This window comes from Janthinobacterium sp. 64 (assembly GCF_002813325.1).
In the GTDB taxonomy this organism is placed as follows: domain Bacteria; phylum Pseudomonadota; class Gammaproteobacteria; order Burkholderiales; family Burkholderiaceae_D; genus Janthinobacterium.
On the sequence record NZ_PHUG01000001.1, the window covers coordinates 3,078,959 to 3,135,084 of the forward strand.

A 56,126-nucleotide genomic window follows, 5' to 3' on the forward strand; every position below is an offset into this window, starting at 1 on the left:
CGTCGACGCCCTGCCGGCCGGCCCCGTGCTGGCGCGGCAAGACATGCATCTGCGCCGCCGCTACACGGCCGCCGGCGGCGACGATTATGAGCTGTGCTTCACGGCGAGCGCCTCGTCGCGCGACGCCATCGCCGCGCTGGCGGCCAGCTGCGGCACGCCAGTCACCAGGGTCGGACGCATTGAGGCGCACACAGGCTTGCGGCTGGTCGATGCGGCAGGTTTGCCGCTCGATTTGGCGTTGAGTTCTTTCGACCACTTCAGCGATTGAGCTACCGCACCGCCGCCCGCGCCAGCCCCGGCTGGTTCACCATCCAGTAGTGCTGGAAGGCCAGGCGGATGTTGTCGCGCAGCTGGGTGTCGTCCCACGGTTTCGTGTAGAAACGGTAGATGGCGCCGCGGTTGATCGAGTCGAGCACCGCTTCGAGGCCCGTGTAGCCGGACAGGATGATGCGGATGGTTTCCGGGTACAGCTCCTTCACCTTGCTGAGGAACTCCGTGCCGCTCATGCTCGGCATGCGCTGGTCGCAGACGATCACGTGCACCCGGTGCAGGGCCAGCATTTCAAACCCTTCGGCCGGCGTGCTGGCCGTGAGAATCTGGTAGCCCTCGGAGCGGAACAAACGGTGCAGCGACGACAGCACGTTGACGTCGTCGTCGACGATGAGCAGCGTCTGCGCGGGCTGGGCGGCGGGATCGTGGCCGGGCGGCAGGCCGGCGCCGGCGGCGATCATCTGCCCCAGTTCCAGCGCCGGCAGGGCGCGGCTGAAATAAAAGCCCTGGATCTCGTCGCAGCGGTTGCGCCGCAGGTATTCGAGCTGCGGGCGCGACTCCACGCCCTCGGCCACCACGCTCAGTTTCAGGCTGTGCGCCATGCTGACGATGGCCAGCGCGATGGCCGCGTCGTTCGGGTTGCTGGTGATGTTGCGCACGAAGGCGATGTCGATTTTCAGCTTGTCGATGGGGAAACGCTGCAGATACGCGAGGCTCGAATAACCGGTGCCGAAATCGTCGATGGCCACCTTGACGCCGATTTTTTTCAGTTTGCCCAGCACGACGATGGTGCGCTCGGCGTTCGACATCAGCGCCGTTTCCGTCAGTTCCAGCTCCAGTAATTCCGGCGCTACATTGTGCTGCGCCAGCGCGCGCGTCACTTCGCCTTCCAGGTCGCCTTCGGCAAACTGGCGGCTCGACACATTCACAGCCACGTGCACGGGCCCCACTTCGCTGTCGCGCCACTCGGCGATCTGGCGGCAGGCGGCATGGATCACCCAGGCGCCCACGCGCACGATCAGGCCCGTGTCTTCCAGCACCGGCACGAATTCGGCCGGCGCCACCAGGCCGTAGCCGGGACGGCGCCAGCGCAGCAGCGCTTCCACGCCGCTGATGCGGCCCGTGCGCAAGTCCACCTTGGGCTGGTAGTAGAGGATGAACTGATCGTGTTCGAGCGCATGGCGCAGCGCCAGTTCCAGGTCCAGGCGCGCCAGTACCTGCACGTTCATGCCGGCCGTGAAAAAGCGATAGCCATCGCGCCCCGCCTGCTTGGCGCCGCCCATGGCCGTATTCGCGTACTTGATCAGCGTTTCCGGATCGGTGGCGTCGTCCGGATACATGGCGATGCCGATGCTGGCCGTCAGGGTGGCCGCATGGCCGCGCAAGTCGAACGGCGCGCGCAAGGCTTCGCGCACCTGGTTCGCTACCGCCACGGCTTCCTGCTGGTTGCGGCTCATGGTCAGTATCAGCGCAAATTCGTCGTTGCCCAGGCGCCCCACCGTGTCGCGCAGGCGCACGCATTCGACCAGGCGGTTGCTGAACTGGCGCAGCAGCTCGTCGCCCAGCGCCGCGCCCAGGGTGTCGTTGATGCTTTTGAAGCGGTCGAGCGCGATGAACAGCACCACGATGCGCCAGCTCTTTTCCTGCGCCAGTTCGACGGCCTGGGCCAGCGTCTGGTAGAACAGGCTGCGGTTCGGCAGCCCCGTCAAGCCATCGTAATGGGCCAGGTGCTTGAGGCGCTCCTGCGCCTGGCGCCGCTCGCTGATGTCGCGCGCCACGGCGATCAGCAGCAGGCCGCCCGTGGACTGCCCTCCCCCCACGGGCGCTTGCGCATACCAGTGCCAGCCCAGTTCCACGGGCACCGGGCTCAGGTCGCGCCGCAACAGTTCGCATTCCGTCACTTCCGTGGCCAGGTGGGCCGGGCCGCCCGGCAGCGCGGCCAGTGGCGGGGCCGGCGGCGACGGCAGCAAGGTGCCAGGGGCCAGCGCCAGCAGTTCGGCGCGCGCATAGCCGAGCAGGCGGCACGCGCCGTCGTTGACGTCGACCAGGGTCATGCCCAGCACGTCGACGAGGAAGATGGCGTCGGTGGTGGCGTCCATGGCGCCGCGAAAGCGCTGCAGTTCGGCCGTGCGCTGGCCCACCGTGCGTTCGAGCAGGGTGTTGTAGTGACGCGCGGCGCGGTGCAGCAGCCGCACTTCGAGCATGTTGCGGATGCGCGTGAGCACTTCGAGCGCGTCGAAGGGCTTGCTGATGAAGTCGCGCGCGCCCGCTTCCAGCGCGGCCAGCTTGGCGTCCGGGTCGGCGGCGATCACCAGCACGGGCAAATAGCCTTCCAGTTCCAGCGGACGCAAGGCATCCATCACGTCGTAGCCGCTCATGCCGGGCATGACCAGGTCGAGGATGATCAGGTCAAACTGGTGGCGCTGGTGCAATCCGGCCACGGCGCGCGCGTCGAGGGTGCTGCTGATGGCCGAGTAGCCGCCGCTGCCCAGCAAGTGCTCGAGCAGGCGCAGATTGACTTCCTGGTCGTCGACGATGAGAATTTTCGCCGCATAGATATCGGCCTGGCTGATCATGGCGCGCCTGCTCCCTTTTGCCGGCGCTGCTGCGCCAGATAGGCCAGCGTGCTGTTGATCGCCTCGGTAAATTCATCGAGGTTGATCGGCTTGGTCAGATAGCGGTAAAAGCCCAGCGCCATGCTGCGCTCGACGTCGCCCGGCATGGCGTTGGCCGTCAGGGCGATGACGGGGATGTGCGCCGTACGCGGATCGGCGCGCAACAGTTTCAGCGCATCCGTGCCGTTCACATGCGGCAGGTTGATGTCCATCAGGATCAGTTGCGGTAAATGCGTGCGTGCCATCTCCACGCCCAGGCGGCCATCGGTGGCCGTCAGCAGCTGCAATTGCGGGCAGTAGCGCACGATTTCCTCGACCAGGGTCAGGTTGGCGGGATTGTCTTCCACGTACAGCAAGGTCACGGGGGCGCTGTGTTCGAGCAGCGCGCCGGCCAGGTCCGGCCGCGCCAAGGCCGGGGCCACGGGTACGGGCAAGGCGTCGACCACGCGCAGCTCGATCCAGAAGGTGCTGCCCTCGCCGGGCGCGCTGGTCACGCCGATGCTGCCATCCATCAGCTCGACCAGGCGCTTGGTGACCACCAGGCCGATGCCGCTGCCTTCTTCCGTGCCGCCCTCCTGCCCCAGCCGGTTGAAGGGCTGGAACAGCAGCGCCAGCTGTTCGGCATCGAGCCCCACGCCCGTGTCGCGCACGCTGATGCGCACCCGTCCGCACGCGTGCGGCGCGCATTCGATGGCCACCTGCCCCTGCTCGCAGTTGTACTTGAGCGCATTCGACAGCAGGTTCAACAGAATTTGCTTGAGGCGCGTGCGGTCGGCCAGCACGTTGAGGGGACAGGCGTCGGGGAAGGCCATGCCGATGCCGCGCTGGCTGGCCAGCGGCGCGATCATGTCGCGGCATTCCTGCAAGATGGCGTCCAGGCCCACGGGTTCCAGTGACAGGCTGACCGTGCCTGACTCGACCTTGGCCAGGTCGAGAATTTCATTGATCAAGGTGAGCAAATGGCGTCCCGATTTGAGGATATGGCCGGCGAATTCCTTCTTTTGCTCCAGGGTCGACGGCAGGCGGTCGGAACTGAGGATTTGCGCGAAGCCCAGGATGGCGTTCAGCGGCGTGCGCAATTCATGGCTCATCGACGACAGGAAGGCCGACTTGGCATAGTTGGCGCTGCGCGCCTCTTCCATCGCCATGGCCAGTTCGCCATTCGTCATTTCCAGCTGCATCGTGCGCTCGTGCACGCGCACTTCCAGTTCCTGGTTCAGGCGCATGACTTCCTGCTGCGCCTCGGTGCGCTGTTCGCCCTCGCGCGCCAGTTCGCCGTTCGAGCGTTCCAGCGCGTGCGTGCGCAGCTCGATCTCGGCCAGCATCTTGTTGAAGGAATCGACCAGCTGCGCCACTTCGTCGTCGCTGAGCTTGCGCGCGCGGCGCGAGTAGTCGCCCGTCTCGATCACTTCGCGCGCCACGTCGGCGATATCGAGGATGGGCTGCGTGATGACGAAATCGAGGCGGCGCAGCAGCAGCAAGGCCACCAGCAGCGCCAGCACCGTCACGCCCAGCGCGATGGCCAGGTAATCGGCCGTGCGGCCGGACAGCTCATAATCGGCGCGCAGATACACGGTGCCCAGCAGCTCGCCATTGTCGACGATGGGCTTGAACAATTCCACCGAGCTGCCGGCGATGCTTTCGCCTTCCTTGCCCGCCTTTGCCGGCAGCGCGCCCACGCGCTCGTTCGCGCGATAGCTGGCAAACAGGCTGCCGTCGGCCTTGTACAGGGCGCCGGCCGTGACGCGCGGGCGGATGCGCATCAGGTTGAGGTTTTCCAGCGCCAGGCGCTCGTCATCGAAGGCCAGCGCGGCCGAGCTCATGTGCCCCAGCAGCTCGGCCTGGGTACTGATGTCGGCCACCAGGTTGCGGTGATAGGCGCGCAAGTCGTAGACGACGATGGTGCCCAGCGAAATGGCGAGCGCCACCAGGGTGGTCAGCAAGACCACCGACATCAGCTTGTGGCGGATGGAACGCAGTCGTATCATCTAGGCGCCCCCCGTCTGCACGCGGTAGGCGGCCAGCAGCATGCGCGCGCTGATGCGGATATGCGCCTGCGCCACGGGTTTCAAGGCCACGTCGAAGCGCACCTTGTCTTCGGCCATCACAAAATTGATCATGCTGCCCATCGCGTAGACCTCATCCGAATCGGACACCGTCAACAACGCCAGGCCACGGCTGGCGGCCAGCATCTCCTGCAGCGCCGTTTTTTCCAGCGCGCCCAGGTACAGCACGTGCAGCCCGGCCAGCGCTTCGCCGCGGCGCACTTTTTTCACCTGCACGGCGCGGCCATTGACGCTGTGCCCGGCCACGCTCTGTTCGAGCTGCTCGGCCAGCGCATCGGCGCCCGCCACGCCGATCACCAGCGGAGAGTCGGGCCGGGCAAAGCTGCCATCTGGCCACTCGACATAACCGGCAAACTTGTACAGATACGCGGCCTTGACCTGGCGTTCCAGCTCCCCCGGTACCTGCGATCGCGCATCGGCGCACAGCACGCCCAGGAGCAGCAATAGCCAGCCCCAGCGAAGAGGGCGGCGGCCGGCGCCGCGCGCGGAGCGGCGCAGGGGGCCAGGATGACGGCACCAGGTCCAGTTCAGAATTGCCATGACAACCGAGTAAGATAATGCATACGAAGGCGCGGCACCATGCCGCTTGCCGGTTCGGGCGATGCGCACCAGGGTGGCGCAGCGACAGAGCGCCTGCCGGCCCGAAGTGGTAGCAAATGTATAAAAGAGTGTACGCATTTTCGCTGGTACCGGGGAAAGTTTCTTTTACCGTTGGCCATGCTACAGTCTCGCCACCATTTTCACCGCATGCAGGAGTCTTCCATGAGCAACGCACTCGTCCCCCTCTCCACCGCCGTCGGCCTGGCTTTGCAGGCAAAGGGCCTGCTGCTGGCCACGGCCGAATCGTGCACGGGCGGCGGCGTGGCCCAGGCCGTCACGGACGTCTCAGGCTCAAGCGCCTGGTTCGAACGGGGCTTCGTCACCTATTCCAACGGCGCCAAGAGCGGCATGCTGGGCGTGCCTGCCGAACTGATCGCCGCACACGGCGCCGTCAGCGAGGAAGTGGCCGCCGCCATGGCGCTGGGAACGCTGGCGCACAGCGATGCCCAGGTGGCCGTCTCGACCACGGGCATCGCCGGCCCCACGGGCGGCGTGCCGGGCAAGCCCGTCGGCACCGTCTGCTTCGGCTGGGCCATGGACGGTCGCGTGCAGACGCAGCGGCTGGTGTTTACGGGCGACCGCCAGGCCGTGCGCGAGCAGGCCGTGGCGCACGCGCTGCGCGAACTGCTGCGCTTTATCCAGTAGCGTCGGCGATGCAGGCGCGGTCGCGTCCCGCCTGCTTGGCCGCATACAGGGCGCTGTCGGCGCGCAGCAGCAATTCATGGCGGCCGGCGCCATGGCGCGGATACTCGGCGATGCCGGCCGAAAAGGTGCAGCCCGTCAAGCTGTGCGGCGCCTGCCGGATCAGCAACTGGCGGTAGCGCGCGGCGATATCGTCGATCTTGTGCGCCGCGATGAGGCTGTCGGCTTCGCGCAACAACAGGCAGAATTCCTCGCCGCCATAGCGGCACACCATGTCGCTGCCGCGCAACTGGCCTTCCACCAGGCGCGCGAACTGGATCAGCACTTCATCGCCGAAGTTGTGCCCGTAGGTGTCGTTGACGCGCTTGAAGAAATCGAGGTCGATGATGGCGATGGCCACGGGCGCATCCGCATCGGCTTCGTGCAGGATGGCATTGAGGCAGGTTTCAAAATGGCGGCGGTTGTACAAGCCCGTCAGGTGGTCGCGCATGGCCTGCTCCTTCAGGCTGTCCTGCAGCGAATTGACGTGCAGGATCTGGTGCGCCAGTTCGCGGTTCAGGTGCTCGAGCTTGACGTTTTCCGTCTCGCGCGCCGCCTGCAGTTCCAGCGCCTTGTCTCGCTCGGCTTTCAGGCTGTGCATTTCCTTTTCCAGGTTGCGCATCAGGCTGCGCGAGGCACGCGCCGATTTGCTGCTGGCCTCGTAGGCGGCCTGGTATTGCTGCAAATAGCCATACGCGACCTGCCATTCGCCCAGCTGGGCATTGATGTCGGCCAAGCCGCGCAAAATCTGCTGCTGGTGAAACGGATTGCGCGTCCAGCTCAGCAGGCTGTGCGCCTGCGTCAGCGAGGCCAGCGCCTGCGCCGTCTGGCCCGCGTGCAGGTCCAGCTTGCCGCGCACCAGCCACGCATGCATTTGCTCTTCCAGGTCCTGGCCGCGGCGCGCATAGTCCTCTGCCCGCAACAGCAGTTGCAGGGCGCTGTCGGGCCGCTGCAGCAAGATGGCGGCGTGGGCGGCGATGCAAAACAAAAAGGCGCGCACGGCCAGGTCTTCTTCCGGCCACTCGTAAAACGGCTCGACCAGCGCCAGCGCCTCGGCTGGCTTGCCCGTAGCCAATAAACACATGGCCAGGTTGGCTGAGACGATGGTTTGCTGGTATTTCAATTTTTGCGTGCCGATGATCCCGAGTGCCTCGACCAGCAGGGGAATCGCATCTTCATCGTTGCCCAGGTCATGCTGCGACGACGCCAGGTTCGACAGGCTGTTGACCCGGTGCGCGGGGCTGCCGAAGCGTTCGGCAATGTCGAGCGCCAGCAAAAAGTTGCGCGGGCCGTCCTGCGTATCGCCACGGTTCAGGGCGTCGACGCCCAGGCGCGCGTACAGCATGAATTTGTGCAGGGAATCGGGTATCTGCGCGGCCTGGCTGCGCGCTTGCAGGAAATGCTGCTCGGCATCGGCAAAGTCGCCGCGCCGGCTCGCATATGCGCCCTGCAGGGCGGCCACTTCCATGCCCCCATCCAGGTCGCCGCTGTGCTGGAAATACGCGTGCAGGCGCTCGCACGACGGTTCGGCCTCGCCCGCGTAATACGCCAGCCAGCAATGATTCAGTTCCGCATACGCGCCGCCGCGCGCATACTGTTGCCGTTGCGCCGCCGCCAGCGCCATCTGCGCCAGCCGGCGCGCCTGGCGGCGGTTGCCGACCAGGCAAGACAGGGCTTGCTGATTCAAACGGTCAATGTCGGCTTTATCGAGACTGGAGATCGGCACTGCGTCCTCGTTCACACTCTGGGGGTGCATTTTTCACACAAAACTTGCTCTGTATCAATGGTATCCTGATTAACATCATAACCAGATTCGCTGTTCCGCATGGCATATTTGCAACCGATTGTGGTAAAAATGCCAGTCGCCGCTGTCACGGATCTTTGATTGTCACTGACGCAACAACTTGGAGTAGTCGCAATGCAAAACACGGTACATTTCATCCTGCAGGGCAAGGGCGGCATCGGCAAGACCCTGGTATCGACCCTGCTGGCCCAATGGATAGGCGGCAAGGACGACACGCCCTTGCGCTGCTATGACACCGATCAGGAAAACGCCACGTTCTCGCGCTACAAGGCGATGCAGGTCAAGCACGTGCCCGTGATGACGGATGCGCGCAACATCGACCCGAAACGCTTTGACGCGCTGATGATCGACATCCTGGAAACAGACGGCAACTGCGTGATCGACAATGGCGCGAATACCTTTTCGCCGCTGATGGGCTATCTGCTGGAAAACGACTGTTTCTCGCTGCTGGAAGAATCGGGCCGCAAGGTGTACATCCACACCATCGTCGGCGGCGGCGACACCTTGCACGATACGGCCACGGGTTTTGTCGCCACGGCGCAAGCGACGAAAGTGCCGCTGGTGCTGTGGCAAAACGAACACTTCGGCCTGCTGCAATCGGCGTCCGGCAAGCAGTTTATCGAATCGCAGTCGTATGCCGACAACCGCGCGCGCGTCAAAGGCAGCATCACCTTGAGCCAGCGCAATCCCGACACCTTCGGCGCGGACGTCAAGAAAATGAATACGGCACGCCTGACGATGCAGGAAGTGATGCAGAACGACAAGTTCAACATCATGGAAAAACAGCGCATCAAGGTCGTCTACCGCGACATCTTCGAACAGCTCGACAAGGTGCAGTGGTAGATGGACCAGCACAAACTGCGCAGCCATGTGTTCGACAAGACGGGCATCAAGATCGACGTCGATGATCCGATATTCGCCCTCGTGGCGCTGAACGAAGCGGTGCTGGCGGAAACTGTCGAGCGCCAGCTGGCCCTGCTCGATTCTGCCACGCAAGCGCTGGCGGCGCAGGCGCGCGCGGCGGGCGGCTTGCCGGCGGCCGTGCCCCAGCCTGTGCCGGAAGCGCCCGCGCCATCGCCGGCCGGCTTTACGCCGCGCGAATGGCGCCTGTTGGGCGCGGCCGCCATCGTCTCGCTCGCCTGCGCGCTGCTGGTGCTGGGCGGCGCGGCCCTGCTGTATAAACTGTAGCACCGAGCGTAGCACTGTCGCGCTGCGCCAGCCACGAGCCAAGCGCAGCGTCTTCCCCCACCCTAGCCTGGAAGCATGCATGAAACCGATCAAATTGCTGGCCATACCCGCCCTGTTGCTGTCGCTGTACGGCGCCCCCCTGAGCCTCGCCCACGCCGCCGCTGCGGCCGTCGCGACGGCAGCCACGGCCGTGCCAAATGTTGCGTACGAAAAATATACGCTGCCCAATGGCCTCGACGTGATTCTCGTGGAAGACCATAAATTGCCCGTCACGGCCGTCAATGTCTGGTATCACGTGGGTCCGGCCAATGAAGCGCCGGGCCTGACGGGCTTTGCGCACTTGTTCGAGCACATGATGTTTGCCGCCACCAAGCACGTGCCGCGCGGCATGGCCGACCAGTTGCTCGAAGGCGCGGGCGCCACCGATTCGAACGGCAGCACGGATTTCGACCGCACCAATTATTTCGACACGGTGCCGTCGAACCAGCTGGAACTGGCCCTGTGGGCCCATTCCGACCGCATGGGCTATCTGCTCGACGTGCTCGACCAGACGGCACTGACGAACCAGCAGGACGTGGTGCGCAACGAACGCCGCCAGAGCGTGGAAAACGCGCCGTACGGCATCGTGCAGGAAGCGCTGTACCACCAGCTGTTCCCGAAGACCCACCCGTATTACGCCAGCGTCATCGGTTCGCACGCGGACATCCAGAACGCGAAACTGGCCGATATCAAGGAATTCTTTACCAAATACTATGGTCCCAACAACGCCAGCCTGGTGATCGCGGGCGACATCGACAAGGCGAAGACCAAGCAACTGGTCAACAAATATTTTGGCAGCTTCAAGAGCGGCCCCGCCGTGCCGAAACCCGATGTCGTGACGCCGCCCATCACGCAGGAACGCCGCATCGTGGTGCAGGACCGGGTCGAGTTGCCGCGCGTCTTCATGGCCTGGCTGACGCCGTCCGCCTACGCCAAGGATGACGCGGAACTGTCGATGGCCGCGCACATCCTGGCCGGCGGCAAGTCCAGCCGCCTGTACAAGTCGCTGGTGTACGACAAGCAGATCGCACAGGACGTGGGCGCGAACCAGAGCTCGAACGCCCTCACCTCGGTGTTCAGCGTGGACGTGACGGCCCGCCCCGGCCACCAGCCCGAGGAAATCGAGCAAGCGATGCAGGCGGAGCTGGAGCAATTGCGCGCCAACGGCCCTACCGAGAAGGAAATCGAGCGCGCCCGCAACAGCATCGAGACGAGCATGCTGAGCCAGGTGGAAAAAGTGGGCGGCAACGCCAACATGATGAACCAGTACAACCAGTACCTGGGCGACCCCGGCTACCTGGGCAAGGATATCGAACGCTACCGCCAGGTGACGGCGGCCGGCGTGCAGCGCGCCGTCGATCAATACCTGAAAAACCAGGCGCGCGTGGTCGTGTATGGCGTGCCGGGCACGCCGGACCTGGGCGCGGAAGTGGCGACACCGGCGCCGGGCAAGGTCAAGGCGGCGCCGGGCACGGCCATCAATGCGGACGAGCCGTGGCGTAACAAGGTGCCGGCCGCCGGTCCCGCGCCAAAGATCGTGCTGCCGCAAGCGACGTCCTTCACGCTGAGCAATGGCTTGACGGTGATCCACAATTACAACCCGGCCGTGCCGCTGATCTCCAGCCAGATGGTGGTGAAAAGCGGTTCGGGCGCCAATCCGCTGGCGCAGCCGGGCTTGTCTGGCTTTACGGCACAATTGCTGCAGGAAGGAACCAGTACGCGCAGCGCGCCGCAGATCGCCGACGACGTGGCGCAACTCGGCGCCTTCCTGGGCACGGGTTCCGGCGCGGACGCCTCGTTCGCCCAGCTGACCTCGCTGAAAACCACGTTTCCGCAAGCGCTCGACGTGCTGGCCGACGTGGTGCAGCACCCGCAATTCCCCGCGGCCGAGGTGGAACGCCAGCGCGCCAGCCGCATCGGCGAACTGGCGCAGCAGCGCGAAAACGCGGGGGCCGTGGCGGCCCGCGTGGAAGCGGCGGCCCTGTACGGCCCGCAGCATCCATATGGCACCATCCAGCTGGGTACGGAAGCGGCCCTGAAAGCCACCAGCCGCGCCGACCTGCAGGCGTTCTGGCAGCAGCATTATGTGCCCAACAATGCGGCCCTGATCGTCTCGGGCGATATTGGCGAAGCGCAATTGAAGAGCCTGGCCGAAGCGAAGTTCGGCAGCTGGAAGGCGGGTACGGTGGCGCCTTCCGTGACGGCGGCGCCGGCCACGACGAAAGCCAAACTGATCCTCGTCGACAAGCCGGGCGCGCCGCAGACGGCCGTGCGCCTGTCGACCATCGCCGTGGCCCGCACGACGCCCGACTATGCGCCGCTGCAAGTAATGAATGCGGCGCTGGGCGGCTTGTTTACGAGTCGGCTGAGCAATAATCTGCGCGAAGAGAAGGGCTACACGTATGGCGTGCGCTCGCAATTCCAGTACCGCAGCCAGCCAGGCCCGTTCTCGATTGCCGCCGGCGTGCGCACCGATGTGACGGGTCCGGCCGTGTCGGAAACCTTCAAGGAAATCCGCGCCATGATCGCCAAGCCCTTAACGGCGAAGGAATTGTCGAATGCGCGCAATTCGCAGGTGCTGTCGCTGCCGGGCCAGTTCGAGACGAATGCCAGCATCAGCGCCAGCATGGCCAACGTGTATATCTACGGCCTGGGCCTCGACTACTACGCGACCCTGCCGCAGCGCTTTGCGGGCGTGACGGACAAGCAGGTGCAACAGGTGGCAAAAAAATACCTGCAACCGGAAAAACTGATCGTCATCGGCGTGGGCGACCAGGCGAAGATCGCCCCGCAATTGAGCAAGCTGAAGCTGGCGCCCGTGGAATTGCGCGATGCGGAGGGTAACCTCAAGGAGGATAACGCCAAGTAAGACTAGCGGCGCTTGAACAGCGCCGCTTTATCGACCAGCGCCGCGATCGCCACACCGGCCGTGTAGGCGATCAAGTCGGCCCAGCCGAAGGTGGAACCCAGCACCAGGTGCCCCAGCGGATGCGCGCGCAGCGCGACGAGCCAGGGCGCCTGGACCAGCTGGCCACATTCGACGGCAAAGCAGATCAGCAAAGACCACAATGCCAGCTGCCACGTGCGCATGCGCGTGGCGATGATGCCCAGCGCAAAGACGATCATCATGGCCCACAGGGCGTCGCCCGGATATTTGCCAAGCGCGGCGGGAAGGAATTGGGGATAAGCGCGCGAGGCCAGGCCCAGCGCGATGACAGCTACGGTCGCGCCCACCTGCAGCAGGCGGCGGCGTTCAGGTTTTACCAGGAACATATTTCCATTCAAAGACACAATTCGGACCGAACCATTGCGGCCCGTCCGATATTGTACTGCGCCTGCCCTGTCTGCCTGGCGCCTATTTCGCTATGGCAAGTTCAAGCGGGGCCACCTGCGCAGCCCCGCCGGACGGATAGGTTCTCAGTCGCCCAAGCCCGCATACAGCGCCGTGCTCAGGTAGCGCTCGCCAAACGACGGGATGATGGTGACGATGGTCTTGCCCGCGTTTTCCGGGCGGCGCGCCACTTGCAGGGCGGCCCACAGGGCGGCGCCCGACGAAATGCCGACCAATAAACCTTCATCGCTGGCGGCCAGGCGCGCCGTGGCGAACGCGTCGTCGTTCTTGACGCAGATGATTTCGTCGTAGATGGCCGTGTTCAAAATCTGCGGCACGAAACCGGCGCCGATGCCCTGGATCGGGTGCGGCCCTTTCGTGCCTTTCGACAGCATCGGCGACGCTTCCGGTTCCACGGCAATCACTTGCACGCCCGGCTTGCGTTCCTTCAGCACTTCGCCGATGCCGGTAATCGTGCCGCCCGTGCCCACGCCGGCGATGACGATGTCGACTTGCCCATCCGTGTCGCGCCAGATTTCCTCGGCCGTCGTGGCGCGGTGGATGGCGGGATTGGCGGGATTGTTGAATTGCTGCAGCATCAGGTAGCGCGGGTCGGCCGCCACCATTTCCTCGGCCTTGCGGATGGCGCCCAGCATGCCTTCGCTGCCGGGCGTGAGCACCAGCTCGGCGCCATAGGCGCGCAGCAGGATGCGCCGTTCGCGGCTCATGGTGTCGGGCATGACGAGGGTGCAACGGTAGCCGCGCGCGGCGCAGACCATGGCCAGCGCAATGCCCGTGTTGCCGCTCGTGGGCTCGACGATGACGGTATCGGGATGGATCTTGCCTGCCGCTTCGGCGGCGACGATCATGGCCAGGCCGATGCGGTCCTTGACGCTGTGCGCGGGATTGTAGAATTCGAGTTTGGCCAGGATGGTGGCCACACTGCCGGCAGCGATGCGGTTGATGCGCACCAGAGGGGTGTTGCCGATCAGTTCGGTGACGTCGTTGGCGATGTTCATGGGTGTGGTCTCCACAGCAATTACAGAAGAACCCAGTCTACCGCGTTTCAGAGGGTAAATGGCGGCGGCGCGGGCATGCGCCGCCGCCAAACTGAACAATTACTTCACGTCCAGCAATTCCACGTCGAAGATCAGTGCCGAGTTCGGCGGAATGTCGCCATTGCCGGCGCCGCGCGGGCCGTAGGCCAGTTCGCCTGGAATGATCAGGGTGCGCTTGCCGCCCACTTTCATGCCGGCCACGCCCTGGTCCCAGCCCTTGATGACCATGCCCTTGCCGAGCGGGAAGTCAAACGGGCCACGGCCCACGGAGCTGTCGAACTTCTTGCCGCGCGAATCTTTCGCCAGGGGACGGTACAGCCAGCCCGTGTAGTGCACGGTGACGGCATTGCCGGCGGACGCTTCCTTGCCCGTGCCGACCTTGTTGTCGATGATGATCAATTTATCGGCGACAGGGCCGGGGCTCAGCGAGACGGCGGAGGCGGGAACAGGCGCTGGCGCCTGTGCCTGCGCCAGCGACGCGGCGACGGAGCAGATCAGGGCAAACAAAACGGAGCTACGCGTCATGATGTATTCTTTCAGTGAGTTTCGGTGAGATCCCTGCACCCAACATGGCAGGGAACGCCAATGATAGCAAACCGCCGCAACGATAGGAAAAACTTGTCGCCCGATACCCATTGCCCCCGTCTGTTTTATGCCCTGTGGCCCGATGCGACCACGCGCGCGGCCCTGCTCGCCTGGCAGGCGCGCTTGCAAGGCAAGCCCGTGCGCGCCGAGAAACTGCACCTGACCCTGGCCTTCCTCGGCCAGCGCCCGGCCAGCGAGCTGCCGGCCTTGCTCGATATCCTGGAACAATTGCCGGCGCGCGCCATGCCCTTGCTGTTCGATCACGCCAGCCATTTTGCGCAGCTGGCGCTGGCCTGGGCCGCCCTGGCGCAGCCGTCGCCCGCCCTGCTGGACTTGCGCGCGGCCTGCATGCGTAACCTGGCGGAACAGGATCTGGCGCCGCGCTTCGAGCACGACCGCTTTACGCCGCACGTGACCCTGGCGCGCCAGGCGCCGCCGCCCACCGACCAGGACTTCGCGCCCATCGCCTGGCTGGCCGACGAGCTGGTGCTGGTCGAATCGCTGAAAAGCAGCGGCGACTACCGCATCCTGGCCAGCAGGAAATTAAGCTAGGCGACTAAGCTAGGCGGCGTCCGGTATCGACACAGCTACCTCGGCTAATTTGTCCTGGCGCAAGCTTTTCAGCGCATGGGCGGCCGCCACCATGCCGAAGCTGGCCGTCACGACCACGCTGGAACCAAAACCGGCGCAGTTCAGGCCCGTGACGCCGGCGGGCGCGCTGCCGTCGATGGCGCACGCTTCGGCGCTCTCGGGCGTGCTCAGCGGCTCCATGGAAAACACGGCATCGACATTGAATTTGTTTTTCACGCCACGGGGGAAACCATATTCGGTGCGCAACAGTTTGCGTACCCGCTTGAGCAGTGGTTCCTGTTCCGTCTTCGACAGGTCGCGCACGGCGATCAGGGTCGGGTCCGTCTGCCCGCCCGCGCTGCCGATGGTCAGCATGGGAATGTTGCGCGCGCGGCAATACGCGATCACGGCCGCTTTCGCCTTGGCATTGTCGATGGCGTCGACCAGGTAGTCGAAATCGCGCCCGCCCAGCAGCTGCTCCAGGTTATCGGGGGCAATAAAATCCTCGATCTGCGTGACCTGGCACAAGGGGTTGATCAGCTCGATACGTTCGGCCAGGGCCGTGATCTTGGCCTGGCCGATGGTGTCGCTCATGGCCTGGATCTGGCGATTGATGTTCGATTCGGCAACATTGTCGAGGTCGATCAGGGTCAGGCGGCCGATGGCGCTGCGCGCCAGCGCTTCGACGATCCAGGAACCGACGCCGCCCACGCCGATCACACACACATGGGCGGCGCGGAAGCGTTGCAACGCGGGGGCGCCGTACAGGCGGGCAATGCCGCCGAAACGCCGTTCAAAATCGATCTCGGTCAAGTCCATGGAAATTAGTTCATTGGTGGAGGTATGCATGGCGCCATTTTAACGGACACTGCGCTGGCAGATATTCTAAAATAGCCGAATTGACACAGCGACAAGCTGCACTGTCGCCATGCCCCCACACCGCCCACCACGAGAACTCGCCATGACCTCTCCCCTGTTCGACTCCGTTCCCGGCTTTGACCAGCCCATCGCCGTGCTCAAGCATTGCCACGACAAGATCCGCAAGCAGCTGACAACCCTGCAAAACCTGCTGGGCCATCTGGCGCAGCACGGCAACACGGCGGACGCGCAGCAGGCGGCCAAGGCGGTGTTGCAATATTTCAATAAAGCCGCCCATCTGCACCATGACGATGAAGAGCAGGATTTGATGCCCATGCTGCAGACGACCGCCACGGGCGACGATGCCGCCCTGCTGGCGACCCTGGTGCCGGAAATCCTGGCCGACCACCAGCGCATGGACCAGGCCTGGCTGACCCTGCGCCCGGAACTGGACGCCATCGCGGCCGGCACGGGCACGCAGCTGGCCGCCGAGGGTGTCGCCGCCTACATCGCCGCCTACCAAGCCCACATGAGCAAGGAAGAGGGGCATTTGGCGCCGATGGCCAAGCGCCTGTTCAGCGCGCAGCAGATGGAGCGGCTGGGCACGGCCATGCAGCGCCGCCGCGGCATCGCGCCCGATGCGCCGGAAGTGCCCGCAGTGCCGGACGCGGCCGCCGTGCTGGCCGCCATGCGCACCGATTACGTGCAATCGAGCCTGAGCGAGACCGATGTGCTGGCAGATCCCATCGCCCAATTCCAGAAATGGTTTGCCGAAGCCGTCAACGCGCAAGTGATGGAGCCGAACGCGATGGACTTGTCCACCGTCACTCCCGACGGCAAGCCCAGCTCGCGCATCGTGCTGATCAAGCAGTTCGACGAGCGCGGCTTTACCTGGTACACGAATTACCACAGCGACAAGGGCCAGCAGCTGGAGCACAATCCCAACGCCGCTCTGCTGTTCTTCTGGCGCGAGCTGGAGCGGCAAGTGCGCATCGAAGGCACGGTGGTGAAAACCACGGCGGCCGAGAGCGACGAGTATTTCAACGTGCGCCCCCTGCAAAGCCGCTTGTCGGCGATTGCCTCGCAGCAAAGCGCCCCCATCGATAGCCGTGCCACACTGGAAAGCCATTACGAGGCCGTGGCCGCCGCCGTCGGCGACGCCCAGCCGCCGCGCCCGGCCCACTGGGGCGGCTACCGTTTGCAGCCGGAGCGCATCGAATTCTGGCAGGGACGCCGTTCGCGCTTCCACGACCGCATCGTGTTTACGCGCGGTGCTGACGGGCAATGGAGCATGCAACGCTTGCAACCTTGAGCAGGCTAGTCAAGGCGGCGCAAAGCAGGCTGGTCAATATCGGTGTAGGCTATGAGGATAGAAGTTACTAAATGACATTGTTTCTCAATTTGCGGCTGCCATGGCGGCCGCTGCATTGGAGGCCATTTTGTTTGTACAAAACCAACTCAAGTCCTGGATCGCCGGTATTCGCAGCAAGACCGCCCTGCCGCTGCGCATCGAATTGTGGAACGGCCAGCACGTCGACCTGTCCAGCGAAACGCCCAGAGTCACCATCCGCCTGCCGACCGTCGCCTCGGCCCGCTATCTGCTGAACCCGTCGCTGGCCAATCTCGGTTCAGCCTATGTGGAAGGCAATATCGAAGTCAGGGGCACGGCGATGGACATGATTGCCATCTGCAATGCCCTTGCGCGCAATACCTTGAAGCCGGAAGGCAAGCTGGCCCGCATCGTGCGCAGCTTTACGCACGACAAGCGCAAGGATGCCGAAGCCATCCGCTACCATTACGATGTGTCGAATGCGTTTTATGAACAGTTTCTCGACCCCGCCCTCGTGTATTCCTGCGCGTATTTCGAACAGGGCGATGAAACCCTGGCGCAGGCGCAGATCAAGAAAATCGACCATATCCTGACGAAAATCCAGCTGCAGCCGGGCCAGACCCTGCTCGACATCGGCTGCGGCTGGGGTGCGCTTGTCATGCGTGCCGCGCAGCAATACGGCGCCCGCTGCGTGGGCGTGACCCTGTCGGAAAACCAGTGCGCGCTGGCGCGCGAAAGAGTGGCGGCGGCCGGCCTGGCGCACCTGATCGACATCCGCCTGCAAGATTACCGCGACGTGACGGGCCAGTTCGACCGCATCACCAGCGTGGGCATGTTCGAGCACGTGGGCTTGAAACACTTGCCCGACTACTTTTCCATCATCCACAAGCTGCTGGCGCCGGACGGCATGGCGATGAACCACGGCATCACCTCGACCGACCCGGAGAATGGCGAAACGCCGTATGGGGGCGGCGAATTCATCGAGAAATATGTGTTTCCCCACGGCGAACTGGCGCACATCGGCAATGTCCTGAAAACCATGCAGCAAGGGGGGCTGGAAGTGCTGGACGTGGAAAACCTGCGGCGCCACTATGCGCGCACCTGCGCCCTGTGGACGGAAAATTTCGAAGCCCATGCCGAGCAGATTCGCCCGCTGGCGGGGGAGCGGCGCTTCCGCATCTGGCACGTCTACCTGGCCGGCTGCGCCTATGCCTTCGAGCAAGATTTGATCAGCCTGTACCAGATCGTCTGCGTGAAGGCCGGCCGGCGCTCCGCCACCCTGCCGTGGTCGCGCAACTACATGTATGCGCCGGAGCGTACGCAGGGGACAAGGCCGGCACCCGTGCTGGCGAGCTGACAGGCGCGCGGGGCGTTCACTTCAGGCGCGCCGCATACATGGCGCGGAATTTTTCCACCTTGGGCGCAACGACCAGCGCGCAATAGCCCTGCAAGGGATGCTGCGCGACGTAATTCTGGTGGTAATCCTCGGCCGGATAAAAGGTGGCGGCCGGCGCCAGCTGCGTGACGATGGGCGCATCCCACACGCCGGCCATCTCGGCGATCACCTGGCGCGCCACGCTTTCCTGTTCGTCCGACTGGTAATGGATGACGGAACGGTATTGCGTGCCAACATCATTTCCCTGCCGGTTCAAGGTCGTGGGGTCGTGCAAGGTAAAAAAGATTTCCAGCAAGTCGTGATAGCTGATGATGGCGGGATCGAATTCCAGGCCCACCACTTCCGCGTGGCCCGTCTCGCCCGTGCAAATCTGTTCATAGCTGGGGTGGGGCACCTTGCCGCCCGTGTAGCCGGCCTCGACGCGCGTGACGCCGCGCACCTCTGCATACACGGCAGCGTGGCACCAGAAACAACCGCCGCCGATTACCGCCACTTCCGTCTGTTGATGCATGATGTCCTCCCGCAACGCCTGTGCGACGTATCATTTCGCCACTGTAACGCAAAGCGCCATGGCCTGCAGCGCCGCTTGAAACGGCGCGTTAGGCACCGCACATAGGGGCATGCTGGCCACGATTGCGCTGGCGCGGCCGATTTTTGGCATAATGTCAGCAAATAGACAGGTCACCCATGAACACACGCTCTCCCCGCGCGCCAGCGCAAGAATTCGATACGACACATTTCCGTCAGGCATTGTCGCAGTTTGCCACCGGCGTGACGGTCATCACGACGCGCCTGGCCGACGGCAGTTTCCGCGGCTTGACGGCCAGTTCCTTCAATTCCGTCTCGCTGTCGCCGCCGCTGGTGCTGTGGAGCCTCGGTTCCGTGGCCAACAGCATGCCCATTTTCAGCGGCAACTCGCATTACGTCATCAATGTGCTGGGCGCCGAGCAGGCGGAACTGGCGACGCGCTTTTCACGCCGCACGCCGAACCCGTTCGACGACGTCGACTACGAACTGTCGCGCACGGGCCAGCCCATCCTGAAAGGCGCATCGGCCTGGTTCGAATGCCACAACCGCAGCCGCTATCCGGAAGGCGACCACGTCATTTTCGTGGGCGAAGTGGAACAATGCGCATTTGCCGCGCAGCCGCCCTTGATCTTCCACAATGGAAAGTTCAATACACCGCCAGCCTGAGCGGGACAAAAAAAAATCCGCCGAGGCGGATTTTTTGTTTTACAGCGTAAAGTTGTACCCGATGCTGATACTCACGGCAACCGGGTCGAGCTTGATGTCCTGCGTCTGCCCCGTCGAGAATTTCGCCTTGGTTTTCAGATAGGTCTTGACCACGGCCACGTCGGCAAACCAGCGCTCGTTGATGGCCACGGTGCTGCCGACCACCAGGCTGCCTGTCAGCTTGTTGTCCATGCGATACGTCACTGGTTTTCCACCCGGATCCAGCAAGGCCGTCATCTGGCCCGAGCCTTTTTCCTTCTGGAAATAGGCATACGTCAAGCCAGCGCCCACGTAAGGGCGGATCATCGCATTGGGCTGGAAGAAACGGTACTGGATGAAGGCCGTTGGCGGCAAGGCTTCCGCCGTCCCCAGCTTGCCCGTACCCTTGATCGAACCGTCGCCCATCAGGTCGTGCTTGTACGGCACGCCGAGGATCATTTCAGCGGAAACATTGTCCGTGATCATGTAGGCAAAGGTCAGGATGGGCTTGGTATCGGCCTTGACGTCGGCCTTGGTGCCCGGCAGTGCCGGTGCGGAAATGTCACCACTGTCGACGTGCGGCGTGATCTTGTTGAGGCCAACCTTGGCCATCCAGGTGCCGGCGCTTTGCGCCGAGGCGCCCGTCGCCACGGTCATCGCGGCAACTGCGGCCAGTACGCGCACGGCGGTATTCAAATGATTCTTCATCTTGTCTCCTGATTCAGTATGTGCGGAATGTTCCGCTATCGAGTCTTGTCGCTGCCGGCACCGGCCGCGCCTCCCAGGCACAGCCGGTGCGGCCATCCCTTACAGCCAGCCCCGCACGACCATGTCCTTGGCCACATAACGGGCCAGCAGCAGGTTGTTGAACGGCGTAGGATGCACATCGTCGGCATACGAGTAGTGGCTGACGTCGCCCGCTTTCAGGTTCGTGCCATTGCACACCAGCGAGCTGCCCAGGAAATTCTTCGCTGACGACAGGTCGCACGCCGTTTCCGTGACGTTGGTCAAGCCATACGGGCCAGGGTTGGCGCCCTGGTCATTGCTGACTTTAAACACGTCGACCAGCAAGACTTTCGCATTGCCGCCCAGGCCGGCGCTCAGCTCGCTGTTGAAGGCGCTGACCATGGCATTGATGAGCGCCTTGGTATTGGCATCCTTGCTCAGGCCCGATGGTGTACCGGCCACGTCCGGCAGGTTGTTGACCACCACATTGTTGGCGCCCTTGGCAATGATCTGGTCCTTGACTTGCGCCACCAGTTCGATACCAGCTTTTTTCATCTCGGCAACCAGCAACGGCACCTGGGCCGCAGCGTATTCGGCACCGGCCTTGGCGCCGGCGGCATTGCCCGTCACCGTCGCGTCAGCCTTGGCCTTGGCGGCGGCGGCGGCCGCCAGCGTAGGCGCATTCAGATTACCTTTCATGTAAGCGGCAGTGGCAGCAGCAGTCACCACGGACGCATCCGTATGACCAACACGTGCATTTTCAGCCACAATCGCCGCAGCGACCGCCTGTGCCGTCGCAACAGGATCTGCAGTTCCAACGGCCAGTGCCGTGGCCAGGTTGGTGACAAAGGCTTGGGCGCCTGCTGTCGCGCCGGCAGCCCCGCCTGCGGCAGTCGCGCCCGCTTGCAATTGACCCAGCAGGAACAGCACATCGTTACCGCCGGCCATCACGAAAACGACTTCCGTGCCGCTGAACTTGCCACCGGAAATGGCCAGGTGGTTCGCGATCTGCGTCACCACGGGCACGGTCAGGGCGCCCAGCACACTTTTCGTCGCCTTGTTGTTCGGACCGACGGGGTTAGTGACGCGCGAACCGCCCATGGCGTAGCCAAAGCAGCCCGCATGCTTGACGCGCGGGGCCTGCAGGGTTGGTATGCTACCTTCCAGGCCCGTTTCAGCAGCGCATGGCGCCGGCAAGCCGAATTGCGCGGCCAGGTGCTCGGTCCAGTTCTTGCCCGTCAGTTCAGGATTGATCTTGGTATTGTCGCCATTGATGGTGAATTTACCGCCACCGGAGGCAGCCACGCCGGCGACCGCATACGAACCGACATCGGACAGGCTGTCGCCGAACGACACCTGCGCCGTGTATTTGACTTTCAAGGTTTGATCACCGCCACTGGCGCCGCCGCAACCTGCCAGGACAGCCGCAGCCAGCACGGCCAGCGCGAATTTTGTTTGATGCATTTTGTCTCCTCGGTCTTTTTTCTGGTTTCTAAACGAACGGGCGTGCTATTCGCTACCCAACTAATATGCCATCGTTTTTTGGGCTTGTATATAGAAAATATGTTTAAAAATCAACGAAATAACAACACCGACAGCGCCCTGTCACGAGCAGGCGATCTGCTGAATTATGGAGGATTTAGTATGTTTCGTGGCAAGCATCGCTATTGCGCTGCATCAAGAAAAAGCCCCTTGCGGGGCTTTTTATTATGCGGATAGAAACTGCTGCAAGATACCACTTGAGCCGAATGCGGCGCGGCGCAAACGGTCATTCACGCCCAGCCATGCGGGGCCGGTGGGCGGTGCTTCGACGAGTATCAGCTCGGCGCCGACCTGGTCCATCGTGCGCAGCGAGGCATACAGCGCATGTGCGTAATTTTCCGGGCTCGCTGCCAGGCGCACGCTGGCGCTGGCTGGCGGCAGATCCGAGTAATGGATCAGGGCCACGCGGCGCCCGTCGTTGAGCAGGCGGTTCAAGGTGGCGCGCACGTCGTCGCTGTGCTGCATCGCAACAGGCGTATGTGGCGCGTAATGCGATTCCAGCGTACCCGAGGCGCGCGGCGCGGCAGCATCCGCCACAGCCGGTGCGCGGCCGATGACGGCGGCGATCTGCTCGCTGCTGATATGGCCGGGACGCAAGAGCACGGGACCGTGCGTGGCCAGGCGCGACAGGTCGACGATGGTCGACTCGATGCCGACCTCGCTCTGGCCGCCATCGAGGATCTGGCCCAGCAAGCCGCTGCCCAGTTCCGCCGCGAATTCATCGCGCACGTGCTGCGCCGTGGTGGGGCTGACGTTGCCGAATTTGTTCGCCGACGGCGCCGCCAGGCCGCCCTTGCCATCCTTAAAAGTGCGTAGCAAGGCGATAGCCACCGGGTGCGACGGGCAGCGCAGACCCACCGTGTCCTGGCCGCCGGAAACGGCGTCGGGAATATGCGCGGCGCGCCTGACGATCAGGGTCAGCGGGCCGGGCCAGAAGGCGGCCACCAGCTGCTGCGCCTCGACGGGGATGTCGTCGGACCAGTGCGCCAGATCGGCGCCGGGTGCCACGTGCACGATCACGGGATGGTCCGAGGGACGGCCCTTCGCTTCGTAGATGCGTGCCACGGCGGCCGGGTTTTCCGCATCGGCGCCCAGGCCGTACACGGTTTCCGTTGGGAAGGCGACGAGGCCGCCCGCTTCCAGCACGGCGGCGGCCGCTGCCAGGTCGTGTGCAGGCACGCTCACGGCGCGATTCCCAAAATCAGGCAAGCATCGCGCAGGCGCTGCTGCGCCTCTGGCAAGCTGGCCGCGATGAAGGTCAAATGACCCATCTTGCGGCCACGGCGCGGATCGTCCTTGCCATACAAATGCAGGCAGGCGCCCGGCAGCGCCAGCACCTGGTCCCACGCCGGTTCGCTGGCAACATCGCTGTCGCCGGCAAACCAGGCGTCGCCGAGGATGTTGAGCATCACGGCCGGCGAATGCTGGCGCACGTCGCCCAGCGGCAAGCGCGCCATGGCCCGCACCTGCTGCGCGAACTGGCTGGTGACGCAGGCATCCATCGTGTAGTGGCCGCTGTTGTGCGGACGCGGCGCCATTTCATTGACCACCAGGCTGCCATCTTCCAGCACAAAAAATTCGATGCACAGCACGCCGACGTAACCGAGTTCGGCCACCATCGCTTGCGCCGCGCGCTGCGCCCTGGCGGCGCAGTCGTCCGACACGTTCGGGCCCGGCACGGTGGTGGTAAACAGCACGCCGTCACGGTGCACGTTTTCGGCGATCGGATACACGACCGATTCGCCATCCACGCCGCGCGCCGTCAGCACCGACACTTCATACGCCAGCGGCAGCATCTTTTCCAGCAGGCAAGTTACTTCGCCCATTTCCGCGAACGCGGCACGCACGTCTTCACGCGTGCGCACGCGGAACTGGCCCTTGCCGTCATAACCCATGCGCACGGTTTTCAAAATACCCGGCAGCAAGTCGTCGGCGATAGCGTCGATGTCAAGCTGCGTGGCGATGACCATGTGCGGCGCCGGCAGCACACCCGATTTCGAGGCGCAGTCGACAAAGAAACGCTTTTCCGCGATGCGGTCTTGCGCCACCGATACGCCATGGGCGTTCGGCGCCACGAACACGCGTTCGGCCAGGCGCGACAGGCTGTCGGCCGGCACGTTCTCAAATTCGGTGGTGACGGCCAGGCATTGCGCCGCCAGCGCGTCGAGTCCTGCTGCATCGCTGTAGCCGGCATTGATGAGGCGCTGCGCCACCTGCCCCGCAGGGCAAGTGGCGGCCGGTTCCAGCACAGGTTCAAGAACTGCAACCTGGTAGCCCATGCTCTGGGCGGCCTGGGCAAACATGCGGCCGAGCTGGCCGCCGCCCATCACGCCCAGCCACGCCGGTGGGTTGGCGGCAGGCAGCAATGGGGAAGTCGATTTACTATTCATTATTTTTCAAACACATTAATCAGGCAAGACCATGGCCTTGGCGGCGGCCGTTTGCGTGGCGCGGAACGCTTCCAGGCGGTCGGCCAGGGCGTCGTCGTTGGCGGCAAGCATGGCCACCGCCGTCAGCGCCGCATTCGCCGCACCCGCTTCGCCGATGGCGAAGGTGGCTACCGGCACGCCCTTGGGCATTTGCAGGATGGACAGCATGGAATCTTCGCCGCGCAAGTATTTCGATGGCACGGGCACGCCCAGCACGGGCACGATGGTCATCGCCGCCACCATGCCAGGCAGGTGGGCCGCGCCGCCGGCGCCGGCGATGATGGCGCGCAAGCCGCGCGCGCGCGCGCTTTTTGCGTAGGCATACATCTCGTCGGGCATGCGGTGCGCGGAAATGACTTGCGCTTCGTACGGCACGCCAAACTGTTTCAGCATGGCAACCGCGTTCTGCATCACGTCCCAGTCCGAGGACGAGCCCATGATGACGCCGACCAGCGGCTTATTCTGCTCAGTCATCTCAGGCCTTCAGCTTCTCGCCCGTCAGGCGTTCGATGGCTTCGAAGTACTTGGCCTGGGTTTTTTCGATGACGTCGGCCGGCAGCGCAGGCGCCGGTGCGGTCTTGCCCCAGGTCAGGGTTTCCAGGTAGTCGCGCACGAATTGCTTGTCGAACGACGGCGGCGAGATGCCAGGCTGATAGGAATCGGCGGGCCAGAAGCGCGACGAATCGGCCGTCAGCACTTCATCCATCAGGTGCATGACGCCATTGTCGTCCAGGCCGAATTCGAACTTGGTGTCGGCGATGATGATGCCGCGCGTGGCGGCGTATTCGGCGGCCGTCTTGTACAGTTGAATGGCCACGTCGCGCATCTTGGCGGCCAGGTCGGCACCGATGCGCTCTTCCATTTCAGCAAAGCTGATGTTTTCGTCATGCTCGCCCAGCTCGGCCTTGGCTGCCGGGGTGAAGATTGGCTCCGGCAATTTTTCCGCCTGTTGCAGGCCCGCTGGCAGCTTGATGCCGCAGATGCTGCCCGTATCCTGGTAATCTTTCCAGCCCGAACCAATGATGTAGCCGCGCACGACTGCCTCGACCATGATGGGTTTCAAGCGCTTGGCCACGACGGCGCGGCCCTTGACTTGCTCCACTTCCTCGGGCGCCACCACCGATTCCGGCGCCACGCCGGTCAGGTGGTTCGGCACGATATGACCCAGTTTCTCGAACCAGAAGTCGCTCATCTGGTTGAGGACCTTGCCCTTGCCGGGGATAGGCTCGTTCATGACGACATCGAAGGCCGACAGGCGGTCCGTGGTGACGATCAGGATCTTGTCGTCGCCGACGGCGTAATTGTCGCGGACCTTGCCGTGGCCCAGCAATGGCAGGGAGTGGATGGAAGTCTGATAGAGGCTGTTCATAGCGGGGGGAATAGTTGGATGAAACGAAACCGGCAGGCAGGGAAGGCGCCCGCCGGTCGAGAAAATCGGGCACGGAGATGCAGCTTCCGGCCCGTTCCAGACAGAATTTTACTTCACAATTTGCGACAGCTCGCCGGCCTTGTAGCGCTCGGCCATTTTTTCCATCGTGATGACCTTGATTTTCGACGCCTGGCCTTCGCAGCCGAAAGCCTGCATGCGGGCGCGCACGATTTGCTCTGCAGCAAGACGGGCTGGCTTCAGGTAGTCGCGCGGGTCGAATTTCGACGGGTTCTCGAACAGGTACTTGCGGATCGCGGCCGTCATCGCCAGGCGGATGTCGGTGTCGATGTTGATCTTGCGCACGCCGTGACGGATGCCTTCCTGGATTTCTTCGACTGGCACGCCGTAGGTTTCCTTCATGTCACCGCCGAATTCGCGGATGATGGCCAGCAATTCCTGCGGTACCGACGAGGAACCGTGCATCACCAGATGGGTGTTCGGGATGCGCGCGTGGATTTCCTTGATGCGGTCGATGGCCAGGATGTCGCCCGTCGGCTTGCGCGTGAATTTGTAGGCGCCGTGCGAGGTGCCGATGGCGATCGCCAGGGCGTCGCACTGGGTGCGCTGCACGAAGTCGGCCGCTTGCGCCACGTCCGTCAGCAGTTGCTCGCGCGTCATGGTGCCGTCGGCGCCGTGGCCGTCTTCCTTGTCGCCCTTCATGGTTTCCAGCGAACCGAGCACGCCCAGTTCCGCTTCCACGGTCACGCCGATGGCGTGCGAGAATTTCACCACTTCACGCGACACTTCCACGTTGTATTCGTAGGAAGCGACCGACTTGCCGTCCGCTTCCAGCGAACCGTCCATCATCACGGAAGTAAAACCCGAACGGATGGCGGCCATGCAGACGGCCGGCGACTGGCCGTGATCCTGGTGCATGACGACGGGGATGTGCGGATACGCTTCGACGGCCGCGTCGATCAGGTGGCGCAGGAAGGCTTCACCGGCGTACTTGCGCGCGCCAGCGGACGCTTGCATGATCACCGGGGAGTTCAGCGCATCGGCGGCGGCCATGATGGCTTGCACTTGCTCCAGGTTATTGACGTTGAAAGCAGGAATGCCATAACCGTTTTCGGCGGCATGGTCCAGCAGTTGACGCATGGATACGAGAGACATGGTAATACTCCAGATAACAATAGAAACCGTTGCGGCGCTTCGCGGTGGTCAATAACCGCGGCGGCGCCTGAATTCTTGGGTCTTATTCAAATTCACCCACTGTCACAATTTTCAAGGCGTTGGTTCCGCCCACCTGGCCCATCGGTTCGCCCCAGGTGACGACGATCATGTCGCCCTTCTTGACAATGCCCTGCGCCACCAGCAGCTCTTCCGCCTGCTTCAGCACTTGCGCGCTGGGGGCGTTCTGCATCAGATGATACGCCCGAACATTGCGGTACAGCGCCGCTTTGCGCAAAGTCGTCACGCTGGGCGTGAGCGCGTAGATCGGCGTGTCGATACTGTGGCGGCTCATCCACAAGGCGGTGGAACCGGATTCTGTCAGCGCCACGATGGCTTTGACGCGCAAATGGTGGGCAGTAAACAGGGCGCCGTAGGCGATCGACTGGTCGATGCGGGTAAACGTGACGTTGAGGAAATCGGCGTCGAGCTTGTTGTATTCGGACTGTTCCGCTTCCACGCAGATGGCGGCCATCATTTCCACCGTTTCGATCGGGTACTTGCCCGAGGCCGTCTCGGCCGACGTCATGACGGCGTCCGTGCCGTCGAGCACGGCATTGGCCACGTCGGACACTTCGGCGCGCGTGGGCACGGCGTTGACGATCATCGATTCCATCATCTGCGTGGCCGTGATCGCCAGCTTGTTCGATGCGCGCGCCATCTTGATCATGCGCTTCTGCAAGGCCGGCACGGCCGCATTGCCCACTTCCACGGCCAGGTCGCCACGCGCCACCATGATGCCGTCGGACGCGTCGAGGATTTCCTGCAGGGCAGGAATGGCTTCCGCCCGCTCGATCTTGGCGATCATCATCGGCTTGTGGTGATACGGTTCGCCGGCGATATTGGCCAGCTGGCGCGCCATTTCCATGTCGGTCGCGCATTTCGGGAAGGAAATAGCCAGATAATCGGCCTGGAAACTCATGGCCGTCTTGATGTCTTCCATATCCTTGGCCGTCAGCGCGGGCGCGGACAGGCCGCCACCTTGGCGGTTGATGCCCTTGTTGTTCGACAACTCGCCGCCGATCTTGACGGTGGTATGGATTTCGCTGCCGTGGATGCGTTCGACGATCAGCACGATCAGGCCATCGTTCAGCAGCAGCACGTCGCCCTTGTGCAAGTCGCGCGGCAAGGCCTTGTAGTCGAGGCCGACTCTTTCCTGGTTGCCCAGTTCGCCGTTTTCGCCCCACTTGGCGTCGAGGATGAAGCGCTCGCCTGCTTCCAACTGGATGCGCGTGTTTTCAAACTTGCCGACGCGAATCTTTGGCCCTTGCATGTCGGCCATGATGGCCACTTCGCGGCCACATTCAGCTGCCGCCAGGCGCACCAGCGCGGCGCGGTCGATATGGTCTTGCGCCTTGCCGTGGGAAAAATTCAAGCGCACCACGTCGACGCCCGCGCGTATCATTTTGACCAGGATATCGAAGTCGGTAGAAGCGGGGCCGATTGTTGCTACGATTTTTGTACCGCGTGGCATAGGAGTCCTTGTGCGCGAGCGAAGGTGAGCAAGGCCGGCTCGATGCTGCATCCGGCAAGGTAAAAGCGCAGCGATCAGGCTGCGCTTGGTGGCACGACAGTCAGGCTGGATCAGCCTGCGCGTTGCATCAGTATCTCAACTGCTGGCAAAGTCTTGCCTTCCAGGAATTCCAGGAAAGCCCCGCCGCCCGTCGAGATATAGCTGATTTTATCGGTAATGTCGTATTTGGCAATCGCCGCCAGAGTGTCGCCACCACCGGCGATCGAGAACGCTTTCGAATCGGCAATGGCCAGCGCCAGGGTCTTGGTGCCGTGGCCGAACTGGTCGAATTCGAACACGCCGACCGGGCCGTTCCACACGATGGTGCCGGCCGCAGCGATTTGCTGCGCCAGCAGGGCCGCCGTTTTCGGGCCGATATCGAGGATCATGTCGTCGTCCGCCACGTCGGCCACGTCCTTGACGGTGGCAACGGCCGTGGGCGAAAACTCCTTGGCGCACACGACGTCGACGGGAATCGGCACTTGCGCGCCGCGCTTGGCCATGATCTCGATGATGGCTTTCGCCTCTTCAACGAGCTCCGCTTCCACCAGCGACTTGCCCACGTTCAAGCCGACGGCTTTCATGAAGGTGTTGGCAATGCCGCCGCCGACGATCAGATTATCGACCTTGTCGGACAGGGCTTTCAAAATGGTCAGCTTGCTCGATACTTTCGAACCGGCGACGATGGCCAGCAGTGGGCGGGCTGGGGCGTGCAAAGCTTTCCCCAGTGCATCGAGTTCGGCGGCCAGCAGCGGGCCGGCGCAGGCGACGGGCGCGAACTTGGCGATGCCGTGGGTGGACGCTTCGGCGCGGTGGGCTGTACCGAACGCGTCATTGACGTAGATATCGCACAGCTTGGCCATTTTTTGCGCCAGCTCATCGCTGTTTTTCTTTTCGCCCTTGTTCACGCGCACGTTTTCCAGCAAGACGACCTGGCCGGCGGCCAGCGATTCCAGGCCGGCGCCATCGATCCAGTTCTGTTTCAGTGCCACTTCCTGGCCCAGCAGCTCGGACAGGCGTGCCGCCACGGGCGCCAGGCTGTCGGCCGGCTTGAACTCGCCTTCCGTCGGACGGCCCAGGTGCGACGTCACCATGACGGCAGCGCCAGCGTCGAGGGCGGCGCGAATGGCCGGCACCGAGGCGCGGATGCGCGTATCTTCGGTGATCTTGCCACTGTCATCTTGCGGGACGTTCAGGTCGGCGCGGATAAACACGCGCTTGCCTTGCAGTGCATTTTGGGCGATCAAATCTTGCAAACGGATGAAGTTGAGAACAGCTGACATGGCGATCCAGATGACGAGTGGAAGGAAGTGCGCTATTTTACCGCAATGACCAGAGCAAATCCCCGATTTGTCCTGCTTTACTAAAAAACGTGCAACAGTCGCAAGCCCGTGAAAACCAGCATGCCAAACACGATGGTTTGCAGCATATTGCGGCGAATCACGAAAAAGAGCGTGGCGGCAATACCGGATAACAATTTCAAATTAGATAATTCCAAATGCACTTGCTGCCCCTCCATCAGCAGGTCGGGCGCGATGATGGCGGCCAGCGCGCAGGCCGGCGCATAGCGCAGCATCTCGCCCACGCGGCGCGGAATGGTGATGTGGTGGCCGATCAGCCAGAAGGTGCTGCGCGTGGCGGCCGTTGCCACCACCAGCACGGCGATGGCGATCCACACGTCGCTCCCGCCCAGGTCGATGCCGTCAAACATGGCGTTTTGTCCATTTCTCGGTCAATTCTTCCACAGCCATGGCGCTGACCATGCCCACCACGACGGCCACCAGCAAGCCCAGCTTGTACGGCAGGCTGAAGGCCAGCACGGCCACCACACCCGCCACCAGTACGCCGCACAGGGCGGCGCGGCTGAGGATCAGCGGCACCGTCACGCACAGGATCGCCAGGGTGCCCGCAAAACCCAGCCCCCATTCGGCCGGCACGACGGCGCCCAGCACGATGCCGATGAAGGACCCGATCTGCCAGGCCAGCCAGTTGGGGTAAATCAAGCCTTTCAGGAAAGGCAGCTTGGCCGGGTCCGGCGTTTCGTGCGGGTAGCGCTGCAGGAACAGGCCCACCGTGATATCGCCGGCCACATAGCCGAGCGCAAAGCGCTGGCGCCACGGCAAATGGGAAAAATGCGGGGCCAGCAGCACGGAAAAGATAACAAAACGCAAATTGACGACGAGGGCCGTGGCGAAGATCACCCACACGGGCGCCTGCGCGGCCAGCAGGGGCAAGGACGCGAGCTGAGCCGAACCGGCAAAGACAAACAGGGTCATGGCCCCCGCCTGCGCGACAGTCAAGCCGCTTTTCACCATGGCCACCCCCACCACCATGCCCCAGGCGGCGATGCCCAGCAAGGTGGGCGCGCCCAGGTTCAGGCCGGCGCGCCAGGCGTCTTTCAGCAGGGCGTCATCCTTGGCGGCCGGGACGGCGTTCACGCGGGTGTTCATGCGCCCCCCCGGCAGGCTGAGTGTGGTAACTGCACAACAATGGTGCACGGAGAACGGCTACGCAACGGTGATACCGGCAAGGCAAATCCAGTCAGTGTGGCGCTGCAGCTGCCATCTTTCCGCACAAAAACCGCGCCGCAGCCGCAGATGATCAAGCCGCCATTTTAGCCATGATTTTTGCTGTCTGCCTGAATCCGTTAAAATCGTACTTTTGGCAGCAGCCGACTTCCTTCCATACAGCCTCACGGAGCATGACAAGATGACAAAAACCACCCAGCCAGCGGTCGAACTCGACAGTAAAGACTTGCCAGCCCACTGCCCTAACCCGGCCATGCCGCTGTGGTCGTCGCATCCGCGCGTGTTCCTGGAGTTCAACAAGGACGGTATCGCCAAGTGCCCTTACTGCGGCACGGCGTATACCCTGAAGGAAGGCGCCAGCGCCGGCCATCATTAAACTGCCCAGCGGCGCGCCCCCAGCGCGCCGTTTTTATTTGCATCAAGTTATACCGATCAGCCCGGAGTCGTCATGAAACGTCTGAAAGAACTCAATGGCAGCGCCGCCGAAGTCGAAGCGGCGTTCTACGATGCCTTGCACCGCGCCGACCTCGAAGCGCTGATGGCGCTGTGGGCCGACGACGAGGAAATCGTCTGCATCCACCCGGGCGGCGCGCGCCTGATCGGCCATGCCGCCATCCGCGCCTCGTGGGAAACCATTTTGACGGCCGGCGGCCTGCACATCGTGCCAGCGCAGCTGCATGAAACGCACAACCTGATGAGTTCAGTGCACACCGTCATCGAAGGCATCACCGCCGAAGAAGGCGGCCCGGCGCATCTGCTGGCGACAAATGTGTACGTCAAAACGCCGCGCGGCTGGCGCATCGTGCTGCACCACGCCTCCGTTGCCCCCGGCGGCGCGCCGGCCGATGCCGCGGGAGCGCAGATTCTGCACTGATGGCTTTGTCTCTTTCCTATACCGCCCCGCTGTGGCTGCCTGGCGGCCACGCGCAAACGATTTATCCGGCCGTGTGCCTCGCCAAGCCGGCCGTGGCCTTCCGCCGCGAACGCTGGCAAGCGCCCGATGGCGACTTCGTCGACGTCGACCTGGTCGACGGCCAGCCGGGCCAGCCCTTCGTGGTGCTGTTCCATGGCTTGGAAGGCTCGTCGAACAGCCATTACGCGCGCGCGCTGATGGCCGAGGTCGCCGCACGCGGCTGGTCGGGCGCCGTGCCGCATTTTCGCGGCTGCTCGGGCGAAGCGAATCTGGCGCCGCGCTTTTACCATTCGGGCGACGCGCAGGAAGTCGACTGGGTACTGCGCCAGCTGCGCCCGCGCGCTACCGGAAAATTTTACGCGGCCGGCGTCTCGCTGGGCGGCAACGCCCTGCTGTGCTGGCTGGGCCAGTCGCAGCACCAGGCCGATTTCATCGATGCGGCCGCGGCCGTATCGGCCCCGCTGGACCTGGCGCAAGGGGGCAAGGCCCTGTCTTCGGGCGCCAACCGGCTCTACACGCGCATGTTTTTGAACACCTTGAAACCGAAATGCCTGGCCAAGCTGGAACAGTTTCCCGGCCTGTTTGCGCGTGACGCCATGCTGGCCGCGCGCGACTTGCACGCCTTCGACAATGTCGTCACGGCGCCGCTGCACGGCTACCGCGACGCCGACGATTACTGGCACCGCGCCAGCGCCAAGCACGTCTTGCACGACATCACCGTGCCGACCCTGGTACTGAATGCGCAAAATGATCCTTTCCTGCCCGGACGCTTCCTGCCACGCAGCGCCGCGCCAACGGTCACGCTCGAATATCCGCGCCACGGCGGCCACGTCGGCTTTGCCGCCGGCAAGTTGCCGGGAAGCACACGCTGGCTGCCGCAACGGCTGCTCTCCTTTTTTGAAAACGGCAACATGGCGCCGTCTGTGTCGCAAAGCTGGCACGCTGGCGGTGCGCCCACTCACATGGAAAACGCTACACATGGATGAACTCGTCAAACAGGCCCTGGCCAAATGGCCGAACGTACCCCACTGCTACGGCTGGCTGGGCCTGGATGCGCGCGGCCACTGGCGCATGCGCGACCAGCAGGCGCAACAGCAACAACTGCCCGGCGACAAGATCGTCCATGCGGCCCTGTTGAACTTTATCAACCGCAATTACGCCCAGGACGAACGCGGTTGCTGGTTTTTCCAGAACGGCCCGCAGCGCGTGTATGTGAACCTGGAAGCGACGCCGTACATCGCCCGCAGCGACCCGCAGCACGGTTTTGTCTTGCAGACGGGCGCGCCGCTGGAACAGATCGAGCAAGTGTATTGGTGCGACGACGGCATGCTGATCTTGCGCCATGGCGATATCGTGGCGCAGGTCGACGACCGCGACCTGTCGCAGGTGCTCGATGCGCTGCATGTCGATGGCCAAGTGGCCAGCGACGACGACTTGCTGGACTGGCTGGAATTGCACCAGGGCAGCTTGACCCTATTGCACGCGGGCAAGCACATTGCCGTGCAGCCGCTGCGCTACGATGCCGTGCCGCAAACCTTCGACTTCCAGCCGGTGCCGCAAGCCGATCAAGACTAGCCCTTCTGGTCCTTGATCTGTTCGCGGCGCTTTTCCTGCAGTTCGCGTTCGCGTGCATCGATCACCGCCTGGTCATAGAAAGTCGCGTCCGTCGATTTGCGGGCGATCGTCAGCTGGTCCAGCGCGGCCATGGTGGCGCCCTGCAGCACGTAGGATTCGGCCAGCGCCATGTGCTGCAAAGTCATCTTGCCCTGGTCCGCATAGGCTTTCGCCAGTAAATCGTACAGTTCCGGCTCTTCCTTGTACAACTGCACCTGGTCGCGCAGGTACAAGGTAGCCTGCTCCAGCTTGCCGGCAGCCATCAGCGCTTCCGCATACTGATGTGCAATGCCGCGCGACAGGGGAAACTGCTGGCGCGCCGCATCGGCCGCCTTCAAGGCTTGCTGCGCCACTTCCTTCTTCTGCGCCGGCATCAGCAGCACTTCCAGCCCCATCGCCGCCAGTAGCGAGTTCGGCGCCTGCGTGCCGCCCGACGTGAACACATTCGGCCCGGCCGGCTGGTGCAGTGCCGCATGGGCCGCATCGAGTTCCTTTTGCGCATCAAGCGGCTTGCCCTGCTTGACGGCGACAAAGGACAAGCCGTAATGGGCGGCCACCACCTGGAAGCGGCTTTGCTGTTCCAGCTGCGTCTTGAAGACGGCCTTGGCATTCAACAGGCCTTGCACGCTGTCATCCTGCAGCACGCGGGCACGCGCGCGGGCCAGGTGGAAACTCAGGCTGTCCGGACGCTGCTTGTAGGGCTGCTCGCGGATGCGCGCCTGGATGTCGGCGATGCGTTCCGTCGTCAGCGGGTGGGTCTGCAGATAGGCAGGCATCAGGTCGCTGTACGAGCGGCTGGCCGCCTGCATGCGGCCGAAGAAGGCCACCATGCCGGTGGTATCGAAACCGGCTTCGCCCATGATCTGGAAACCGATGCGGTCGGCCTCGCGTTCGGCATCGCGGCCAAAATTGAGCTGGCGCTGGATGGCCAGGCCCTGGCCGGCGGCAAACACGCCCAGCGCCACGTCGCCGCCCGCGCGCGACGCCAGCGCCGCCAGCAGCATGGCCGCCAGCGGCATCAGGGCATCCTGGCGCTGCTGGCCCAGCATGCGCGCGATATGGCGCTGCGCCACGTGGCCGATCTCGTGCGACAGCACGGACGCCAGTTCCGCCTCCGTTTGCGCCGCCAGCACCAGCGCCGAATGCACGCCGATGAAGCCGCCCGGCAAGGCAAACGCGTTCAACTGGGGATCGCGTACGGCAAAGAAGAAATAGTCGTAATTCGTTTCGCCGCGTACGCTGGGGCGCGCCGCCACGAGGGCGTTGCCGAAGGTGTTCAGGTATTCGAGCAGGGGCGCGTCGTCGAGGTAATCGCGGTCGCCGCGGATGCCGCGCATGATTTCCTCGCCGATCTTGCGCTCCATCGCCGGCGACAGGTCTTCACGCGACGTATCGCCCAGGTTCGGCAAGTTCGGCGCCGGCGGCACGGGCAGTTGCGTCCAGCTGGCGGCCGGCTTGGCCGGCGTACTGGCAGCCGGCGCCGCTGGCGCGGACGTATAGGTTTGCGCCAGCGCAGAAGGGGCAGCGCAACACAGCGCGGCCAGCACGGATGCACGCCATGGCTGGCGCAGCCATGCCGCAGCGGCGTTTGCAAGGATGGTCGGAAGGGGAGTTTTTGAATTCACGGGTGCTATCATACCTTGTTCGCGGCGCCCATTCCCACGCGTGCCGCGCCCCACTCCTCACCTATTTTTGACGCCATGACAACAGCAGACAAGCAAGCCCCCGCCGGGGAACTGACCCATTTCGACGCCACGGGCCAGGCCCATATGGTCGACGTGGGCAGCAAGGAAGACACGCGCCGCAGCGCCGTGGCCGCCGGCACCATCCGCATGCAGCCCGCCACCCTGGCATTGATCATTTCCGGCAACGCAAAAAAAGGCGACGTGCTGGGCATCGCCCGCATCGCCGCCATCATGGGCGCCAAGCGCACCAGCGACCTGATTCCCCTGTGCCACCCGCTGGCCCTCACGCGCGTCACCGTCGATTTTGAAGTCGATGCAGCGGCCAACAGCGTACACTGCCGCGCCCAGGTCGACACGACGGGCAAGACGGGCGTGGAAATGGAAGCACTCACTTCCGTGCAGATCGGCTTGCTGACGATCTACGACATGTGCAAGGCCGTCGACCGGGGCATGGTCATGACGAATGTGCGCGTGCTGGAAAAGCATGGCGGCAAGTCGGGCGACTGGCACGCCGAGGTGTAACTATTTTGTTTGGCGCGCAAGATGAATCTGGACGCGGCGCACGTCGCGCAGCAGCCAGACGGCACTGAGCAGGCACAGCGCGATGATGGCCACGGACAAGGGCAAGTGGAATTGCTCCAGCCCTGCCAGCGCAAAGCCTGTATGGATCAGGAAGGTGGCCACGCCCAGGGCCGCGCAGCAGCTCGCATAAAAAGGTGCCCGCGCGGTGGACAGCAACACGTGCTTATAGCCCACCAGCACCACGGCAATCGCTGCCAGATTAAACACCAGGAAACCCTGCACGCCGCCCGGCAGATGGAACATCTCCCACTCTTTCCAATAGGCAGCGTCGATTTGATGCAGGATCAGGAACAACATGGTCCAAAAGTAGCTGCGTGGCATAAGATTTACATTCGTCAGTATTGACGCAATTGTAAAGCCAGAGCCCCGCACCGGCGCGTGCACCCGGCATTTTTCGATGCGAATATGAATTTCATTGACATCAGTGCTTTTTCATCAAGAAATCATGCATACTGCGAGTCGTCCATATCCAGATGAGCATCGCATGACTAGCAAGCAGCCCGCCGCGGAAAACAAGCTCCAGGACTTTGAATTCGAGACGATGAATCTGCAGGTGGGCGGCCGCATCCAGTTCATCACGCATCGCACCATCAAACCCATCCAGCATTTCTCGACCCTGATCGGCTATGTCAAAGATGAGTATCTGATCGTCAAAATCCCCATGGAAAACGGCACCGCCATCGTGCTCAACGAGGGCGACAAGCTGACCATCCGCGTGTTTTCCGGCGTCACCGTGTGTTCGTTTGCCTGCAGCGTGCTGCGCATCTTTGGCCGCCCGCTCAACTATGTGCACCTGAGCTTTCCCGACGCCATCCAGGGCACCAGCCTGCGCACGGCCATGCGCGTGAAAGTGGACATTCCGGCGCAGCTGAGCTACCGCGACGTGGCGGCCGTGCCCGTGTTCATCGTCAACCTCAGCGTCTCGGGGGCGCTGATCGAGGCGCCCGGCATGCTCACGCCCGACGACGAGGGTGTAGCGCTCAGCTTTACCCTGCTGGTGCAGCCGAACAAGCATCAGATGCGCGTCAATACGCGCGCGCGCATCCAGAACGTCAGCGTGGGCAAACCGTCGAATGGCCATGCGGCCGATGTCGCCGAAATCTATACGTATGGCGTGCAATTCATCGACCTGGAACCGACCCACTACACCTTGCTGCAAAACCTCACCTATGAAGCGCTGATCGCGGACCGGCAAAAAATCGTCTGACTCGGGCGCGCCAGGCGCCGCTCACTGCGTCGCCACCACCTTGGGAATATTGTTCCGGGTAATGGCTTCCTTGGCCGCCGCATTCGTCACGCTGGTGCTGTTAAACCAGCTCAGGCTGCTGGTGCCGAGCTGCAACTCCATGCTCACCGTCTGGCCGCCCATGCCGCTGCCGATGTCGCCCGCCATGGTCAGCTCGATATTGCCCTTGTCGACCTTGGCGCCAGCCACTTCGCGCGTCGGGCTGAACACGGGAATGGCGCTGGGCACGGCCTCGGTGGGCGTGCTGCAGGCATCTGCCAGTCCGCCATTTTCCTGCACGCACAGGGCCACGGCTGTCTTCAGCGGTGCGGCCGCCGCCAGCACGTTGCTGACCTTGGCTCGCATCGTATAGTCGCCATACTGGGGAATGGCCACGGCCGCCAGGATGCCGGCGATGGCCACCACGATCATCAGTTCTATCAGGGTAAATCCGCTCTGCGCGCGCATCGTCTTCTCCCATGGTGCATTGCTCACGACTGGTACGGTGCAAGCGCCATGCCAGCGGCGCGCCCGGGCAGCGGCAGCACAGGTGGAAAGAAAAGCGACACATTTGGGCGGTATCGGACCAGCGCCGTCAGCCCAGGCCGGGCAGCGGCCTGTCTTGCGGACAAAAAAAAGGAGCCGAAGCTCCTTTTTTGTACTGCGGTGACCAGGCTGAAATTACAGCATGGCTTTCAGCAGACGCGCCATTTCCGACGGGTTTTTGGTCACGGTGATGCCGCAAGCTTCCATGATTTCCAGCTTGGCTTGTGCCGTATCGGCACCGCCCGAGATCAGCGCGCCGGCGTGGCCCATGCGCTTGCCTGGAGGAGCGGTCACGCCAGCGATGAAGCCGACGACCGGTTTTTTCATGTTGTCTTTGATCCAATACGCCGCGTTGGCTTCGTCCGGACCGCCGATTTCGCCGATCATGATGACCGCGTCGGTATCTGGATCATCATTGAACATCTTCATGATGTCGATGTGCTTCAGACCGTTGATCGGGTCGCCGCCGATGCCGACTGCCGACGATTGGCCCAGGCCCAGTGCGGTCAATTGACCGACTGCTTCATAGGTCAGGGTACCCGAACGCGATACCACGCCGATGCGGCCCTTTTTATGGATGTGACCTGGCATGATGCCGATCTTGATTTCGTCTGGCGTGATCAAGCCTGGGCAGTTAGGGCCCAGCAGCAGCGTTTTGCTGCCCGACTTGGCCATACGGTCTTTCAGGGCCATCATGTCACGTACAGGAATGCCTTCGGTGATGCAAATGGCCAGATCCATTTCAGCTTCGACAGCTTCCCAGATCGCCGCTGCCGCGCCTGCTGGCGGCACGTAGATCACGGAAACGTTGGCGCCGGTTTCTTTTTTCGCTTCGGTGACGCTAGCGAAAATAGGAATGCCTTCGAAGTCTTCGCCGGCTTTCTTCGGGTTCACGCCTGCCACGAAGGCAGCTTTGCCGTTCGCGTAGTCGCGGCAACCGCGGGTGTGGAACTGGCCGGTCTTGCCGGTGATCCCTTGGGTTACTACTTTGGTATCTTTATTGATCAGAATGGACATGTTGATTCCTTAATTAAGCTTGACCGGCAGCAGCGGCAACGACGCTCTTGGCTGCATCTTCCATGGTGTCGGCTGCGATGATAGGCAGACCGGAATCGGCCAGCATCTTTTTGCCCAGATCTTCGTTGGTGCCCTTCATGCGCACCACCAGCGGTACGTTCAGCGAAACGGCTTTCACCGCGGCGATGACGCCTTCGGCGATCACGTCGCAACGCATGATGCCGCCGAAAATGTTCACCAGGATGGCTTTCAGGCCTGGGTTTTTCAGCATGATCTTGAACGCTTCGGTCACTTTTTCTGCCGTGGCACCGCCGCCGACGTCCAGGAAGTTGGCTGGCTCGCCGCCGAACAGTTTGATCGTGTCCATGGTGGCCATGGCCAGGCCGGCGCCGTTCACCAGGCAACCGATGTTACCGTCGAGCGAAATGTAGGCCAGGTCGAATTTCGACGCTTCGATTTCAGCTGGATCTTCTTCGTCCAGATCGCGCAGGGCGATGATTTCCGGGTGACGGAACAGGGCGTTCGGGTCAAAGTTGAACTTGGCGTCCAGGGCGATGACTTTGCCGCTGCCGGTGACGATCAGCGGATTGATTTCGGCCAGCGAGCAATCGGTTTCCCAGTACGCTTTGTACAGGCCTTGCAGGTTGACGCGGGCGTCGGCGATGGAACCGGCAGGCACGCCGATTTTGGCGGCGATGTCGTCTGCCTGGGCATCGGTCAGGCCGACGCTAGGCTCGATGGTGACGTGGTGGATCTTCTCAGGGTGGCTCTCGGCCACTTCTTCGATGTCCATGCCGCCTTCGGACGAAGCCATCAGGACGATTTTCTGGGTGACGCGGTCGGTGACCAGCGAAACGTACAGTTCTTGTTTGATGTCGGCGCCTTCTTCCACCAGCAGGCGGTTGACTTTCTGGCCTTCGGCGCTGGTCTGGTGCGTGATCAGCTGCATGCCCATGATCTGGTCAGCGTATTCTTTGACCTGTTCGATCGATTTTGCCACTTTCACTCCGCCGCCCTTGCCGCGGCCACCTGCGTGGATCTGCGCCTTGACGACCCATACCGGGCCGCCCAGGGTTTCCGCGGCCTTGACTGCCTCGTCGACGGACATGCACGCAATACCGCGTGGTACCGTCACTCCGTGCTGCCGGAGGATTTCTTTGGCTTGATACTCATGGATTTTCATGCTGGCTTCCCTTCTGATACTGATTTGTAAAAATACGGTTAGTGGTGCAAAAAAACAGGAAATACAGCGCCGGGGTCACGCTTTGGCTACCCAGCGCGGGTAGTACTGTGCAACTGCCCCGCCATCGGTGCGCAAGGCGTGACACTTGTCGAGTTGAAACGGCTTTTCATGCGACAAATCAGCATTCTCACCGTCACGGGTCGACCAGACATCGCCGGCAAATGCCTGAACCGTCGCAGTCGGCAAGACTTGCGCCAGTTCGGTCAAATGGGTACAGCCAGCGATTCCCGCCAGGCGCTGTTTCAAGTCGCGGCGGAAATTCTTCAATAAATTCAAACCGATCAGCGCCTTGTAAGCGGGGCCGATGGTATCGCAAAAACCGGGATAGGGCACGGCATCGGAGGCGGCTTCGGCCTCGACGATGGTCAGTTCGCGATCGACGGTAATGCGTAAATGGAGGTCATGCAGGGGAGTGCCGGCGGGACGGGGGCCGGAGGCCAGGGTCGCGTCATAGCTTTTGATATCAGTGATACGGGCGTCAATATCCCACAGGCCGTCGTCGCGCACATACGCTTGGACGTCGATAACGCGGGAGTGCCGTAGGGCACGCCGGGATACGGGAGTTGACAGGGGCATAAGACCGATGCCGCTTGCGCGGCCAAAATTTAGTAAGCAGCCATGTGCATAAAGCACGCCGTTCGCAGCTTCTACGAACAGCAACCGCACCTGCGGCGCCGCAAAAACCCTAAAAGTGTAGCACATTGCGCGCAGGTTGCGCCGCAACATAATTTTTCATTGCATCGTTAAAAACATTTCAAATTATAAATAGAAAACAGTGATTTTCATGTAGTCATTCACAAAACGAATGATTGATATCATAAAAATCACTACCATTGTCATGCCGCGAGGTACTTCGGCATCAGCATCAATCGGCCACGCCCAGCGCCTGCAGGATGGGCAGCACGGTGACGCGGAAGCTTTCCGCCTGCACGGCCAGTTCGGCCAGGTTGTCTTCTTCCGTCGTCAGCACCGTGCCATTGCGCACCATGGTTTGCTGCAGTGCGCGGAAAGCCTGCCAGGCAAATGCCGCCCAGGCGTCGGCCTCCAGATGCCCTTCCAGCCTGGCCAGCAGGAACAACTGTTGCAGATGCAACACACCGACGCCACCGCCCGTCACCGGACTGGCCAGCGCGGCCAGGTCGGTGCGGCCCAGTGCCTTTTCCAGCAGATGCCGGTTCAGCCTGGCCGTGGCCGGCCGCGCCAGCGCGATCGCGGCATCATCCTGCGCCGGCGAGATGCAGGCTTTATGCGCCAGCACAAGCAGCATCTGCAGCAGGCTGCCCAGGTCAGCCAGGCCGGCGGGCAAACGCTGTTGCAGTTCGGCTATGGTATGCGGCTTGCGGTCACCGAGCAGTTCCAGCAGGGGGCCATACACGGCCGGGTCCAGGTCGGCCTCGCCCAAAGCGCCCGTCACCTTCATGGAGATCTGCTCGACCGGCGCCACCAGCAGGATGCGTATGGCGCGCAGTGCGCCAGCCTGTTCATGGGCGCTCAGCTTGCGACTGCCCTTGACCCAGTAATCCTGGCGAAACTGCCGGTTCAGCAGAAAATCGACGGTGTTCTCGCGGAAAGTGGCATCCGGAATCTGCGCCAGGAAAGCCAGGTGTTCGGGCGAGAAATTGAGCGGGGCAACATGATCGGAGTAGGCGGCCGAACCGGCAAACTCGAGCTTGCCCCCTGCCAGCACCGGCTTGATGGCCGAAAACGATACCGGTTGCCAGTAATGATTGAAGTATTCGTGGGACAGATAATTCGGATCCTGCTCGCTGAGCTGCTGCAACCGTAGCGCAATGGTGGGATTGGCCAGCAGGTAGCGCGGCTTGGTCTCCATCATGCGGTTGACGAAGGAGAGCGCGCTGCCCACGCGCGTCAGGGAATCCTGCCCCGGCGCGCTCAGCACGCGGCTGTGCTGCTCCATCAGGTCGCGGATCGGCGCCATCGCCGCCCAGCCCGCCTGCGTGTTGTAACTGATGTACAGCACGCCGCCCGGCTTGAGCTTGCGCGCCAGGAAATCGGTGATATGCGCCTGGTTTTCCGGCGAGATCCAGCTCCAGATACCGTGCAGGGCGATGAAATCGAAGTCAGGCAGGTCGCTGCGGGCGCAAAAATCCTGGAACGATTGTTCCGACAGCACGGCGCCATTGCCGGAGACCTCGGCCAGTTCCTGCGCAAAGGCAGTCTGGGCCGGATTGAAATCGGTGCCATACCAGCGTGTGCCGGACGCGGCGGCATGGATATTGACGGTCATGCCCTGACCAAAGCCGAGCTCGCATGCGGTGCTGACCTTCGGCGGCTGTATGCCCCAGCTCAGCAGCAACAACTGTATGCGCAAGGGGTTCAATTCCGTGTAATAGCCGTAGGTGTATGCGGTTTCGGCCGTGTAGCCAGCATGCCAAGCGCTCATCAGGTGTCCCGTATATCAAGTAAATAAGCTGGGACGCAACATGCGCAGCAGCAATTAGGCAGAATAACTGATCCTTGCTGTCAAGTTAATAAATATTACTCATCCTCGGGCTCCAGGCCTTTCAAGGCCACCTGCACGGCGCGCTGCGAAAAGCCGCGCTGCATCAGGAAGCGCACCTGCTTGTTGCGCTGTTCGGCATCCTGCGCCACTGCACCGAATTTGCGGCGCCACACTTCGCAGGCGCGCGCGGTCTCGCCTTCGGCCAGGCCCGCCTTGAGTTCCTGCAGCGCTTCACCACCGATGCCATGGCTTTGCAATTCCGCCATGATGCGGCTATTGCCGAAACGCGCCGAGCGGCGGTGGATCAGCGACTCGGAAAAGCGCTCCTGCGACAGCCAGTTGGCTTGCTCCAGGCTGTCGAGCAAGGCTTCCACGTCGTCGCCTTCCTGCGCATGGCGCTGCAGCTTGCGCCGCAATTCCATGCGGCTATGCTCGCGCATCGACAGAAAGCGGAGCGCCCTGCCCTTCAGGCTTAGTTGTACTGCAGCCATACACCCACCTTGTCTTTCATTCATTCCACGATCACAGCACCCAAACACAATCGCCGCCCGGCGCAACAGCGCGGGACGGCGATCGGGGTCATACCTTGCGGCAAGCCATGCGTAGGTCGGATTCGGCCCCTTGGGCCGTAATCCGACAACATTGTTGACGTCTGTGGTGTTGTCGGATTACGCGCGGCTTTGCCGCGCTCATCCGGCCTACTCTGGCTTGGCTTCCGCCTTGGCAGCCTTGTCGGCGGCTTTATCCGCTTTTTCCGGCTTTTCAGCAGCCAGCGGCGGCAGTTCGCGCACGCCCAGCGACGCGCGGACCTTGTTTTCGATTTCGCGGGCCAGCGCGGGACGCTCTTGCAGGAAGGCGCGGGCGTTGTCCTTGCCCTGGCCGATGCGTTCGCCGTTGTAGCTGTACCACGAACCGGATTTTTCCACGATCTTGGCATCCGAACCCAGGTCCAGGATTTCGCCTTCGCGCGAGGTGCCGGCGCCGTACAGGATGTCGAAGTGCGCTTCCTTGAACGGTGGCGCGATCTTGTTCTTGACGACCTTGACCTTGGTTTCGTTGCCGATCACTTCATCGCCGGACTTGATCGAGCCGGTGCGGCGGATATCGAGGCGCACGGAGGCGTAGAATTTCAGCGCATTGCCGCCCGTGGTGGTTTCCGGGCTGCCGAACATCACGCCGATCTTCATGCGGATCTGGTTGATGAAGATGACCAGGGTATTGGTGCGGTTGATGGAACCGGTCAATTTACGCAGGGCTTGCGACATCAGGCGCGCTTGCAGACCTGGCAGCGAGTCGCCCATGTCGCCTTCGATCTCGGCGCGTGGCGTCAGTGCGGCCACGGAGTCGATGACGACGAGGTCGACGCTGCCCGAACGCACGAGGGCGTCGCAGATTTCCAGTGCCTGCTCGCCCGTGTCCGGTTGCGAGATCAGCAATTCGTGCAGGTTCACACCCAGCTTTTGCGCGTAACCGACGTCGAGCGCGTGCTCGGCATCGATAAAGGCGCACGTGCCGCCAAGTTTTTGCATTTCAGCAATGGTTTGCAGGGTCAAGGTGGTTTTACCCGACGATTCAGGACCGTAGATTTCCACCACGCGGCCGCGCGGCAAGCCGCCCACGCCCAGCGCGATATCGAGGCCGAGCGAACCGGTCGACACGACTTGCACTTCTTCGATCACCGCGCTGGCATCCATGCGCATGACCGAACCTTTGCCAAACTGCTTCTCGATCTGCGCCAGTGCGGCGGCGAGCGCCTTGGCTTTTTCCGATGCGGGTACTACAGCTTTTTTATCGTCCATATGTTCTTTCAGCCGTCCTACAGTTGCGAATCCATTTGAATCCTGCAGCCTGCGATAGCGCCAGTGGGTTAAATTCTTTACACAGACAGTACTGTATAAAAAAACAGTGATCAATGCAAGCGGAACGTGGATTTGTTTTGAAACAGGTCAATACAAGCCTGGTTTTTCACAAAAACTCGCCACCTTGCGGAAAATGAAACACAATACACACCTCAGATGTCCTGATGTTGCAAGCATAGGAAGTGCACCATGCGTATTTTACTTGCCGAAGATGACAGCGTGCTGGCCGATGGCCTGACCCGCTCGCTGCGCCAGTCCGGTTATGCCATCGACTACGTCAAGACCGGCCAGGAGGCCGATACGGCCCTGTCCACCCAGGAATTCGACCTGCTGATCCTCGACCTGGGCCTGCCGAAGATGTCCGGCCTGGAGGTGCTGCGCCGCCTGCGCGCGCGCGCCTCGCTGCTGCCGGTGCTGATCCTGACGGCCGCCGATTCCATCGAACAACGCGTGAATGGCCTCGACCTCGGTGCCGATGATTATATGGCCAAGCCGTTCGCCCTGTCGGAACTGGAGGCAAGAGTGCGCGCCCTGACGCGCCGCGGCGCTGGTGGCGGCGCCACCGTCATCAAGCACGGCCCCCTCAGCTACGACCAGGTGGGACGCAGCGCCTACATCAACGATCAGATGCTCGACCTGTCGGCGCGCGAACTGGGCTTGCTGGAAATCCTGCTGGGCCGCACCGGCCGCCTCGTCTCGAAAGAGCAACTGGTCGACCACCTGTGCGAATGGGGCGAAGAAGTGTCGAACAACGCCATCGAGGTGTATGTGCACCGCTTGCGCAAGAAGATCGAGGTGGGCGGCGTGCGCATCGCCACCGTGCGCGGCCTCGGCTATTGCCTGGAAAAATACTCGGAAGCGGCGCGCCTGAATGCCGAAGCGGGCGAGGCGGCAGCCCCGGTCAGCGGACCCGCCACCAAGTGAAGGCGCGCGAAGCGCCAGCGGACGAGGTGGACGACGACGACTGGTTCGAGCCGCCCACCACGGAACAGGACGACACCATCGAGCATTCGCTGTTTGGCGAAATCCTCGACTGGATGCTGGCCCCCTTGCTGCTGCTGTGGCCGATGAGCATCGCCATCACCTACCTGGTGGCCAAGGGCATCGCCAATCAACCGTTCGATCATGCGCTGGAAGACAGCGTGACGGTGCTGACGCAGCAGGTCAAGCAAGCCGACGGCGCGCAGCTGCGCCGCCTGCCGGACAAGAACCGCAGCGGCCGCGACTTCCTGCGCGGCGACGATGTCGACACCCTGTATTACCTGGTGGTGGGCGGGCGCGGCGAATACCTCGACGGCGACCGCGACTTGCCGCCGCCGCAAGACCCCGACAAATACCGCAGCGGCATGGTGCTGTTTCGCAACGACACCATCCACGGCACGCCCGTGCGCGTGGCGTTTACCTATCTCGACATGCCATCCGGCAGCGACGACGAACCGCGCCGCACGCTGGTGCAAGTGGCCGAGACGCTGGAAAAGCGCGCCCAGCTGGCCAACGAAATCATCAAGGGCGTGATCTTGCCGCAGTTCATCATCCTGCCCGTGATCCTGGCCCTGGTCTGGTTTGCCCTGGCACGCGGCCTGTCGCCGCTGGCGCAATTGCAGGAGCGCATACGCGCGCGGCCGCCCGACGATTTATCGCCCATCGAATCGGGCCAGGTGCCCGAGGAAATCACGCCGCTGGTCGGTTCGCTCAACGAGATGCTGGCGCGGCTGTCGCTGTCGATCGACATGCAGAAACGCTTCATCGCCGATGCCGCGCACCAGATGAAAACGCCGCTGGCCGGCATGCGCATGCAATCGGAGCTGGCCCTGCGCCAGACCGACCACGACGAGATTCACCGCTCGCTGCTGCAGCTGGCGAAAAGTTCGGAAGCGGCCACGCGCCTGGTGAACCAGCTGCTGGCCCTGGCGCGCGCGGAAAACCAGCCGCAGGCGGGCACGGCGTTCGAGCCGATCGAGCTGAGCGAACTGGCGCGCGGCGTGGTGCAGGACTGGGTGCAAGCGTCGTTTGCCCAGCATATCGACCTGGGCTTCGAGCAGCCCGCGTACTCGATCATGATTTCAGGCAATGCCATGATGCTGCGTGAACTGCTGAGCAATCTGATCGACAATGCCCTGCGCTACACGCCGCCGGGCGGCAGCGTCACGGTGCGCGTGCGCAGCACCCTGGAACTGGCCATCCTGGAAGTGGAGGATACGGGCCCCGGCATACCGCAGGCCGAGCGGGCGCACGTGTTTGAACGCTTTTACCGCATTCTTGGCAGCAATGTCGACGGCAGCGGCCTGGGCCTGGCCATCGTGCGCGAGATTGCCCAGCAGCATGGCGCCGAAGTCGATATTTTTAACAATCCGCGCGCGCAGTCGCCGAAGCTGCCGGGCACCCTGCTGCGCCTGAGCATTGCGCTGCTGTTGCCTGACGCACCAGAAGAGAATGACATCACGTATGGATAAGCCCAGCCTTCCTGCAGCGCCGTTGCGGCCGACGCGCACGCCCAGCCCCGGGCTGCAGGCGCGCCTCGACGTGCACTGGCACAAGACGCGGCGCCTGACGGCCATCCTGTTGCTGGTCTGGCTGCTGACGGGCTTCCTGACCGTGTTTTATGCGCGTGAACTGCTGCACCTGAACCTGTTCGGCTGGCCGCTGCCCTTCTATATGGCGGCCCAGGGCGCTTCGCTGGTGTACCTGGCCATCATCGCCTTCTATGCCTGGCGCATGCGGCGCCTGGACCGCGATTTTCATGCCGGGGAGCAAACATGAGCGGCCAGCGCAGCTTCTTTGCCCGGCTGAGCCGCTACTACCTGCTGTTTACAGCCGGTTTCGCCGCCTTCCTGCTGGCCCTGTCGGTGCTGGAACAGGAAGGCATGCCACGCGCGTGGATCGGCTACCTGTTCATGCTCGTCACCATCACCCTGTACGCCACCATCGGCGTCATCAGCCGCACCTCGAACGTCACCGAATACTATGTGGCGGGGCGCAGGGTGCCGGCCATGTTCAACGGCATGGCCACGGCCGCCGACTGGATTTCGGCGGCCAGCTTCATCAGCCTGGCCGGCGGCCTGTACCTGAACGGCTTCGACGGTCTGGCCTTCATCATGGGCTGGACGGGCGGCTATTGCCTGGTGGCGCTATTGATCGCGCCCTATCTGCGCAAGTTCAGCCAGTACACGATTCCCGACTTCCTCGCCGCCCGCTACGGCAGCGGCACCGACAAACGGGGCGCCAGCGTGCGCGTGGTGGCCGTGGCCGCCACCATCATCGTCTCGTTTACGTATGTGGTAGCGCAGATCTATGCCGTCGGCCTGATCGCCTCGCGCTTCACGGGCGTGGATTTTTCCGTCGGCATCTTCCTGGGCCTGGCAAGCATTCTCGTGTGCTCCTTTCTGGGTGGCATGCGCGCCATCACCTGGACGCAGGTGGCGCAGTACATCATCATTCTCGTCGCCTTTCTGATTCCCGCCATGTGGCTGTCGGTCAAGCATGCGGACAATCCCGTGCCGCAGATCGCCTACGGCAAGGTGCTGACGCAACTGAGCGCGCGCGAACACGTGCTGGAAACGGACCCGAAAGAAAACGCCGTGCGCGCCATCTTCCGCCAGCGCGCGCAAAGCTACCAGGAGCGCATCGCCGACTTGCCCGCTTCCTGGGAGCAAGGCCGGCTGGCGGCCCAGCGCCAGCTCGACAGTTTACGCCAGCGCAATACCTCACTGTTCGATATCCGCAACGCCGAGCGCTACCTGATCGCCTATCCGAAAAGCCCGGACGAGGCACGCGTGCTGTGGCAGGCGGCGCAGGCGCAAAACCAGAAACGCGCCGAACCCATCATTCCGCACGCGCAGCCGTTTCCCGCCGCGGACCGCGAGCAGTCCGACATCAAGCGCAACAATTTCCTGGCCCTCGTGTTCTGCATGATGCTGGGCACGGCCGCGCTGCCGCATATCCTCATGCGATCGTATACCACGCCGTCCGTGCACGACACGCGCGTCTCCGTCTTCTGGACCCTGTTTTTCATCTTGTTGATCTATCTCACGATTCCTGCGTTGGCCGTGCTGGTCAAGTACGATATTTACTCGGCACTGGTAGGCACGCAATACACGAACCTGCCCACCTGGGTGTCGTACTGGGCCAATGTGGACAAGCTCAGTCCCCTGATCAGCATCGTCGACGTCAACCGCGACGGCATCGTGCAATTGGCGGAAATTTTCATCGACGCCGACGTGCTGGTGCTGGCCACGCCCGAGATCGCCGGCCTGCCCTACGTGATTTCCGGCCTGGTGGCGGCCGGCGGCCTGGCCGCCGCCCTGTCGACGGCGGACGGCTTGCTGCTGGCCATTTCCAATGCCCTGTCGCACGACATCTATTACAAGGTGGTCGATCCCAGTGCCTCGACGCAAAAGCGCGTGACGATTTCAAAATTGCTGCTGCTGGCCGTGGCCTTCATCGCCGCCTATGCGGCCTCGCAAAAGCCGGCCGACATTTTGTCGCTGGTGGGCGTGGCCTTTTCCCTGGCCGCCTCGACCCTGTTCCCGCCGCTGGTGCTGGGCGTGTTCTGGCAGCGCGCCAACTACCAGGGCGCGCTGGCCGGCATGCTGACGGGCTTTGGCGTGTGCCTGTACTACATGCTGCACACGAGTACCATGCTGGGCGGCAATGCCAGCGGTCAATGGTTTCATATTGCACCCATCTCGGCCGGCATCTTCGGCGTGCCGGCCGGCCTGGCCGCCGCCGTGCTGGTCAGCTGGCTGACGCCGGCGCCGGGACGCCGCAGCACGGGGTTGGTCGAGCATATCCGGGCGCCGGAGTAACAACGCAGCAAGGACTGGGCAACGTGGAGAAATTCCTCGACAGAACGATCGGAAAAGACAGCGTCCCGGCAAAAAAGGAGTAGGCTGGAGGGCCGCGCCATTTACGAGGAAATCCCATGCCGTCTGGAAAAATTCTTGTTGCCCAGGGAGGCGGCCCCACCGCCGTCATCAACCAGTCGCTGGTGGGCGTGGTGCTCGAATCGCGGCGCTTTCAGCATGTCACGCGCGTGTATGGCGCGCTGCACGGCGTGCGCGGCATTATCAATGAAGAATTCGTCGATCTGACGCAGGAAACCAGCCATAACCTGGAGCTGGTGGCCGCCACGCCCTCGTCGGCCCTCGGCTCCACGCGCGACAAACCCGATATTGCCTACTGCCAGCAAATCTTCGAAGTGCTGCGCGCGCACGAGATCGAGCATTTCTTTTACATCGGCGGCAATGATTCGTCCGACACCGTGCGCATCGTCAGCGAGGAAGCGCACAAGGCAGGCTATCCGCTGCGCTGCATTCACATCCCGAAAACCATCGACAACGACCTGGTGGGCAGCGACCACACGCCCGGCTTTCCCTCGGCCGCGCGCTTCGTCGCGCAAGCGTTCGCCGGCGCCAACCTCGACAACGCGGCCTTGCCCGGCGTGTACGTGGGCGTCGTGATGGGCCGCCACGCGGGCTTTTTGACGGCCGCCTCGGCGCTGGGCAAGAAGTTCCCCGACGATGGCCCGCACCTGATCTACCTGCCCGAACGCGTCTTCGTGCTGGAGAAATTCCTTGCCGACGTGAAGGCCACGTATGAAAAATATGGCCGCTGCGTGATCGCCGTGTCGGAAGGCATCCACGATGCCTCGGGCGAACCGATCGCCAGCCTGCTGGCCAGGCAGGTCGGCAACGAGGTCGAGCGCGATGCGCACGGCAACGTGCAATTGTCGGGCACGGGCGCGCTGGCCGACCTGCTGTGCGACGCAATAAAGGCCAGGCTCGGCATCAAGCGCGTGCGCGGCGATACCTTCGGCTATCTGCAGCGCTCCTTCATCGGCTGCGTCTCTGACGTCGATCAACGCGAAGCGCGCGAAGTGGGCGAAAAGGCGGTGCAGTTCGCCATGTGGGGCGACCGTGACGGGTCGGTGGCCATCAAGCGCACGGGCTTTTATTCCGTCGACTACGAGCTGCTGCCCCTGACAGACGTGGCAGGCAAGACGCGCACCATGGAAGACGAATTCATCAGCGCCAGCGGCACCGACGTGACCGATGCCTTCCGGTTGTATCTGCGCCCGCTGCTGGGTTCGGGCATGCCCGATGCGTTCCGCCTGCGGGCGGCCAAGGTGGCGAAAGTACTCAAGCCTTAAATTTTTCTGAGCTTGCGTACCTAAAGGGCAAAAAAAAGCGGCGATGCATTCGCATTCGCCGCTTTCGAAAACTATTGTTATTTCTTAGATCACGATGGTCTGGTGCTCATCACCCACTTGCGCACGGATGGTGCCGATGCGCGAGACAGTTTCGCCAGCCGCTTGCAATTGCGCGATGGCGGCGTCCGCGTTTTCCTGCGAGACGATGACGGTCATGCCGATGCCGCAGTTGAAGACGCGGTGCATTTCGGCGTCAGCCACGCCGCCGTGCTGTTGCAGCCACGTGAACAGCGGCGGCATGGTCCATGCCTTCGAGTCCAGCTCGGCCACCAGGCCTGGCTGCAGCACGCGCGGGATGTTTTCCACCAGGCCGCCGCCGGTGATGTGCACCATGCCTTTGACTTCCATGGCATCCATCAGCGCCAGCAGCGGCTTGACGTAGATGCGCGTCGGCTGCATCAGCACGTCGGCCAGCTTGCGGCCGTGGAAGTCGCCTTCCAGGTCCGGTTTCGCCACTTCGATGATCTTGCGCACCAGCGAGTAACCGTTCGAGTGCACGCCCGACGAGGCCAGGCCCAGCACCACATCGCCCGGAGCGATCTTGGTGCCGTCGATGATTTTCGATTTTTCCACGGCGCCGACGGCAAAACCTGCCAGATCGTATTCGCCGGCCGGGTACATGCTCGGCATTTCCGCCGTTTCGCCGCCGATCAGCGCGCAACCCGCTTGTTCGCAACCCTGGGCGATGCCTTTGATGACGTCGGTGGCAATGGCCACGTCCAGCTTGCCGCAAGCAAAATAGTCGAGGAAGAACAGCGGCTCGGCGCCTTGCACCAGGATGTCGTTGACGCTCATGGCGACCAGGTCGATGCCGACCGTGTCATGACGGTTCAGTTCGAAGGCCAGGCGCAATTTGGTGCCGACGCCGTCGGTGCCGGAGACCAGCACCGGTTCCTTGTATTTCTTGCTGATTTCAAACATGGCGCCAAAACCGCCCAGGCCGCCCATCACGCCTTCGCGCAGGGTGCGCTTGGCAAACGGCTTGATTGCTTCGACTAAAGCGTCGCCTGCGTCGATATCGACGCCAGCGTCACGGTAGGAAAGGGAAACATTAGAAGTCTGGTTCATGGTGTGGTGGCAGCGGAGGCGGTAAAATAGAAGGCGGATACCCGCCGGCACGCGCGCGCAAGCATGTTTTTCAACATCGTGCGGCAGGACGCCAGCGGGTGAATTCGGTCGATCAAGTCGCTATTTTATCAAACTGCCCCGCCATTTCGTAATTAACTGCCTTTTTTTAACGCAACAGCACAAACTACATGCCATTCGCCATCACCGCCGAGCAGAAGCAAACAGCATTTTGGATCGCGGTCTGGCTGGCATTCTTGCTGCTGCTCGTCAGCCTCGGCCCCATCCTGACGCCCTTCCTGGCCGCCGCCATCCTCGCCTACGTGCTCAATCCCGGCGTGGACCGCTTGCAGCGCCTGCATTACAAGCGCTTTTACGTGCCTCGTCCGCTGGCCGTGCTCGTCGTCGTGGTGTTGTTTTTCCTCGCCATTACGGCACTCGTGCTGATCGTCGTGCCCGTGCTGCAAAAGGAAATTCCGCTGCTGCAGGCGCAGATCCCGCAATTTCTCAGCAAGGCCAACGAGTTCCTGGCGCCGAAACTGCGCGACCTCGGCATCCGCGTGCGCCTCGACGGCACGGGCATCAAACGCATGCTGAGCCAGCAGATGGCCACCAGTGGCGATGAAATCTGGAGCACGGTGCTCGCCTCGGCCCGCATCGGCGGCACGGCCGTGCTGGGCTGGCTGGCCACCGTCGTGCTGATTCCCGTCGTACTGTTCTATCTGTTGCTGGACTGGCATCCGATGCTGGCGCGCATCGCCGGCGCCGTGCCGCGCCGCTGGGTCGGGCGCACGGTGGGCATGGCGCAAGAAGTCGACACCTTGCTGGCGCAATACCTGCGCGGCCAGTTGCTCGTCATGCTGGTGCTGGCCACGTACTACTCGGTGGCGCTGGCCATCGCCGGTTTTGAAGTGGCATTGCCTGTGGGCATCATCACGGGCTTGCTGGTGTTCATCCCCTACCTGGGCTTCGGCCTGGGCCTGATGCTGGCGCTGATCGCCGCCCTGCTGCAGTTTGCCGACTGGAGCGGCGTGATCGCCGTGGCCGTCATCTATGGCTGCGGCCAGGTCATCGAAGGCTTTTTCCTCACGCCGCGCCTGGTGGGCGAGCGCATCGGTTTAAATCCGCTGGCCGTGATCTTCGCCTTATTGGCATTCGGACAATTGTTCGGTTTCGTCGGTGTTTTGCTCGCTTTACCCGCTTCTGCCGTGCTGATGGTCGCTTTTAAGCATCTAAGACGCCACTACCTCTCCAGCAGCTTCTATAATGCATGACAAGGTGACTGACATAAGCTACTGCGCGTCGCGCTTTGCGGCCTGCGATGCTCACCGTGCTCCAGCACGGTTGCGCTTCTCGGCCACAAATCGCTGCCGCTCGCTACGCTTCTGTCAGGCACCCGATACGGCTACAATATGAAACTAACAACAGCGACGACAACGCTCAAGCAGTAATGAAAAACAGGACAAGGCGTACGCCATGAAACAACTGGTGCTCGATTTAGGCACAGACCAGGCGCACAGCCTCGATACCTTCGAGGTGGGACAGAATGCCGAAGTGGCGCAGCTGATGCGCCAGTTCGCCGCGCGCACGTCGCGCGAACATTTTGCCTACCTGTGGGGTGAACTGGCCGCCGGCAAGAGCCATCTGCTCAAGGCCCTGGCCAGCACCGAGCGCGCGCGCTACATTTCGCCGTTCTCGATCGAGTCCGAATTCGTGTATTCGCCCGACGTCGACCTGTACCTGCTCGACGACTGCGAAAAACTGTCGCCGCTGGCGCAGATCGACGCCTTTGCCCTGTTCAATGAAATCCGCGCCAACAAGGCCTATATGGTGTGCAGCGGCGCCGTGCCGCCCGCCGTGCTGCCCGTGCGCGAAGACTTGCGCACGCGCATGGGCTGGGGCCTGATCTATCAAATCCACGGCTTGACGGACGATGAAAAAATCGCCGCCCTGACCCAGGCGGCCACCACCCGCGGCTTGACCTTGTCGCCCGGCGTGTTACCCTATCTGCTGTCCCATTTCCGGCGCGACATGCGTTCGCTGTCGACGATGCTGGACTCTCTCGACCTCTACTCCCTGGAAACCCAACGCCCGATCACCTTGCCATTGTTGCGCGAGTTGCTGCAGGCGGAAGCGAAAGAATGATGAATCTGGCCCTGTTTGACCTCGACCACACCCTGCTGCCCATCGACTCGGATCACGAGTGGGGCGAATTCCTGGTACGCATCGGTGCCGTGGACGCCGCCGAATTCACCCGCCGCAACGACGAATTTTTCGCGCAATACCAGGCCGGCACGCTCGATCCGGTGGAATACCTGGAATTTTCGCTCGGCACGCTGGCGCAATTCCCGCGCGAACGCCTCGAAGCGCTGCACCGGCAATTCATGGCCGAAGTGGTCGTGCCGGCCATCCGTCCCGAAGTCGTCGCCCTGCTCAAGCAGCACCAGGACGCGGGCGATTTGCTGGCCATCGTCACGGCCACCAACCATTTCATCACCAAACCCATCGCCGATGCGCTGGGCGTCGAGCACCTGCTGGCCGCCATGCCCGAGTATGACGACGCAGGCAACGTCACGGGCAAGCTGGTCGGCACGCCGACCCTGGGCGCGGGCAAGCTGACCCACACCCACGCCTGGCTGGAAAAGATGGGCAAGGAACTGGGGCAGTTCGAGCGCAGCTATTTTTACAGCGATTCACACAACGACATTCCCCTGCTGTCGGTCGTGACCCACCCGGTCGCGACCAACCCCAATACCGCTTTGAGCGCACACGCATCCCTCCACGGCTGGCCATCACTCCACTTATTCAATGATTAAAAAATTCATCCGCAAGATCCTCGGCGTTAAAAAAGAGGCAGCGCGCGACACCACGGCACCCGTCGTGCTCGGTCCCGCGCAACACGGAATCGACCCGAAACTGGTGTCGTCGAATGCCATCCGCGTCACCAGCAGCCTGCAGGAAGCGGGCTTCGAAGCCTTTGTCGTCGGCGGCGCCGTGCGCGACCTGCTGCTGGGCGTCAAACCGAAAGACTTCGACATCGCCACCAACGCCACGCCGGAGCAGGTCAAGCGATTGTTCCGCCGCGCCTTCATCATCGGCAAACGCTTCCAGATCGTGCACGTGATGTTCGGCCAGGATTTGCTGGAAGTGACGACCTTCCGCGGCGCCGGCGCCGACTCCGCGCCCAAGGATGAACATGGCCGCGTCCTGCGCGACAACACCTTCGGCTTGCAGCACGAAGACGCGCTGCGCCGCGACTTCACCATCAACGCCATGTACTACAACCCGGCCACGCAGGAAGTGCTCGATTATCACGGCGGAGTGGAAGACATCCGCGCCCAGACCCTGCGCATGATCGGTAAACCGGAAGAACGCTACCGCGAAGACCCCGTGCGCATGCTGCGCGTGGTGCGCTTCGCCGCCAAGCTGAAATTCACCATCGAGCCGCATACGGCCGCGCCGATCCCCATCATGGCGCCGCTGATCAACAACGTGCCCGCCCCGCGCGTGTTCGACGAGATGCTGAAACTGCTGATGAGCGGCCACGCACTGGCCTGCCTGCAGCAGCTGCGCAAGGAAGGCTTGCATCACGGCTTGCTGCCGCTGCTCGACGTGGTGCTGGAGCAGCCGCTGGGCGCGAAATTCGTCACCCTGGCGCTGGACGCCACGGACCAGCGCATCGCCGCCGGCAAGACCGTCTCGCCGGGCTTTTTGTTTGCCTCGCTGCTGTGGCATCAGGTGCTGGAAAAATGGACGGCCTACCGCGCCGCCGGCGAGTCGACGATTCCCGCGCTGCACCTGGCGGCCGACGACGTGCTCGATTCGCAGACGGAAAAACTGGCCTTGCAGCGCAAGATCGGCTCCGACATGCGCGACATCTGGTCGATGCAGCCGCGCTTCGAGCGCCGGGTCGGCAAGGCGCCGCATAAACTGCTGGAACACCTGCGCTTCCGCGCCGGCTACGACTTCCTGCTGCTGCGCTGCGCCTCGGGCGAGATCGACATGGAGATCGGCGAATGGTGGACGGCCTTTTATGAAGGCGACGAGGAAACGCGCGAAGCGCTGCTCGTCAGCGCGAATGCCGCGCCGGGCGCCGTCAAGAAGAAGCGTCCGCCACGCCGCAGCACGCGCAGCAAGACGGGTACGGGCGGCTCGACCACCGGCAGCACCAGCGGCGAATAATGGCAGTCATTGCTTACATCGGTATCGGGGCGAACTTGGGCGACGCACGCGCCAACGTGCACGATGCGATCGCGCGCCTGGCGCGCCTGCCCGGCGCCAGCTTGCTGGATGCCTCGGCCAGCTACCGCACGGCGCCCATCGATTCGAGCGGTGACGACTACGTCAACGCCGTGGCGCGCATCAGCACCACCCTGCCGGCCGAAGAACTGCTGCAGGCCCTGCACGCCATCGAGGCGGCGCACGGGCGCGAACGGCCCTACCGCAACGCCCCGCGCACGCTGGACCTGGACTTGCTGCTGTACGGCGACGAGCAGATCGCCAGTGCCACCCTGACGGTGCCGCATCCGCGCATCACCGAGCGCGCCTTCGTGCTCGTGCCGCTCTTGGCCCTGGCGCCCGCCATCGCCGTGCCCGGCCTCGGGCCGGCGCAGGACTACCTGGCCAGCGTCGCCGACCAGGCCATCAGCGAGCTCTGAGCCACGGCGCCGGACATACACTACAATGCCGTCCCTGCAGCACGCCGCATAAAGTACTACACTAGCGGCGTCGCAATCGCATCACCCCCTTTCACTCTAGAGAATAC

General features: G+C 62.9%; 55 protein-coding genes (1 of these 55 cut by a window edge). 25 read left to right on the plus strand and 30 right to left on the minus strand.

Features of this window, described 5'->3' with window-relative positions; all coding sequences use genetic code 11:
- Positions 1–268, plus strand: the final stretch of a protein-coding gene (thiL, locus tag CLU91_RS13560) for a thiamine-phosphate kinase (protein ID WP_100874585.1). The gene continues 713 nt to the left of window position 1, outside the view; the window shows 268 of its 981 coding nt (coding positions 714–981); the start codon falls outside the window, past its left edge; its stop codon occupies positions 266–268.
- 1 nt (position 269) lies between these two features.
- On the opposite strand, the gene CLU91_RS13565 is transcribed toward thiL, so the two are convergent.
- Genes CLU91_RS13565 through CLU91_RS13575 form a run of 3 tightly spaced genes read right to left on the minus strand, consistent with a single transcriptional unit; the run spans position 270 to position 5,491 of the window.
- Positions 270–2,846 (minus strand): EAL domain-containing protein, encoded by a 2,577-nt coding sequence (locus CLU91_RS13565; RefSeq protein ID WP_100874586.1) that lies wholly within the window; start codon positions 2,844–2,846, stop codon positions 270–272.
- Positions 2,843–4,873 carry an ATP-binding protein gene (locus CLU91_RS13570; protein WP_100874587.1) on the minus strand — a complete coding sequence of 677 codons (2,031 nt, stop codon included), beginning with the start codon at positions 4,871–4,873 and terminating at the stop codon, positions 2,843–2,845. Before CLU91_RS13570 ends, CLU91_RS13565 begins: the two co-directional genes overlap by 4 nt.
- Positions 4,874–5,491: a YfiR family protein gene (locus CLU91_RS13575; protein WP_157814693.1), complete on the minus strand. Its 618-nt coding sequence runs from the start codon at positions 5,489–5,491 to the stop codon at positions 4,874–4,876.
- A gap of 222 nt (positions 5,492–5,713) precedes the next feature.
- Here CLU91_RS13575 and CLU91_RS13580 point away from each other — a divergent pair, with 222 nt between their 5' ends.
- Positions 5,714–6,196 (plus strand): CinA family protein, encoded by a 483-nt coding sequence (locus CLU91_RS13580; protein ID WP_100874589.1) that lies wholly within the window; start codon positions 5,714–5,716, stop codon positions 6,194–6,196.
- Here the strand turns inward: CLU91_RS13580 and CLU91_RS13585 are convergent.
- Positions 6,186–7,958 carry a GGDEF domain-containing protein gene (locus tag CLU91_RS13585; protein ID WP_232730739.1) on the minus strand — a complete coding sequence of 591 codons (1,773 nt, stop codon included), beginning with the start codon at positions 7,956–7,958 and terminating at the stop codon, positions 6,186–6,188. The two genes, CLU91_RS13580 and CLU91_RS13585, sit on opposite strands and share 11 nt — an antisense overlap.
- Before the next feature lie 192 nt (positions 7,959–8,150).
- Here CLU91_RS13585 and CLU91_RS13590 point away from each other — a divergent pair, with 192 nt between their 5' ends.
- From CLU91_RS13590 to CLU91_RS13600, 3 genes are all read left to right on the plus strand, one after another.
- Positions 8,151–8,879 (plus strand): hypothetical protein, encoded by a 729-nt coding sequence (locus tag CLU91_RS13590; protein WP_100874591.1) that lies wholly within the window; start codon positions 8,151–8,153, stop codon positions 8,877–8,879.
- Positions 8,880–9,224: a hypothetical protein gene (locus tag CLU91_RS13595; RefSeq protein ID WP_198521327.1), complete on the plus strand. Its 345-nt coding sequence runs from the start codon at positions 8,880–8,882 to the stop codon at positions 9,222–9,224. It begins immediately after the preceding gene.
- Between the two features lie 79 nt (positions 9,225–9,303).
- Positions 9,304–12,132, plus strand: a complete 2,829-nt coding sequence (locus tag CLU91_RS13600) for a M16 family metallopeptidase (protein ID WP_100874592.1) — start codon at positions 9,304–9,306, stop codon at positions 12,130–12,132.
- Between the two features lie 2 nt (positions 12,133–12,134).
- On the opposite strand, the gene CLU91_RS13605 is transcribed toward CLU91_RS13600, so the two are convergent.
- The 3 genes from CLU91_RS13605 to CLU91_RS13615 all read right to left on the minus strand — a co-directional run bounded on the left by CLU91_RS13605 (position 12,135) and on the right by CLU91_RS13615 (position 14,177).
- A complete protein-coding gene (locus CLU91_RS13605; protein ID WP_100874593.1) occupies positions 12,135–12,536 on the minus strand; it encodes a ribosomal maturation YjgA family protein in 402 nt (133 codons plus the stop codon).
- Between the two features lie 144 nt (positions 12,537–12,680).
- On the minus strand, positions 12,681–13,613 hold the full coding sequence (gene cysK, locus CLU91_RS13610) for a cysteine synthase A (RefSeq protein ID WP_100874594.1): 933 nt from the start codon (positions 13,611–13,613) through the stop codon (positions 12,681–12,683).
- A gap of 99 nt (positions 13,614–13,712) precedes the next feature.
- Positions 13,713–14,177 (minus strand): FKBP-type peptidyl-prolyl cis-trans isomerase, encoded by a 465-nt coding sequence (locus CLU91_RS13615; protein ID WP_099401727.1) that lies wholly within the window; start codon positions 14,175–14,177, stop codon positions 13,713–13,715.
- A 93-nt stretch (positions 14,178–14,270) separates the two neighbouring features.
- Here CLU91_RS13615 and thpR point away from each other — a divergent pair, with 93 nt between their 5' ends.
- Positions 14,271–14,789 (plus strand): RNA 2',3'-cyclic phosphodiesterase, encoded by a 519-nt coding sequence (gene thpR / locus CLU91_RS13620; RefSeq protein ID WP_157814694.1) that lies wholly within the window; start codon positions 14,271–14,273, stop codon positions 14,787–14,789.
- A gap of 9 nt (positions 14,790–14,798) precedes the next feature.
- On the opposite strand, the gene tcdA is transcribed toward thpR, so the two are convergent.
- Positions 14,799–15,656, minus strand: a complete 858-nt coding sequence (tcdA, locus tag CLU91_RS13625; RefSeq protein ID WP_232730740.1) for a tRNA cyclic N6-threonylcarbamoyladenosine(37) synthase TcdA — start codon at positions 15,654–15,656, stop codon at positions 14,799–14,801.
- Between the two features lie 112 nt (positions 15,657–15,768).
- Between tcdA and pdxH the strand changes: the two genes are divergently transcribed.
- Complete coding sequence (gene pdxH, locus CLU91_RS13630) at positions 15,769–16,977, plus strand: pyridoxamine 5'-phosphate oxidase (RefSeq protein WP_100874597.1); 1,209 nt, start codon at positions 15,769–15,771, stop codon at positions 16,975–16,977.
- A gap of 127 nt (positions 16,978–17,104) precedes the next feature.
- Complete coding sequence (locus CLU91_RS13635; protein WP_100876728.1) at positions 17,105–18,352, plus strand: SAM-dependent methyltransferase; 1,248 nt, start codon at positions 17,105–17,107, stop codon at positions 18,350–18,352.
- Between the two features lie 16 nt (positions 18,353–18,368).
- Here the strand turns inward: CLU91_RS13635 and msrA are convergent, their stop codons facing one another.
- Positions 18,369–18,902, minus strand: coding sequence for a peptide-methionine (S)-S-oxide reductase MsrA (gene msrA / locus CLU91_RS13640; RefSeq protein ID WP_100874598.1), 534 nt, complete (start codon positions 18,900–18,902; stop codon positions 18,369–18,371).
- A gap of 176 nt (positions 18,903–19,078) precedes the next feature.
- Between msrA and CLU91_RS13645 the strand changes: the two genes are divergently transcribed.
- Entirely contained in the window at positions 19,079–19,585 is a 507-nt protein-coding gene (locus CLU91_RS13645) for a flavin reductase family protein (RefSeq protein ID WP_100874599.1), read from the plus strand.
- A 39-nt stretch (positions 19,586–19,624) separates the two neighbouring features.
- Here the strand turns inward: CLU91_RS13645 and CLU91_RS13650 are convergent, their stop codons facing one another.
- The 11 genes from CLU91_RS13650 to CLU91_RS13700 form a co-directional block, all read right to left on the minus strand.
- Entirely contained in the window at positions 19,625–20,311 is a 687-nt protein-coding gene (locus CLU91_RS13650) for an OmpW/AlkL family protein (RefSeq protein ID WP_198521328.1), read from the minus strand.
- 99 nt (positions 20,312–20,410) lie between these two features.
- On the minus strand, positions 20,411–21,793 hold the full coding sequence (locus CLU91_RS13655) for an SGNH/GDSL hydrolase family protein (RefSeq protein WP_100874600.1): 1,383 nt from the start codon (positions 21,791–21,793) through the stop codon (positions 20,411–20,413).
- Positions 21,794–22,036: 243 nt separating this feature from the next.
- Positions 22,037–23,056 (minus strand): L-threonylcarbamoyladenylate synthase, encoded by a 1,020-nt coding sequence (locus CLU91_RS13660; RefSeq protein ID WP_100874601.1) that lies wholly within the window; start codon positions 23,054–23,056, stop codon positions 22,037–22,039.
- Entirely contained in the window at positions 23,053–24,261 is a 1,209-nt protein-coding gene (locus CLU91_RS13665; protein WP_100874602.1) for a 5-(carboxyamino)imidazole ribonucleotide synthase, read from the minus strand. Before CLU91_RS13665 ends, CLU91_RS13660 begins: the two co-directional genes overlap by 4 nt.
- 15 nt (positions 24,262–24,276) lie before the next feature.
- Positions 24,277–24,774, minus strand: coding sequence for a 5-(carboxyamino)imidazole ribonucleotide mutase (purE, locus tag CLU91_RS13670; protein WP_100874603.1), 498 nt, complete (start codon positions 24,772–24,774; stop codon positions 24,277–24,279).
- A 1-nt stretch (position 24,775) separates the two neighbouring features.
- A complete protein-coding gene (locus tag CLU91_RS13675) occupies positions 24,776–25,669 on the minus strand; it encodes a phosphoribosylaminoimidazolesuccinocarboxamide synthase (RefSeq protein WP_100874604.1) in 894 nt (297 codons plus the stop codon).
- A 108-nt stretch (positions 25,670–25,777) separates the two neighbouring features.
- Positions 25,778–26,842: a class II fructose-bisphosphate aldolase gene (gene fba, locus CLU91_RS13680; RefSeq protein WP_071075342.1), complete on the minus strand. Its 1,065-nt coding sequence runs from the start codon at positions 26,840–26,842 to the stop codon at positions 25,778–25,780.
- An 82-nt stretch (positions 26,843–26,924) separates the two neighbouring features.
- Positions 26,925–28,373 (minus strand): pyruvate kinase, encoded by a 1,449-nt coding sequence (gene pyk / locus CLU91_RS13685; RefSeq protein WP_070220360.1) that lies wholly within the window; start codon positions 28,371–28,373, stop codon positions 26,925–26,927.
- Positions 28,374–28,483: 110 nt separating this feature from the next.
- On the minus strand, positions 28,484–29,695 hold the full coding sequence (locus tag CLU91_RS13690) for a phosphoglycerate kinase (protein WP_100874605.1): 1,212 nt from the start codon (positions 29,693–29,695) through the stop codon (positions 28,484–28,486).
- Between the two features lie 80 nt (positions 29,696–29,775).
- A complete protein-coding gene (locus CLU91_RS13695) occupies positions 29,776–30,123 on the minus strand; it encodes an AzlD domain-containing protein (protein WP_099401736.1) in 348 nt (115 codons plus the stop codon).
- Positions 30,116–30,862, minus strand: a complete 747-nt coding sequence (locus CLU91_RS13700) for an AzlC family ABC transporter permease (RefSeq protein WP_100874606.1) — start codon at positions 30,860–30,862, stop codon at positions 30,116–30,118. Before CLU91_RS13700 ends, CLU91_RS13695 begins: the two co-directional genes overlap by 8 nt.
- A 259-nt stretch (positions 30,863–31,121) precedes the next feature.
- On the opposite strand from CLU91_RS13700, the gene CLU91_RS13705 reads away from it, so the two are divergent.
- From CLU91_RS13705 to CLU91_RS13720, 4 genes are all read left to right on the plus strand, one after another.
- Positions 31,122–31,316, plus strand: coding sequence for a zinc-finger domain-containing protein (locus CLU91_RS13705; protein ID WP_034780619.1), 195 nt, complete (start codon positions 31,122–31,124; stop codon positions 31,314–31,316).
- Positions 31,317–31,388: 72 nt separating this feature from the next.
- Complete coding sequence (locus CLU91_RS13710; RefSeq protein ID WP_100874607.1) at positions 31,389–31,814, plus strand: YybH family protein; 426 nt, start codon at positions 31,389–31,391, stop codon at positions 31,812–31,814.
- Positions 31,814–32,839: a YheT family hydrolase gene (locus CLU91_RS13715; protein ID WP_100874608.1), complete on the plus strand. Its 1,026-nt coding sequence runs from the start codon at positions 31,814–31,816 to the stop codon at positions 32,837–32,839. The genes CLU91_RS13710 and CLU91_RS13715 overlap by 1 nt, the downstream gene beginning before the upstream one ends.
- Positions 32,832–33,428 carry a DUF2946 family protein gene (locus CLU91_RS13720; protein ID WP_100874609.1) on the plus strand — a complete coding sequence of 199 codons (597 nt, stop codon included), beginning with the start codon at positions 32,832–32,834 and terminating at the stop codon, positions 33,426–33,428. The genes CLU91_RS13715 and CLU91_RS13720 overlap by 8 nt, the downstream gene beginning before the upstream one ends.
- On the opposite strand, the gene CLU91_RS13725 is transcribed toward CLU91_RS13720, so the two are convergent.
- Entirely contained in the window at positions 33,425–35,014 is a 1,590-nt protein-coding gene (locus tag CLU91_RS13725; RefSeq protein ID WP_100874610.1) for a M48 family metalloprotease, read from the minus strand. The two genes, CLU91_RS13720 and CLU91_RS13725, sit on opposite strands and share 4 nt — an antisense overlap.
- Positions 35,015–35,167: 153 nt before the next feature.
- Here CLU91_RS13725 and moaC point away from each other — a divergent pair, with 153 nt between their 5' ends.
- Positions 35,168–35,674, plus strand: a complete 507-nt coding sequence (gene moaC / locus CLU91_RS13730; protein ID WP_100874611.1) for a cyclic pyranopterin monophosphate synthase MoaC — start codon at positions 35,168–35,170, stop codon at positions 35,672–35,674.
- Here moaC and CLU91_RS13735 read toward each other — a convergent pair whose 3' ends face one another.
- Positions 35,675–36,055, minus strand: a complete 381-nt coding sequence (locus CLU91_RS13735; RefSeq protein ID WP_100874612.1) for a DUF6713 family protein — start codon at positions 36,053–36,055, stop codon at positions 35,675–35,677. It lies immediately after the preceding gene.
- 163 nt (positions 36,056–36,218) lie between these two features.
- On the opposite strand from CLU91_RS13735, the gene CLU91_RS13740 reads away from it, so the two are divergent.
- Positions 36,219–36,941, plus strand: a complete 723-nt coding sequence (locus tag CLU91_RS13740) for a flagellar brake protein (RefSeq protein WP_100874613.1) — start codon at positions 36,219–36,221, stop codon at positions 36,939–36,941.
- Between the two features lie 21 nt (positions 36,942–36,962).
- Here CLU91_RS13740 and CLU91_RS13745 read toward each other — a convergent pair whose 3' ends face one another.
- The 7 genes from CLU91_RS13745 to recA form a co-directional block, all read right to left on the minus strand.
- Positions 36,963–37,427, minus strand: a complete 465-nt coding sequence (locus tag CLU91_RS13745; protein ID WP_100874614.1) for a pilin — start codon at positions 37,425–37,427, stop codon at positions 36,963–36,965.
- Positions 37,428–37,640: 213 nt separating this feature from the next.
- Positions 37,641–38,522 (minus strand): succinate--CoA ligase subunit alpha, encoded by an 882-nt coding sequence (sucD, locus tag CLU91_RS13750; RefSeq protein WP_065306949.1) that lies wholly within the window; start codon positions 38,520–38,522, stop codon positions 37,641–37,643.
- A gap of 13 nt (positions 38,523–38,535) precedes the next feature.
- Positions 38,536–39,705 (minus strand): ADP-forming succinate--CoA ligase subunit beta, encoded by a 1,170-nt coding sequence (sucC, locus tag CLU91_RS13755; protein WP_100874615.1) that lies wholly within the window; start codon positions 39,703–39,705, stop codon positions 38,536–38,538.
- Between the two features lie 75 nt (positions 39,706–39,780).
- The gene (locus tag CLU91_RS13760) at positions 39,781–40,491 is read right to left on the minus strand and encodes a DUF2889 domain-containing protein (RefSeq protein WP_432649036.1); all 711 of its coding nucleotides are present in this window, start codon (positions 40,489–40,491) and stop codon (positions 39,781–39,783) included.
- Positions 40,492–40,630: 139 nt separating this feature from the next.
- Complete coding sequence (locus CLU91_RS13765; protein ID WP_100874616.1) at positions 40,631–42,169, minus strand: class I SAM-dependent methyltransferase; 1,539 nt, start codon at positions 42,167–42,169, stop codon at positions 40,631–40,633.
- Between the two features lie 95 nt (positions 42,170–42,264).
- A complete protein-coding gene (recX, locus tag CLU91_RS13770; protein ID WP_100874617.1) occupies positions 42,265–42,720 on the minus strand; it encodes a recombination regulator RecX in 456 nt (151 codons plus the stop codon).
- Positions 42,721–42,927: 207 nt separating this feature from the next.
- Positions 42,928–44,028, minus strand: a complete 1,101-nt coding sequence (recA, locus tag CLU91_RS13775; RefSeq protein ID WP_071075324.1) for a recombinase RecA — start codon at positions 44,026–44,028, stop codon at positions 42,928–42,930.
- A 249-nt stretch (positions 44,029–44,277) separates the two neighbouring features.
- Between recA and CLU91_RS13780 the strand changes: the two genes are divergently transcribed.
- The 5 genes from CLU91_RS13780 to CLU91_RS13800 all read left to right on the plus strand — a co-directional run bounded on the left by CLU91_RS13780 (position 44,278) and on the right by CLU91_RS13800 (position 50,236).
- Positions 44,278–45,012, plus strand: coding sequence for a response regulator (locus CLU91_RS13780; protein ID WP_100874618.1), 735 nt, complete (start codon positions 44,278–44,280; stop codon positions 45,010–45,012).
- On the plus strand, positions 45,009–46,541 hold the full coding sequence (locus tag CLU91_RS13785; protein ID WP_232730741.1) for a sensor histidine kinase: 1,533 nt from the start codon (positions 45,009–45,011) through the stop codon (positions 46,539–46,541). The genes CLU91_RS13780 and CLU91_RS13785 overlap by 4 nt, the downstream gene beginning before the upstream one ends.
- Complete coding sequence (locus tag CLU91_RS13790; RefSeq protein WP_100874619.1) at positions 46,534–46,848, plus strand: DUF4212 domain-containing protein; 315 nt, start codon at positions 46,534–46,536, stop codon at positions 46,846–46,848. Before CLU91_RS13785 ends, CLU91_RS13790 begins: the two co-directional genes overlap by 8 nt.
- Positions 46,845–48,893 carry a sodium:solute symporter family protein gene (locus tag CLU91_RS13795; protein WP_100874620.1) on the plus strand — a complete coding sequence of 683 codons (2,049 nt, stop codon included), beginning with the start codon at positions 46,845–46,847 and terminating at the stop codon, positions 48,891–48,893. The genes CLU91_RS13790 and CLU91_RS13795 overlap by 4 nt, the downstream gene beginning before the upstream one ends.
- Before the next feature lie 116 nt (positions 48,894–49,009).
- Positions 49,010–50,236 carry a 6-phosphofructokinase gene (locus CLU91_RS13800; RefSeq protein WP_100874621.1) on the plus strand — a complete coding sequence of 409 codons (1,227 nt, stop codon included), beginning with the start codon at positions 49,010–49,012 and terminating at the stop codon, positions 50,234–50,236.
- 84 nt (positions 50,237–50,320) lie between these two features.
- On the opposite strand, the gene purM is transcribed toward CLU91_RS13800, so the two are convergent.
- The gene (gene purM / locus CLU91_RS13805; RefSeq protein ID WP_099761982.1) at positions 50,321–51,364 is read right to left on the minus strand and encodes a phosphoribosylformylglycinamidine cyclo-ligase; all 1,044 of its coding nucleotides are present in this window, start codon (positions 51,362–51,364) and stop codon (positions 50,321–50,323) included.
- A 188-nt stretch (positions 51,365–51,552) separates the two neighbouring features.
- Between purM and CLU91_RS13810 the strand changes: the two genes are divergently transcribed.
- From CLU91_RS13810 to folK, 5 genes are all read left to right on the plus strand, one after another.
- Positions 51,553–52,635, plus strand: a complete 1,083-nt coding sequence (locus CLU91_RS13810) for an AI-2E family transporter (protein ID WP_100874622.1) — start codon at positions 51,553–51,555, stop codon at positions 52,633–52,635.
- Positions 52,636–52,837: 202 nt separating this feature from the next.
- Positions 52,838–53,506 (plus strand): DnaA regulatory inactivator Hda, encoded by a 669-nt coding sequence (hda, locus tag CLU91_RS13815; protein WP_034788687.1) that lies wholly within the window; start codon positions 52,838–52,840, stop codon positions 53,504–53,506.
- Positions 53,506–54,177 carry an HAD family hydrolase gene (locus CLU91_RS13820; protein WP_100876732.1) on the plus strand — a complete coding sequence of 224 codons (672 nt, stop codon included), beginning with the start codon at positions 53,506–53,508 and terminating at the stop codon, positions 54,175–54,177. The genes hda and CLU91_RS13820 overlap by 1 nt, the downstream gene beginning before the upstream one ends.
- Positions 54,170–55,543, plus strand: a complete 1,374-nt coding sequence (gene pcnB, locus CLU91_RS13825) for a polynucleotide adenylyltransferase PcnB (RefSeq protein WP_100874623.1) — start codon at positions 54,170–54,172, stop codon at positions 55,541–55,543. Before CLU91_RS13820 ends, pcnB begins: the two co-directional genes overlap by 8 nt.
- Entirely contained in the window at positions 55,543–56,019 is a 477-nt protein-coding gene (gene folK / locus CLU91_RS13830) for a 2-amino-4-hydroxy-6-hydroxymethyldihydropteridine diphosphokinase (protein ID WP_100874624.1), read from the plus strand. The genes pcnB and folK overlap by 1 nt, the downstream gene beginning before the upstream one ends.
- Positions 56,020–56,126 lie beyond the last annotated feature (107 nt).

Excerpts from the sequence above, each read along its gene's own strand:
- CLU91_RS13615 (WP_099401727.1), bottom strand. The coding sequence starts at position 14,177 with ATGACGCGTAGCTCCGTTTTGTTTGCCCTGATCTGCTCCGTCGCCGCG.
- CLU91_RS13575 (WP_157814693.1), bottom strand. The coding sequence starts at position 5,491 with ATGGCAATTCTGAACTGGACCTGGTGCCGTCATCCTGGCCCCCTGCGC.
- CLU91_RS13745 (WP_100874614.1), bottom strand. The coding sequence starts at position 37,427 with ATGCGCGCGCAGAGCGGATTTACCCTGATAGAACTGATGATCGTGGTG.
- CLU91_RS13645 (WP_100874599.1), top strand. The coding sequence starts at position 19,079 with ATGAACACACGCTCTCCCCGCGCGCCAGCGCAAGAATTCGATACGACA.
- CLU91_RS13720 (WP_100874609.1), top strand. The coding sequence starts at position 32,832 with ATGGATGAACTCGTCAAACAGGCCCTGGCCAAATGGCCGAACGTACCC.
- CLU91_RS13780 (WP_100874618.1), top strand. The coding sequence starts at position 44,278 with ATGCGTATTTTACTTGCCGAAGATGACAGCGTGCTGGCCGATGGCCTG.
- CLU91_RS13820 (WP_100876732.1), top strand. The coding sequence starts at position 53,506 with ATGAATCTGGCCCTGTTTGACCTCGACCACACCCTGCTGCCCATCGAC.
- CLU91_RS13765 (WP_100874616.1), bottom strand. The coding sequence starts at position 42,169 with ATGAGCGCTTGGCATGCTGGCTACACGGCCGAAACCGCATACACCTAC.
- CLU91_RS13690 (WP_100874605.1), bottom strand. The coding sequence starts at position 29,695 with ATGTCAGCTGTTCTCAACTTCATCCGTTTGCAAGATTTGATCGCCCAA.
- pdxH (WP_100874597.1), top strand. The coding sequence starts at position 15,769 with ATGACCTCTCCCCTGTTCGACTCCGTTCCCGGCTTTGACCAGCCCATC.
- CLU91_RS13760 (WP_432649036.1), bottom strand. The coding sequence starts at position 40,491 with ATGTTGCGGCGCAACCTGCGCGCAATGTGCTACACTTTTAGGGTTTTT.
- pyk (WP_070220360.1), bottom strand. The coding sequence starts at position 28,373 with ATGCCACGCGGTACAAAAATCGTAGCAACAATCGGCCCCGCTTCTACC.
- hda (WP_034788687.1), top strand. The coding sequence starts at position 52,838 with ATGAAACAACTGGTGCTCGATTTAGGCACAGACCAGGCGCACAGCCTC.
- CLU91_RS13650 (WP_198521328.1), bottom strand. The coding sequence starts at position 20,311 with ATGAAGAATCATTTGAATACCGCCGTGCGCGTACTGGCCGCAGTTGCC.
- CLU91_RS13600 (WP_100874592.1), top strand. The coding sequence starts at position 9,304 with ATGAAACCGATCAAATTGCTGGCCATACCCGCCCTGTTGCTGTCGCTG.
- CLU91_RS13595 (WP_198521327.1), top strand. The coding sequence starts at position 8,880 with ATGGACCAGCACAAACTGCGCAGCCATGTGTTCGACAAGACGGGCATC.
- purM (WP_099761982.1), bottom strand. The coding sequence starts at position 51,364 with ATGAACCAGACTTCTAATGTTTCCCTTTCCTACCGTGACGCTGGCGTC.
- msrA (WP_100874598.1), bottom strand. The coding sequence starts at position 18,902 with ATGCATCAACAGACGGAAGTGGCGGTAATCGGCGGCGGTTGTTTCTGG.
- pcnB (WP_100874623.1), top strand. The coding sequence starts at position 54,170 with ATGATTAAAAAATTCATCCGCAAGATCCTCGGCGTTAAAAAAGAGGCA.
- CLU91_RS13735 (WP_100874612.1), bottom strand. The coding sequence starts at position 36,055 with ATGCCACGCAGCTACTTTTGGACCATGTTGTTCCTGATCCTGCATCAA.
- CLU91_RS13675 (WP_100874604.1), bottom strand. The coding sequence starts at position 25,669 with ATGAACAGCCTCTATCAGACTTCCATCCACTCCCTGCCATTGCTGGGC.
- CLU91_RS13705 (WP_034780619.1), top strand. The coding sequence starts at position 31,122 with ATGACAAAAACCACCCAGCCAGCGGTCGAACTCGACAGTAAAGACTTG.
- CLU91_RS13570 (WP_100874587.1), bottom strand. The coding sequence starts at position 4,873 with ATGATACGACTGCGTTCCATCCGCCACAAGCTGATGTCGGTGGTCTTG.
- CLU91_RS13810 (WP_100874622.1), top strand. The coding sequence starts at position 51,553 with ATGCCATTCGCCATCACCGCCGAGCAGAAGCAAACAGCATTTTGGATC.
- cysK (WP_100874594.1), bottom strand. The coding sequence starts at position 13,613 with ATGAACATCGCCAACGACGTCACCGAACTGATCGGCAACACCCCTCTG.
- CLU91_RS13795 (WP_100874620.1), top strand. The coding sequence starts at position 46,845 with ATGAGCGGCCAGCGCAGCTTCTTTGCCCGGCTGAGCCGCTACTACCTG.
- CLU91_RS13590 (WP_100874591.1), top strand. The coding sequence starts at position 8,151 with ATGCAAAACACGGTACATTTCATCCTGCAGGGCAAGGGCGGCATCGGC.
- CLU91_RS13580 (WP_100874589.1), top strand. The coding sequence starts at position 5,714 with ATGAGCAACGCACTCGTCCCCCTCTCCACCGCCGTCGGCCTGGCTTTG.
- CLU91_RS13695 (WP_099401736.1), bottom strand. The coding sequence starts at position 30,123 with ATGTTTGACGGCATCGACCTGGGCGGGAGCGACGTGTGGATCGCCATC.
- CLU91_RS13700 (WP_100874606.1), bottom strand. The coding sequence starts at position 30,862 with ATGAACACCCGCGTGAACGCCGTCCCGGCCGCCAAGGATGACGCCCTG.
- sucD (WP_065306949.1), bottom strand. The coding sequence starts at position 38,522 with ATGTCCATTCTGATCAATAAAGATACCAAAGTAGTAACCCAAGGGATC.
- CLU91_RS13710 (WP_100874607.1), top strand. The coding sequence starts at position 31,389 with ATGAAACGTCTGAAAGAACTCAATGGCAGCGCCGCCGAAGTCGAAGCG.
- CLU91_RS13655 (WP_100874600.1), bottom strand. The coding sequence starts at position 21,793 with ATGCATCAAACAAAATTCGCGCTGGCCGTGCTGGCTGCGGCTGTCCTG.
- fba (WP_071075342.1), bottom strand. The coding sequence starts at position 26,842 with ATGTCTCTCGTATCCATGCGTCAACTGCTGGACCATGCCGCCGAAAAC.
- CLU91_RS13800 (WP_100874621.1), top strand. The coding sequence starts at position 49,010 with ATGCCGTCTGGAAAAATTCTTGTTGCCCAGGGAGGCGGCCCCACCGCC.
- CLU91_RS13740 (WP_100874613.1), top strand. The coding sequence starts at position 36,219 with ATGACTAGCAAGCAGCCCGCCGCGGAAAACAAGCTCCAGGACTTTGAA.
- tcdA (WP_232730740.1), bottom strand. The coding sequence starts at position 15,656 with ATGCATACCTCCACCAATGAACTAATTTCCATGGACTTGACCGAGATC.
- CLU91_RS13665 (WP_100874602.1), bottom strand. The coding sequence starts at position 24,261 with ATGAATAGTAAATCGACTTCCCCATTGCTGCCTGCCGCCAACCCACCG.
- recX (WP_100874617.1), bottom strand. The coding sequence starts at position 42,720 with ATGGCTGCAGTACAACTAAGCCTGAAGGGCAGGGCGCTCCGCTTTCTG.
- CLU91_RS13790 (WP_100874619.1), top strand. The coding sequence starts at position 46,534 with ATGGATAAGCCCAGCCTTCCTGCAGCGCCGTTGCGGCCGACGCGCACG.
- moaC (WP_100874611.1), top strand. The coding sequence starts at position 35,168 with ATGACAACAGCAGACAAGCAAGCCCCCGCCGGGGAACTGACCCATTTC.
- purE (WP_100874603.1), bottom strand. The coding sequence starts at position 24,774 with ATGACTGAGCAGAATAAGCCGCTGGTCGGCGTCATCATGGGCTCGTCC.
- recA (WP_071075324.1), bottom strand. The coding sequence starts at position 44,028 with ATGGACGATAAAAAAGCTGTAGTACCCGCATCGGAAAAAGCCAAGGCG.
- folK (WP_100874624.1), top strand. The coding sequence starts at position 55,543 with ATGGCAGTCATTGCTTACATCGGTATCGGGGCGAACTTGGGCGACGCA.
- sucC (WP_100874615.1), bottom strand. The coding sequence starts at position 39,705 with ATGAAAATCCATGAGTATCAAGCCAAAGAAATCCTCCGGCAGCACGGA.
- CLU91_RS13565 (WP_100874586.1), bottom strand. The coding sequence starts at position 2,846 with ATGATCAGCCAGGCCGATATCTATGCGGCGAAAATTCTCATCGTCGAC.
- CLU91_RS13605 (WP_100874593.1), bottom strand. The coding sequence starts at position 12,536 with ATGTTCCTGGTAAAACCTGAACGCCGCCGCCTGCTGCAGGTGGGCGCG.
- CLU91_RS13715 (WP_100874608.1), top strand. The coding sequence starts at position 31,814 with ATGGCTTTGTCTCTTTCCTATACCGCCCCGCTGTGGCTGCCTGGCGGC.